The sequence below is a fragment of the Streptomyces sp. NBC_01433 genome (assembly GCF_026340105.1).
Classification (GTDB): domain Bacteria; phylum Actinomycetota; class Actinomycetes; order Streptomycetales; family Streptomycetaceae; genus Streptomyces.
The window spans coordinates 173,015-229,247 of the sequence record NZ_JAPEPM010000003.1 but is presented as its reverse complement, the minus strand read 5'-3'; the positions used below and the strand labels follow the sequence as shown (position 1 = coordinate 229,247).

Below are 56,233 nucleotides of genomic sequence, written 5' to 3'. Positions count from 1 at the left end.
GGGAAGTATGCGGCCATGGCAAACGTGAATGAGCCGCGCGCCCCTTGGAGTAAAGGGCCGAAGCGCGATCTTCCCTTCCCTTACGACCGGGACCTGTCCGGGGTGCTGCGCCATCTCAACCGACGCACCCGCACCTTCCGGTCCCGGCTGGCGAACGACCCGGTCACGGCCGCGTACCTGGCGGCCGGGATGCGGCTGCTCGGGCGGCACCTCGGCCCCGGCTCCCCTGGCCGCGCCCACGGCGAGCGGCCCTTCCTCAGCTTCCTCTCCCAGCGCGCGATCGCCGCCGAGGTCGCCAACAACCCCCGGCCGTTCCCCCGGCAGGGCACCGTCGCGATGCTGCGGGACCGCTGGAGCGCCCAGTCGGAGTTCGTCGCCGATCTGATCAGCTTCGCGGTGTGGCGGGAGAACTACCGGCCGGAATACCGGGAACAGCGCGCCGCGAACACCGAGAAGCTGGTGAGCGGGCCGGACTTCGTCCGCGCGGTGCACGAGACGGCGTACCAGCACACCGCCGAGGGCGCCGCCATGCCCTCCGTCCGCCTCGGGCTGGCCCTCATGACCGCCGCCGAGGGGGACGAGGAGATCATGCGGGCCGTCTCCGCCATGTACGAGGACTATCTCGGTTCCTGGAAGGAGCTGTACAGCGCGGTGATGCGGGAGCGCGGCCTGCGGCTGCGTCCGGGTCTCACACTCGACGACCTGGCCGACGCGCTGTCCGCGACCACCGACGGAATGACACTGCGTGCCATCGGTGACCCCGGCTCCGGGGTCGTCGACCACGAGAGGCGCCGCTCCCTCATGGGCACGGTCGCCCTCGCCGTGATCCACGGGTTCCTCGAACCGGACGAGGATGCGAGCGGTCTCACGCTGGAGCAGGCCGTCTCGGCGAGATTCGACACCTGACCGGCGCGTAGGGACGGGCCTTGGGCTGGGCCCATGTGCATCTCCGTGGACCAGGCCGAATTCTCCGGATCCACTCTGTACGCCGGGCGGCTGCGTCACCCTCTCCACGGGCTGGTCCATGTGCTCGGCTACCAGAACACCGCGGTGAATCTGGCCGACGGCCCCAACGCCATGCTCCTCCATCTCCCCGCGTACCGGATGGGCCGGGAAAACTTTCTCGCGGCGGGGCGCAGTTCGGACGTTCTCGGCCGGATGGTCGACGCCGTCCGGCCGGTCGCCGCGGGCATGGCGTCCGACATCGCGTGGATGAGCTGGGGCGCCGGTGATGGAGTCGAGGTCTTCGACCACGACATCTACACGGTGCTGCTGGCGTCCGACGCCACTGCGCTGCCCGCCGCACTCGCACGGGTCCCGTCCCACAAGCGCCCCGAACTGAACCCCCGTCTGCTGCGCTACGCGGACCGCTACCCGGGGCACGCCATCGTCGTGTGCTGCTTCGACATCGCCGGGGCGGCCCGGGCCAAGCCGCTGATCATGTGGTACTCACCGCACGACCCGGACCGGCTGACCCTTCCGGCGCTGGACTGCCATACGGGGGAGCCGCCCGAGTTCACCACCGAGGTCGCGGTGGACCACTGGGTGCTCTTCGGCACCGACGAAGCCCCCGAGGGGTGGGGCGAGTTCGTCGACCACGACCCCCGCATGCGCCACCGGCTGCGCCAGTTCCTGCCCGACTCGGTGATGGGGGCCCCTTCGACGGTTCGCTGCCCAACGGCGATTTCTCCCTCACCCACGGCGATCTGCTCGCCGGGAGACTGGACCGAATCCAGCGCCTTCAGCCGTCCTCGTGAGGGCGTTCCGCGCCCGCCGCTACCGCCCGTCGTCCTGCCAGTCGCTGGCCGGGTAGTCGACATAGCCGCCGGCCCCGCCGATGTAGTACGTGGCCGGGTCGCCGGTCGCCAGATCGCGGCCCAGGGCGAATCGGGCGACGAGGTCGGGGTTGGCGATGAAGTGGGCCGCGAAGGACACGGCGTCGGCGGTTCCCGCCTCGATGAGGGCGTTCCCGGAGTCGCGGTCGAAGCCGAGGTTCGCGATCAGCGGGCCGGCGAATCGTCGCCGGTAGCGCGCGAAGGCGTCGAAGTCGGGGGTGGCGCCCGGGGCGGCGAGTTCCCGCCCCCGGAGGTGCAGATACGCGACGGGACGGTCGTTCAGCTCCGTCACGAGTTCGTCGTAGTCGGCCAGCGTACGGTCATCGGCGGTGAACCGGCCGCCCGTCCAGTACGGCGAGAGCCGGACGCCGACGCACTCTCCGCGCCACGGTTCGGCGACGGCGTCGATGATGTCGAGCAGCAGCCGCCGTCGGCCGGCGCGCCCCGCGCCGTACGCGTCGGAGCGGCGGTTGAGGCGCGGGTTGAGGAACTGCGGGATGAGATGGGCGCCGAGGGCGTGGACCTCGACGCCGTCGAACCCGGCGCGCCGGGCGTTCCCGGCGGCGTCGCGGTAGTCCGCGATCGTGCTCCTGATGTCCGCGGCGGTCATCGCACGTGGGGTGACGGTGTCCTTGAACCCGTTCGGCGTGTACGACCTCTCGTGCGGATCGATTGCCGACGGACCGGCGGGCAGGGCTCCGCGCAGATGGTCGGGGTGCGAGGCGGCGCCGGTGTGCCACAGCTGCATCACGATGCGGCCTCCGAGGGCGTGGACGACGTCGGTGACCCGCCGCCACCCGGTGATCTGCTCCTGGCTGTAGATGCCGGGTACGCCCGGGAAGCCGATCGCCCGCTCGCCGACCCAGGCCCCCTCGGTGATGATCAGCCCCGCGGCTGCCCGCTGACCGTAGTAGGCGGCGTGCATCTCGGTGGGCACCAGTCCGTCGTTGGCCGCGCGAGCCCGCGTGGCCGGGGCCATCACCACCCGGTTGGGCAGCGACAGGCCTCCGAGATCCACCCGGCGCAGCAGCGGCTGTCCGAGCGCGGTGACAGGGGTTGTGCTCATGGTGCGGCTCTCCTCGTCATACGGTCGGCAGGTGCCAGATGCCCTGCCGCTTCGGCGCGATCGTGCGCCTCGTAGGGTCGACGGGGCGCGACGGCGAAAGGTGACCGATGGACGAGCAGGACCGGCTGGCAGAACGGTTCGAGGCGCATCGCGGGCGGCTGCGGGCGGTTTCCTACCGGCTGCTCGGGTCGCCGTCCGAGGCCGAGGACGCCGTCCAGGAAGCCTGGCTGCGGTTGAGCCGCGTCGACCCCGACAGCATCGGGAATCTGGCCGCGTGGCTGACGACCGTCGTGTCCCGTGTGTGCCTCGACATGCTGCGTTCCCGCACCTCACGTCGCGAGGAGCCGGCCGGGGAGCACCTTCCCGACCGGTTCGCCGACGGCGACGAGGGAGGTGACCCCGAGCAGGAGGCTCTGCTGGTGGATTCGGTCGGCCGCGCCCTGCTCGTGGTCCTGGACAGGCTGGGGCCCGCCGAGCGGATCGCCTTCGTGCTCCATGACACGTTCGCCGTACCGTTCGACGTGATCGCTCCCATCGTGGAACGCACACCGGTCGCCACGAAGAAGCTCGCCAGCCGCGCGCGTCACAAGGTCCATGGCACCCCTGCCGTCACCGGTGCCGAGCTGGCCGCGCACCGCGACGTGGTCGATGCCTTCCTCGCCGCCGCACGCGGCGGCGACCTGGGCGCCCTGCTCGCGGTACTGGCCCCCGACGTCGTACGCCGGGCCGATCCCGCCGCCCTGCCGCCGGGCGCGGCGGCCGTGGTGCGCGGCGCGCGGGCCGTGGCGGAGGAGACCGTGCTGCTCGCCCGGAACTCGCTGTTCGCGGCACCGGCACTGGTGAGCGGAGCGGTGGGGATCGTCGTGGCCCCGCGCGGGCGACTGCTTCTCGCTCTCACCCTCACGATCGAGGACGGCAGGATCGCGGCGTACGAGGTGATCGCCGATCCCGACCGCCTTCAGCGGCTCGAACTGGCCGTTCTCGACGCGCGCCCCTGACGGGCGGCACCCCTGGGGTGCGGGTCGGACCGTGGCGGCCGGCCCGCTGTCCCGCGCGCCCAGCCCGTCCAGGACCGGATCGGCCGACGACGTACGCGGCAGATCGTCGTCCAAGGGCTCGCGGGTCAGCGGCGCTCGGCTGTGCAGGGGGGCGAGCAGGGCTTCGAGGGCCGGGCGCGGGTTCGTCCCGGCCCGGAGTTCACCCCGGGCGACGCCACGCTCGATCATCACCCCGGCCGGCAGGATCCTCGGTCGCCACGTCCACTCGCGTACGCCAAGAGCTCCTCGACGCGGGGCTGTTCACCGGCCGCGGGACGACCGCCCGACCGTGTCCTGCGCGTCGACGGCCGCGAGCACCGTGTCGACCAGCGCCTCGACGGACCGGCCGCCTCCCGCGTCGATACGATCGAGTCCCAGCCGGTCGACGGCGTCCAGCATGAGCGTCTGATAACGCTCGGTGCGGGCCAGGAACTTGTCCATGAGGTGCCGTTCCTCCGCAGTCGCCGTCTCGTAACGGCCCGCATCACGCACCCGGGCGCGCACGATGCCCGCGTCCGACGTGAGCCATACGGCAGCGGTGTTCGATGCCGATGTCGTCGCGACCCGGGAGGGCCAGAGAGCCGACCCCTCCAGGACCAGGCCCGGCCTGTCACCGCTCCCTGCCGCATGGGCCGTGATCAGTTCCTCGACGCGGGGCCACAGCCGTTCGTAGTGGTCGAGAACGGACGTGAGCAGCTCATCGGCCGTCAACGACCGGTAATGCTCGGCCACATGTTCCGGTACGTCGTGATCCGGCGTCCGCCAGGGCCGCCCCGGGTGGCGTGCCAGCCCGTCCGTCGACAGGTACGCGAATCCGAGCCGCGCCGCCACCGCCCGGCCGACGGTCGACTTGCCGACATTCGAGGTTCCCCCGATCAACACCACACGCACGCCTCGCATGCCGACAACCCTAAAGGCTGTCCCGTAGCCCGGTGCCGCCGCACCGACGGCACCCCATCGGTCACACGCCCCGATCTCCTCCTGCGGCAGACCCCGGCCCGCCTCCAGGGACATACTCAGTACGCCCACTCGTCAGCTCACCAGCTTCGGAGGCATCGCCATGACCACGCCACCCAGGACGCCGCAGGACGCCGTCAAGGCAGCGGGCGCGAGCACGGAGGCGGCGACCCGGCTGCTGGAGCGGGTGGCCGCCCGCCTCGGCGGCAGGGCCGCTGTGTCGGCCGTCTTCGGAGAGCCGGTCGTCCGCGAGGACGTGACCGTCATCCCTGTGGCCTCGGCCAGATTCGGCTTCGGGGGCGGCGCCACGCAGGAGGACGGTGACGGGAAGTCGAACGAGGGCGGCGGCGGGGGCGGCGGCGCGACGGCCCGGCCCCTCGGGTTCATCGAGATCAGCAAGGGCACCGCGGTCTACCGCCCGATCCGTCCCCCCTGGGCCGACGCGGTCATCCCCGTGGCTCTGCTCCTGGCCGCGGTCGCCGCTCCCCGAGCCGCCCGTGCGTTCGCCGGGCCCGGGCGCCGGAAGATCTAGAGACAACACCGTCGGAACGTCCCCGGACCGGCCGGATGCGGTTCCGCTGCCCCGGCCGGGGCAGCGTCCGCGAGAAATCCTTTGCCGACGCATCCGTGGCATGGCAGCGTGCGTCGCATGTTGCCCCAGCGTCAGATACGCGCCCAGTACGACGCTCGTACGATCGTCGTCTATCAGGCGTACTCGCCCGCGGTCGCGACTCCCGCTGTGCGCGCCAACCGCTTCGTGCCACCGTTCTCGTTCACTCGCATGACGTGGATCAAACCGTCGTTCCTGTGGCTCATGCATCGCAGCAACTGGGCGCGGAAATCAGGGCAGGAACGCGTTCTCGCCGTACGGATCACCCGGGAGGGGTGGGAAGAAGCCCTGTCGCAGGCTGTCCTGACAACGGCCGATCCCGCGCGCGTCGCCCGAGCGCCGGTTCATGTCCAGTGGGATCCGGAGCGTTCACTGCGCGGAGCGGCACTCAACCACTACAGCATCCAGGTAGGGGTGGGCAGGGGGCTGATCCGGACGTTCGCCGACGAGTGGATCGTCGACCTCACCGACATCACCGCGCAGGCCCGCAAGGTCGCAGGGCTCGTACAGAGCGGGAACGCCTCGAAGGCGCAACGGCTGCTCCCTCCGGAGCGCATCTACCCGGCTCCCCCGGCCTGCGCCGAGCGCCTTCGCATCGACGCCTCGGCGTGAGGCCCCCGCACCCGTACGCGCGACCGTCCGCGCACCCGTGAATTCGGGGGCTTCGGCGGCCGTCCCCTGGCATGATGCCCCGATGCGTGATCATGAGCGGGCAACGCCTTCACGGACGGCCGACGAGCGCGACTCGTTGACCGGATTCCTTCAGTACCAGCGGGAGACGCTCACGATGAAGTGCGCGGGCCTGACTGCCGACCAGTTGCGGAAGAAGGCGGTCCCGTCGTCCGGACTGTCCCTGCTCGGGCTGGTGCGGCATGCGGCCGAGATCGAGCGGAGCTGGTTCCAGGTCGTCTGGAACACGGAGGACGTCCCCGCGTACTGGCCGAGGAAGCCCGACGGCACGTTCGCCGATTTCGATGTGGACACGGCCGATCCCGATGAGGCGTTCATGTTCTGGCGGACGGCCTGCGCGCGGTCCCGGGCGATCGCCGAATCCGTCAACTCCCTCGACACCAGCGTGCGGTGGCGCGACGAGGTGTTCAGCCTCCGCTACGTCCTCACCCACATGATCGAGGAGTACGCCCGCCACAACGGGCACGCCGATCTGCTGCGTGAAGCCATCGACGGAGTCACCGGAGAGTAGTCGCCGCCCCGCGAGGGGGCGTCCAGCGAGAGGCGGCGAGGCGGCGTCCGGCGCACCGGCTCGTTCCTGCACCCACCTGCTCATGCGGCGTCAGATCACGCCAATTCCTGACCGTTCAGGATTCATTGTCGGCCGTTTCTGACTGTTATCCGTCATGAACGTAGACCCTGGATTCAGCCGAGGCAGGATGGCCTGCGTGATGGGCAACCTTCCCGTCGTGAGGACCAGTTTCATCGGCCGCAGCGGCGAACTGGGCAGCATTGAACGGGCACTCGAAGAACACCGGCTGGTCACGCTCACGGGCAGTGGCGGGGTCGGAAAGAGCCGGCTGGCACTGCGCGCGGCCGACCGTGCGGAAGACCGCTTCCCCGACGGCGTTTGGTGGGCCGATCTGTCCCATCTCCACGACGACCAGCTGCTCACCACGACGGTCTGCGACGGCGTCGGGCTGCTGGACCACAGCTCGCGCCTCCCCGAGGACGCGCTGCGCGAGTGGCTGGCCGACCGGCGGCTGCTGCTCGTCCTCGACTGCTGCGAGCGGGTGCTCGCTTCCTGCGGCCACCTCGTGGACGAACTCCTCGCCGCCGCGCCGGGGCTGACCGTCCTCACCACCAGCCGCCAGCCGCTCGGCATCGCACGCGAGCACTGCCTCGACGTGCAGCCGCTGCCCGCGGGCGACGACGGGGACGAAGCGGTACGTCTGTTCCGCGACCGTGCCGCGACCGCGGCACCCCGTCTGGCGCTCGACGACCCGGGCACCGCCATGGCCATCGAGGAGATCTGCCGCCGCCTCGAAGGGGTCCCGCTGGCCATCGAGCTGGCCTGCGCGCGGCTCCGCGAGAGCAGCACGGAGGAGATCACCGGCCGGCTCGCCTCCCGGCTCGACGCCCTCACCGACGAGGCCCGGTGGCCCCGCCACCACCGGGCGCTGCGCACCGCGATCGGCTGGAGCCACGAACTGTGTGAGCCCCTCGAACGCCTCCTGTGGGCCAGGCTCTCCGTCTTCCGCGGCGTCATCGGGACGGCCGACGCCGCGGCCGTGTGCTCCGGCGGTCCGCTCACCGCCGACGCGATCGCTCCGGCGCTGGAGAGACTCGCCGCCCGGTCCGTGCTCCAGCGGGTCGGTGAGGGGTACCGGATGCTCGACACGCTGCGCGAGTACGGCGCCATGTGGCTCACGGAACTGGCGGAGGACGCGTCCCTCGCGGACCGGCACGCCCGGCATTTCGCGACCGTCGCGGCGCAGGCCCACGCGGGCTGGCTCGGCCCGTCCCAGGTCGCCTGGTACCGCAGGATCGCCGACACGCACGCGGATCTGTGCGCCGCCCTCGACCACCTGCTGGCCGAGGACCCCGCGAAGGCCGTCGAGATGGCCGGCTGCACGGGCCTGTTCTGGAGTTGCTGCGGCTACCTGCACCAGGCCCGCGTCTATATCGAGCGGGCCCTGGCCCTGCCGCTCTCCCCCGGCCCGCACCGCACCCGCGCGCTCTGGGCCCTCGGGATCACGCTCACCCTCCAGGGCGACCACAAGGCCGCCCGGCGGGTCGGTGAGGAGTGCAACCGCGCCGCGCGGCGCGACCAGGACGCCGAATCCATACTCTCCGCCGCCCACTCCATCAGCTTCACCTATCTGATGATGGGCCGTCCGCAGACCGCCCACTCGGTGAGCGACCACGCCCTGCGTCATCTGCCGGACAGTTCGCGCGACGCCCCCTCGCACATGCGCTGCAGGGTGATAAGGCTCTTCGCGCTCTCCGCGCTCGGCCGCCTGGACGAGGCGTACGAGGAAGCCACCCGGCTCCAGCAGATCAGCCTGAGCCACGGCGAACACTGGGCCCGTGCCTACGCCGACCACCAACTCGCCCTGATACACCTGCTGCAGGGCCGACCGCGCCATGCCGAGACTCACGCGCGTGCCATGCTCGCGAGCAAGCACACCCTGCACGACAGCCTCGGTATCGCCCTCGGTCTCGACCTGCTCGCCGGGGCCATCGCCGCCCAGGGTGACGGAGTCGAGGCGGCCCGTACGTCCGGCACGGGACACACGTACTGGCGGATGATCGGCCACCCCCATCGCGGCACCCCCGAACTCGGCGCGATCCGCGAGCGGTGGGAGCGCCAGGCGCGGGAAGCCGCGGGCGACACGGCCTACGAGCGGGCCTACCACCGCGCCTCGGCCGACGATGCCGAACGTGGCCTGGCCCATGCCCTGGAACGGCAGTCCCCTCCCTGAGGGCTGTCCCTTCCGCCACTCACCTCCGGCGCGCCGGACACTGTCGTCACCGCGTGATCGTCATGAGTCGGCTGCGCCTGGACCGTGCCCCGGCCCCGCTCGCCTTCGAGCGGGAGAACCGTGCTACTTCGCCGCTTCGGTCCCGGACCGGGGCGACGACTGCTTCGCCCGCTTCGATGTACGGCACCACGATCTGCTCGCCGAACAGAGCGCCGGGCCGCATCACTTCCACATCGCGGAGGACGGCATCGTGGACGACGGCGAGGGCACGGTACTGAGCCGGGTCAACCTGATCGGTGTCGCGGACGGCTCCGCTGAGCTCGGCCACCGGATCGCCGAGCGGGCGGCGGGTCGCGGGCTGGCGACATCGGCCGTCCGCCAGGTCCGTGCACCGGCCGCCGCCGACTACGGATCCACCACGCTGCGGGCCCCGCCACGACCGTGGACAACGCGGCCTCACACGCCGTACTGACGCGTCCCGTACGTCGGCGGTGTGCCCTCACGGCAGACCGCCGACATACGGTCACGTCACCGACGGGTCAGTTGTTGTCGGTCTTCTCGCGAATGATGGTGTCGGTCTTCGCGTCCACGTCGAAGGTGGTCTTCATCCAGTCGGCGTCGACCACGTCGACCGCCCACATGACGCCCTTGCCGTTGTTGTCGTCCAGGTTGACCGAGGTGACCGTTCCCTTCTTCTTGTCCGTGGCCACCTTGGCCGCCTGCTCGGGCGTCTGAGTGGCCTCGGTGATCCACTGGGCCATCTGCTTCTTCTCGGCGGCGTCCTGATCGGTGTCCGCCTTGGCCTCGATCACCTCTCCGGAGACCGCGTCGATGCGAACGGTGTGCGCGGTGCCGTCCTTCTCCACGACCTCCGCGACCCATTCCGGCTTCACGGCGCCGGTGCTCGGGCTGCCGCTGGACATGGAGCTGGAGCTCATGGCCCCACTGGGGCTGGCGCTCTTGCTTCCACTGGGGCGGGTGCTGCCGCTCGGGCTCTTGGTCCCGCTGGGGCTCGCGCTCGCGGCACTGTCCCCGTCGTCCAGGTCGAGTTCGGCCAGCTTGCTCCCGGCCACCTCGCCGACCGCTGTCTTGGCCGCCTTGTCGAAGGTCACCTTGGTGGCCTCGATCAGCCTCTTGCGCTCCTTCTGGTCCTTGGTCAGCTGTGCCGTGGCCGAAGGGCTGCCGGACGCGCTCTTCGACGCGGAGGTCGTCTGCTGCGGGACGACCTTCGCGGCCTCGGAAGTGGCCGTGGCCGTCGTCTCGTCTCCGCTCGCTCCGCAGCCGGTCACCAGCACGGCGGCGGCGACCACGCAGAGGGCGCCTGCGACACGGAGGTTTCGGGCACGGGGGGAAACACGGATCATTCGTCGGGGCTCAAGTCTCATACGCGCATGCCTAGCCCTCCCGGCGATCAGTCATGTTGCCCGACCGGCCGGAGTCACCCGATCGACCGGCCACTTCGCCCGTTGGCCACCGTCCCCGGCGCCCTCGGGCATCCCGAGCACGTGACACCCCGTGCCACGAGTCCGCTCCTTGAGCGGGTCTCGCGGAGGTGGGAAACAATGGACGCAACGCGGGCGCCGGTTCCTGTCGCCGCCCGGTCGGGAGGCCGTCATGGAATACCCGGAGAGCTACGAACTGATCTTCCAGGCGTTCGGCGCCGAGGACGATGTGGTCACCGTGCGGCTGACCGCCCGGTCCGGGGCCGGTGGGTACCCGGTCTACGAGGACGAGACGGGGATCGTCCGCGCGGAGATCAGTGACCGCGGCGAGGTACGCATGCTGGCGAGCGGTGGACACCAGGTGCTCGGAGTGCCGCTCCTGGCCCGGCCCCTGAGCCAGGAAAGCCCGCACGCGCACTGAGCACAGCCCGAAACCGACTGACGCCCGTGGAGAGCGGGCAGCGGCGGGGCGTCTCCGTGGCCGGGCCGGCCACGGAGACGCCCCGCCGCTGCCCGCTCTCCACGGCGCCGCCCGTACATGCCCACTCTTCGCCCGATTGTGTTTACATTCCGGCACCCCGGACGTAATCTGATCGCGAAACCACAGACTCGGGCATGAAACGGATACGAAACCACATGTACGCACCGGAGCGGCAGCAAGAGATCCTCCGTCTCGCCCAGGAGGGCGGCCGGGTCGATGTGCTGTCCCTCGCCGAGGAGTTCCAGGTGACCGCCGAGACCGTTCGGCGTGATCTGAAGGCCCTGGACCGCGCCGGACTGCTGCGCAGGGTGCACGGCGGCGCGATTCCCGTGGGACGGCTCGGATTCGAGCCCGACCTCGCCGAGCGCGACGCGGTGGCGGCCGACGAGAAGGACCGCATCGCGGAGGCCGCGCTCGGGGAGCTTCCCGCCGAGGGCAACGTGATCATCGACGCCGGGACCACGACAGCCCGGCTCGCCGCCGCCGTCCCGATCGACTCGGCCCTGACCGTGGTGACGCACGCGCTGCCGGTGGCCGCCCGTCTCGCCGACCACCCCGGCCTCGCCCTGCACCTCGTGGGCGGCCGGGTCCGGCACCGTACGCGAGCCGCCGTCGACGCCTGGGCCCTGAGCGCGTACGCCGAGATCAACGCCGATGTGGTCTTCCTGGCGACCAACGGGTTCTCGCCCGACGCCGGGCTCACCACCCCGGACCTCGCCGAGGCCGCGGTGAAACGGGCCGTGATCCGGGCCGCCCGACGCGTCGTCCTGCTCGCCGACTCGGGCAAATTCGGGCAGGAACACTTCGCCCGCTTCGGCGCTCTCGACGACGTCGACCTGCTCATCACCGACACGGGCCTCAGCCCCGAGGACGCCCGCTCCATCGAGAGCCGGGGCACGGAGGTAGTACGCGCATGATCCTCACCGTCACTCCCAATCCGAGCCTGGACCGCACGTACGAGCTCCCGGGCCTCGTCCGGGGCGCCGTCCTACGGGCCGCCGCGGACCGCGTCGACCCCGGCGGCAAGGGCGTCAACGTCTCCCGCGCGGTCGCGGCGGCCGGGCACCGCACGGTGGCCGTCGCCCCCCTCGGCGGACCGGAGGGCGCCCTGCTCGCCCGCCTGCTCGGCGAGCACGGGATCGAGGCCGCCGGGGTGGAGATCGCCGGGAGCACCCGGGTCAACATCACGCTCGTCGAGCCCGACGGCACCCTCACCAAGGTCAACGCGACCGGCCCCGACATCACGGCGGCCGAAGCGGAGGACCTGCTGGAGGCCGTACGGACGCGGTCGGCGGACGCGGACTGGATCGCGTGCTGCGGCAGCCTGCCGCGCGGGTTGCCGCCCGAGTGGTACGCCGAGCTGGTGGCGCGCAGCCATCGCGCCGGTGCGCGCATCGCGCTCGACACCTCCGGGGCGGCGCTGACCGCGGCCCTGCGGGAACGCCCCGATGTGATCAAGCCCAACGCCCAGGAGCTCGCCGAAGCGGTCGGCCGCCCCCTCGCGACCGTCGGGGACGCCGTCAAGGCCGCCGCGGAGCTGCGCGAGCTGGGCGCCGGGTCCGTACTGGCCAGCCTGGGGGCCGACGGACAGCTGCTGGTGGAGGCGTCGGGTACGTACTTCGGCAGCGCCCGCGTGGAATCGGTCCGCAGCAACGTGGGCGCGGGCGACGCGTCCCTCGCGGGCTTCCTGGCCGCGGGCGGGGCGGGACCGGCCGCGCTGGCGGCCGCCGTCGCGCACGGTGCGGCGGCGGTGCAGCTTCCCGGAAGCGTCATGCCCACCCCGGCCGACATCGACATGTCGGTGGTCGTCACGACCTCCGATGTTCCCCTGGACCGCGCGTTGACGGAGTCCGCCCCATGAGCGGCGCCACCCGCCATCACGCGCATGAGCCTGCCGCCCCACGTCCCCCGGCCGCCCGCAGGGCGGTCCACGAGCAAGGAGCACCGCGATGAGTGAACTGATCACCGCGGCACTGGTCGACCTCGATCTGTCCGCCGGAACGAAGGACGCCGCCGCGAGGTCGCTCGCCGAGCGAATGGTCGCCGAGCACCGCGTCACCGACCTCGAAGGCTTTCTCGCCGACGTGGCGGCCCGGGAGGCCCAGATGCCGACCGGTCTGGACGGCGGCATCGGCATCCCGCACTGCCGCAGCGAGCACGTGAGCGAGCCGACGCTGGCGTTCGGGCGGAGCGAACGGGGCATCGACTTCGGCGCGGCCGACGGACCGGCGGATCTGATCTTCCTGATCGCGGCACCGGCCGGAGCCGACGACGACCACCTCACCATCCTGTCGGGTCTGGCCCGCAGGCTGATGGATCCGGAGTTCACCGCCGCGCTCCGTGCCCAGGACGATCCCGGTGCGGTGGCGGGTCTGATCCGGGGCGAGGAGCCCGCGCCCCGGAAGACCGAGGCTGCCGGGGACGTAGCGGTGGCCGACTCCGCCGACCCGTCCGCCCCGGTTCCCGCCGCGGCCGTGCCCGGCACCCCGGCCGGTGATGCCGAGCGCGCACCGTTCCGGATCGTGGCCGTCACCTCCTGTCCCACCGGCATCGCGCACACGTACATGGCCGCCGAGGCACTGGCGGCGGCGGCCCGGACCGAGGGCGTCGAACTCACCGTCGAGACACAGGGCTCGGCCGGTTTCCAGAAGCTGGACCCCGCGGTCATCGCCGCGGCCGACGCGGTGATCTGGGCCCATGACGTGGAGGTGCGCGAGAAGGCCCGGTTCGGCGGCAAGCCGGTCGTCGACGTCGGGGTGAAGGCGGGCATCAACCGTCCCGTCGAGCTGATCGCCGAGGCCCGCCGCAAGGCGGAGCGCGGCGAGACCGGCGCCGCCTCGGACACCCCGGACGGCGTGGAGCCCGGTACGGACCGGCCGGACGCCGACCACGCCCACTTCGGGGTGCGGCTGCGGACGTACCTGATGTCGGGCGTCAGTTACATGGTTCCGTTCGTCGCGGCGGGCGGACTTCTCATCGCCCTCTCGTTCGCCATCGGCGGCTACGAGATAGCGAGCGCCAAGTCGGTCGCCGACCACTTCGTGTGGGGCGAGGCCGACAGCTGGGCGGCCCTGCTCAACCAGATCGGCAGCGCGGCCTTCGGCTTCCTGGTCCCGGTCCTCGCGGGGTACATCGCGTACGGCATGGCGGACCGCCCCGCGCTCGTGCCCGGCTTCGTCGGCGGAGCCATCGCGCTCACCGTCAACGCGGGGTTCCTGGGCGGTCTCGTCGCCGGGCTGCTGGCCGGTGCGGTGGTGATGGCGATCCAGCGGGTCAAGGTCCATCCGACCCTGCGCGGCATCATGCCGGTGCTGGTGATCCCGTTGATCGCCTCTGCGGTCGTGGGATTCCTGATGTTCATCGTGGTCGGCAAGCCGATCGCCTCGCTGCAGAAGGCCCTCACCGACTGGCTGAACGGCCTGTCCGGCTCCAACGCGATCATCCTCGGCATCGTCCTCGGCCTGATGATGTGCTTCGACATGGGCGGCCCGCTGAACAAGGTCGCGTACGCCTTCGCGGTCGGCGGCCTCGCCGACCCGACGCCGGGCAGCCTCAAGGTGATGGCCGCGGTCATGGCGGCCGGCATGGTGCCGCCGCTGGCGATGGCCCTCGCCACCACCGTACGGAGCAGGCTGTTCACCAAGACGGAACGGGAGAACGGCAGGGCGGCCTGGGTGCTGGGCGCCTCGTTCATCACCGAGGGCGCGATCCCGTTCGCCGCGGCGGACCCGCTGCGGGTGATCCCGTCGGTGATGGCGGGCGGCGCGGTGACCGGCGCCCTGTCGATGGCCTTCGACTGCACCCTGCGGGCTCCGCACGGCGGCATCTTCGTCGTACCGCTGATCGGCAACCCGTTCCCCTACCTGCTGGCCATCGCGGCCGGCACGGTCGTGGCGACCGCCCTGGTCGTGCTGCTCAAGGGCATGCGCCGGTCGACGACGGCCGACCCGTCGGCGGCCGACGGGTCCGAGGTCACCGTCACCGCCTGATCGCCCCGCCCCCTTTTCCCGGTCCACCTCACCTTTCCGGTGCACCTCAAACAGGAGTGAACCCATGCATCAGCGCACCGTGACCGTTGGTTCCCGCAGCGGTCTCCACGCCCGCCCGGCCTCGCTGTTCGTCCAGGCCGCCACCCGTCAGCCGGTCAAGGTGACCATCGCCCGGGACGGGCGCGATCCGGTCGATGCCCGCAGCATGCTCGCGGTACTCGCCCTGGCGGCGCAGCACGGTGACCCCGTCGTGCTGTCGGCCGAGGGCGACGGTGCCCGTGCGGCGGTCGAGGAGCTCGCCGGGCTTCTTGAGCGGGACCTCGACGCGCGGAACTGAACCGGCGGACCCCCGGAACGGGCGAAGCCCCCTGGAGACGGCACCGACTTCGGTCGGTGCCGTCTCCAGGCGTTCGACGAATGGGGGACGGCCAATGGGGACGGCCAATGGGGTACGCCGAATGAGGTACGACGATTGGGGTACGGGGCAGCCCGTCGCCTCGCTAGATTGGCCGCGTGACTGAGAGCTGGAACCCTGCGGACAAGGCCGTCGTGCGCCTCCCTTCCGGGCGGACGGTACGTGGCCGCGGCCTGCGCCGTCCCCTTCCCGACGGGCCGGTACCGGCCTTCGGGGTCTATCTGCTGGGCGAGCGGCCGCCACCTACGCCGTGGGAGTCCGACTGGCTGCGCTGGCCGGACTTCCGGCTCCCCGCGGACCGGCGGGCGGCGCGTGATCTCCTTGAGGAGGTGTGGCGCCGGGCCGGCCACGAACGGGTCGAGGTCGCGTGCGGAGGGGGCATCGGCCGGACGGGAACGGCCCTGGCGTGCCTGGCCGTTCTGGACGGTGTCCCGGCGGATCAGGCGGTCGCGTACATCCGCCGCCACTACCACCCGCGCGCGGTGGAGACGCCGTGGCAGCGTCGCTATGTGCGGCGCTTCGGACAGGGCGAGTAGCGCCCGCGGCCCTGTGGTTGGATCTTCCCCTGAGCCGGTGCCGTCGGGCGGGAGAAAGCACATGGGTTGTCGTGGGGTCCTCTTCGCACTGGAGGCCACGGACGCGGAACGGCTGCTGGCAGCGGGAAGCGAACCCGGGGCGAGCGATACCGGGGTGATGAGGATCGTCGAAACGATCGAGGAGGGCTGGGACGTGTCGTCGCTGATGGAGCTCGACAAGTCCTGGGACATCCTGCACCGCTGTCTGACCGATGGAAGCCTGTCCTATGACGGAGGTGAGTACCCGCTCTCCCATGCCGTCCTCGGGGGCAGGCTCCTCCACGAGGGCGACGACTACATCGTTTCGTACGTCGATACGGCGGAGGTCCGGGACATCGCCCGCGCCCTGGCGCCACTCGACGGGGAATGGCTCAGGGAGCGCTTCGCCGCCCTCACCTTCTCCGAGTACCGGGGGAGCGGCGGTGAGGACGACATCGGCTACGCGCTCGCCTATCTGCCCGACCTGCGGGACTTCTACGGTGAGGCCGCGCGGGCGGGCCGGGCGGCGATCTTCACGGTCGACCAGTAAGCCGGAGCGCGGTGGGGCCCGCTTCCGCTTTCGCGTTCGCTTCCGCTTTCGCGTTCGCTTCCGCTTTCGCCGGAGTCGGGACGCGACCGTGACGTCGCCCCCGCCCTGTCCCGTCCCTGCCGGGTCTGCCGGGTTGCCGGGTCAGCCGCGGCGTACGGCCCGGAGCACGGCGTCACGGATGACGACCTGACGGCCCTCGGGGTCCGACGCCATGCGTTCGGGGGCCGCCGTCACGATCGATGCCCACGCGTCGGGGTCGAGCACGGCGGCCATCTCCTCCCCCGTCACGAACGTGTCCACTCCCATCGGCCGGCCCATGGACGTGTCCAGGTCCGCCGGGTGGTGGCTCACGACGAGCAGGGTCCCGCCGGGGTTCACCGCGGCGGCCAGCCTGCGGTACAGGGCTTCGAGCGAGGGCCGCAGGAGGTGCATGAACTGCGCCGACACCAGGTCGAACCGCCGCGGGGCCGGGTCCCAGCTGAGGAAGTCGGCGTGTTGCCAGGTGATCCGGCCCGCGATGTCCTCGCCCTCGTCGGCCGCCTTCCGTGCCGCGTGCTCCAGCGCGACGGTGGACAGGTCGGCACCGGTGACCTGCCAGCCGCGCGATGCGAGCCAGATCGCGTCGGCGCCTTCGCCACTGCCCACGTCCAGCACCGTGCCGGGGGTGAGACCCGTGACGTACTCGACGAGGAGTGGGTTGGGGTTCCCGCTCCAGTTGGTGCGCGCGCGGTAGCGGGCGTCCCAGAACTCCTGGGTGAAGTGGTGATCCGTGTTCTCGGTGTGGTCGCCCGAGTGATGATGGCTCATGCCGTCACTCTGACCCCGGTCCGGCCGGTCGGCGAATTTACTTGCCGTAACGGCAAAATGCCCGGTGCCGCGCTCAGTTGCCCGCCCGCCGCCGACGCCGCATCAGAACGAGCGTCAGGGCGCCGGCGAGGGCCGGTGCACCCGGATTCGCGGCAGCCATCGCACCGGCCCGGTCCAGAGCGCCCGGCACCGGCAGGGTGCCCCAGCGGGTGACCGGCCAGGCGACCACCACGGCGCGGCCCACCACGTCGTCGACCGGGACCATTCCGCCGTGGGGGTCGTCCTGGTGGTAGCGGGAATCCGCCGATGCCTGCCGGTGGTCGCCCATGACCCAGATCCGGCCTGCGGGCACGGTCACCTTGAACCGGCCTTCGTCGTCGTCGCTGCACGCGGTGTTTCCGGGGAACACGTACGGCTCGTCCAGAGCGGTGCCATTGACCTTCAGAGGGCCGTCGCCCGCGCACTCCACCGTGTCCCCACCGACACCGATCACGCGCTTGATGAGGTCCTTCTCCTCGGACGACGGCATCACACCGACGAAACTCAGCACCTTCTGGACCGTGTTGGGCCTGTCCACGGGTACCCCGCTGAGCCAGTTGGCCGGGTCGTGGAAGACGACGACCTCGCCGCGCTCGGGTTCCGATCCGAACCATGGGGTGAGCTTGTCGACCAGGACCCGGTCGCCCTCCTGAAGGGTGTTCTGCATGGACTCCGACGGAATCGAGAACGCCTGGACGAGAAAGGTCTTGATGAGCAGGGCCAGCACCAGAGCCGTGCCGATGAGCAGCGGGAGCTCCACCCAGAACGGACGCTGTTTCTTCGACTTGTTCCGCCGTGCGCCCGCAAGCACCATCACGCCGCTCCTCGCCCCGTGTTCACCGCCCGCCCCGTACCCGGAGCGGCCCGGGGGCCACTCTATGGCGTGTTGCGGAAGGCTGTGGGGCGGGTATTTCTCCGCGGGAACTCCGGCTGTGGGCAACACCTCGGTAGAGGCTTCGCCCTGCGTGAGGACTCCTCCCAGAAACACCCGACCCAGGCAGGGGAATCGCATGACCGCAGAACAAACAGCGAAGATCGCACTCGTGACCGGGGCAGCCAGCGGCATCGGCAGGGCGGCGGCACTGCGGCTGGCCGGGACCGGCTGGCAGGTGGCGGCCCTCGATGTCGACGGCGAAGAACTCAAGGCCCTGTGCGGCCTCAACTCCGCTCTGCACCCCTACAGTTGCGATATCACCGACCATGTGGCCGTGGCCGGGACAGTCACCCGGGTACGCCACGACCTCGGTGTCCCGTTCCGCCTGGTGCACGCGGCCGGCATCGCCGCCGTCGGCCCACTGCTCAAGCACGGCATCGTCGGCCTCAAGCGGCTCATGGAAGTCAACTACGGCGGCACGCTCACCATGATCGAAGCGGTCGTGCCGGTCATGGCCGAGAACGGCGGAGGCCAGGTCGTCCTCTTCGGCTCCATCGGAGGATGGGTGCCCCTCCCTGGAGGGGGAGGCTACGGCGCGGCGAAGGCCGCTGTGCACTTCCTGGCGGAGAGCCTCTCCTCGGAGGGCCGCTCCCACAACATCCAGGTGGTCTGCGTCTGTCCGCCGCCCGTGGAAACCCCCATGCTGGACCGCATGCGCGCCGACAACCCCGACATCATGGGTCCACGCCCCGGCCTGTCGCCGGATGCCGTCCTGAACTCGATGGACAAGGCCCTCGCCCGGCGGAGGCTGTGGGCCTTTCCCGGACGAAGCACCAGGGTCATGTGGGTCGCGCGCCGCCTGGCGCCGCGCCTCCTGAGTGCCGCGATCGCCCGTACCGTTTGCCGGTGAGCAGCCCCGCCTCTGGTCATGATCCTGTACCGCCCCGCGCGGCAGTGCGGCGTACGGGAGAGAGCCATTCCGCAACGCTCGTCAAGTGCGTTCGGCGCGGGAACGGACGCTACGGGGCAGGTGCCGGGGGCGGCTCCGGCGGGCTCCCCGCGACCGGGACTGTGGCGCCGTCTCCGGCACGTACCGCTTCGACCACGCTCTGATGGAACGCGCGGCTCTCTTCTTCGGAGAGGCACGGCACGGGGCTGCCCGCCAGGGTGAACCAGTCCGATGAGCCGCTGTACTGCACGGCCACCGATGCCTGCCCGTCGGACCAGGTCGTGTGGACGGTCAGATCGCCGGCCAGGATGCCTACCTCTTCGGTGCGGACTCCCCCGGTGCCCGCGTAGACACCGCTGGTCGTCCAGGATGCCCAGTTCATGACGTGTCGCCTTTCGGCCAGGGACAGTCTGTCCAGCGGGACTGCTTCCGAGTATGCCACCGGAATTCCGGTGTCGCACGGGTGTGCGGTCCGGCATGCTTCCCAGGACTGTCACCGGCCTCGCTGTCGGGGGTCACACGCGCTGCAACGAGCCCCTGACGAACGCTGCCTGACCGGCGTGCTGAAGACCATCGGCGAGGACGCTGACCAGCCGGACACCCAGGGTCACCGGGGGTGACCAGCCTTCGTCCACGATCCGGTCCAGTGCGTGGCCGTTCAGCCCGGCGACGAATTCCAGCGTCCGCTCGTGCACGGCGTCGTAGTACCCGAGGAGCGGTTCCGCCGAGTCCACCCGCACGGCGGCGACCTCTTCGGCACTGTGACCGTATCCGGTCGCCCGCTCCTCGAACGGCAGGGCGAACCGGTCGGACCAGCCCTGGGCGAGCCAGACCTGCTCGGTTCCGGCGGCATCGGCGATGTGGTCGTCCTGGACCCGCGCGAGATGCCAGAGCAGCCACGCGATCGAGTTCGCGCCGTCGTCGAGCCGGGCGTTGAGATCGTCGGGCGGGAGCCCTTCGGCCGCCGAACGCACCGCTTCCCGAACCCGGCCGAAGGCGTCGGCCAGCAAACCTGCACTGTTCATACGGTCACCATGACCCGCCGGCCCGCCGGGCGCACCCTGACCCGGGCGGGGCGGGCCGGGTTGTCAGGGCGGGCCCGGGTACTCGGCCCGTCGTCACAGCGCGCCCAGCCAGTCGGTCAGCAGGCGGTTGACGTCGTCGGCCCGTTCCTGCTGGATCCAGTGGCCGCAGCCTTCGAGGATGTGTGCCGCGGTCAGGGCGGGCAGGGTGGTGGGGAACGCGCTGATGGCGTCGGCCATCCACGTGGTGGAGGCGTCGAGCGCGCCGCCGATGAAGAGTGCGGGCCGGGTCACGGGCGCGCCGTCCCAGGCGGCGAGGTCCGACCAGTCCCGGTCGACGTTGCGGTAGCGGTTGAGTGCGCCGGTGAGCCCGGTCCGTTCGAACTCGCCGCTGTAGACGTCGAGGTCGGACTCGGTGAGCCAGGCGGGCAGCGGTCCCTCGGCGAACCGGTCGGAGAGCTTCGCGCCCGGGGGGACGAAGTGGAGGCTCGGGTGACCCTGTGGTGCGTGGGTGTCGCCGGAGAGTCCCGTGTAGAAGCCGGCCAGCCAGCCGCGCACGTCCTCCTCGATCTCCGCCTCGGCCCGGCCGGGTGTCTGGAAGTAGCTGACGTAGAACTCTTCGTCGCCTCCGATCCGGGCGAAGCCGTCGGTGGGACGGTGTCCGTCGCGCGGTGCGTACGGAACGCTGAGCAGGCCCACGGCGGTGAAGATGTCGGGCCTGAGCAGGGCGCTGTTGGCCGCGATGGACGAGCCCCAGTCGTGGCCGATGACGGTGGCGGTCTCCTCGCCGAGGGCGCGTACGATCCCGGCGTTGTCGGCCACCAGGTCGAGCATGCGGTAGGCGTCCACGGCGGCGGGCTTGGACGAGCGGCCGTAGCCGCGTACGTCGATGGCGACGGCACGGAACCCCGCGGCGGCGATCGCCGGGAGCTGGTGGCGCCACGAGTACCAGGACTCGGGGAATCCGTGGACGAGGAGGACGAGGGGGCCGGTGCCCTGTTCGACCAGATGGATACGGCCGCCTGGGACGTCCACCAGGCGGTGGACCGCGCCGGGAACGGCGGTGGACGGCCATGTTCGGTCCGTCGTCGGCGGCTGGGGCGTCGGGGTGGTCTGCGGCATGTTTCCTCCTCGGGCGTCCCGGACCTCGGGGACGCCGACGACCGGCGAGGCGGCTGATTGTCCGTCCTCGCCGCCCTCCCCACGATCATTCGACCGGGCCGCGGCAGGCACAAGATATTTTGCCGGTACGGCAAACCCGATGAGCCGCCGACGGCGGCCGGGCCCGCCCGGCGCCAGGCAGTTCTCGGTCACGGACGGCGCGGCGCCCCGGGCGGGGATTCCCGGCCGGGGCGCGGCGTACGGAGCCTCTAGCTGACGTTCACGTCGATGCAGGCGTAGAAGGCGTTCGAGGTGTCCGCGATGTTCCAGACCGCGAGGACCTTCTGCTTTCCGGTGTGGCTGCCGAAGTTGACCTGGTGGGTGACGGTCGCTCCCGGCTGGGCACCGTTGTCGTTGAACTCGGCGATCTTCTGGCCGCCCGCGTAGTACTGCCAGGTGCTGGTGGAGTGCCGGGCGGTGAGGGTCCACTGGAAGGACTGGGAGCGGCTCACGGGGCTGACCCGCCAGCCCTTGGAGTCGTCGTCGAGATCGGCGAACCTGCTGTTGCCGCCGCTGCAACTGGTCAGCCCCTTGGGGCCTTCCACGCTCTGCGGCTCGTACTTGATCTCACCGCAGCTGATGGTTCCGGCGGCGCACTGCGCCTGCCTGCTGGGCGGCGAGGAGATATAGCCGTGGGCACCGGCGGAGCTCGCGGGGAGGCTCAGTGCGAGCACCGGTGCGAGTACGGCGCCGACGGCGACTGCGGTTTTCCTTTTGGCGTGCATGCTTCTCCTTCACAGGAGGCCGTGCCGCGCGGTCGCGGGCCGTGGGGTGACCCGGCTGGGGCGGCGAGACCTCGCGAGTGTGGGGCCAAGTGGCGCGAAGGGCACAGCAAGAACCACTGCCGGAGCCCGGTCTGCGGCTGTCCGGAAAGGCCTTGCACTTGGACTAGACCATACCGATCGGCGCGTACACGTCAAGGACATCGGAGGGGAAGGGAGGCGGAAACCGGCCACTCCGTCGCCTGGGTCACCGCCGGTTCCGGGGACACCACCACCTGTCATCCGGCGAGCATGCCTGTTGACGGCCGTCGGCGCGAACCTATCGGCCACTCATCCTCTGGTCACCGTTGTCGTCCGACCATGTGGTGGTCATGGACGAGCCGACGCCGCCCAGGAGACCCAGCACCAGGAAGAGCACCACCAGGGCCTTGCCCGCTCCGCTCATCACCAGTGGCCGGGTATCGGAACGCGTCCGGGCCCGCAGTACGGAGAGGTCGTCGTCCCCGAAGAGGCCCTTGGGATAGGCGGGGGTGAGCATCATGGCGTAGGCGTAGAACCGCGTCTGGTAGCGCAGGGTGGCCGCCGTCGCTTCGAACAGCGGCCTCGGCATCCGGCCCAGGATCAGGGTGATCAGCCACCAGAGGAACGCCAGGACGAACCATCCGGTCACCGCGAGACTCTGCACGATCGCCGCCGGAAGCATCAGGAACAGCCGGAACAGCACGGCGAGCCGGTTGAGATCGGTGGCCCGGACCTCGGTCCGCACCGGGTAGTCCGGCGGCGGCGTCAGCGCGAACGGCGGGTAGCGGTCGACCAGCAGCATCTCGCTCGCGGAGACCCGCACGTGGTAGCCGAGATATCCGGAGAGGAAGCGGAAGACCGGCTGGGGCAGCCGCCCGAGCACCAGTGCCGCGAACCAGCCCACGATCACGGTGACCACGGCGGCGATGTAGAGGAAGAACAGCACGATGAAGTGCGGGATGAGCAGGAGCAGGCGCAGCAGCACCGTGAGGCGGCGTTGCCGGGACGGTTCGACGATGTCCACGACGGGCTGGAATTCGTCCGCGTCCCCCGCGACACGGCCCGGGGCCCACTGGCCGTCGGCCATCGCGCTCCTCCTCGGCAGGTGATCCGTACGGCAGCGGCGCGTACGACGTGACCCCACGCTGGGTCCGCACGGACCGTCCCGCAATCGCCCGCGGGCCGAACGGGTGCCCGCCGGGCGGCTCATGAGGACCGCACCGACCGGGCGTCCATGGTCTTCGTGCGCTTCCCGATGGCATACGCGGGTTCCTCCTCGCGGCTCGGCGACATGGGGGGCGTGCGGGGTCGAGCACAAGCCTTGAACCAGTGGGAGCGCTCCCAGCATGGAGACGGAGAAATTGGGAGTCAAGAGAGTTGAAGGGTCGAATAAATTCGATAGCGACAGATCAGAACGTGTGTGTTGACCGACACCTCATGACGCTCTAACGTCATGCCCCACCAGTGGGAGCGGTTCCATCAGTCGATGTGTCGTAGGGGACACGTCCGAACTGTAAGGAGTCGCTCATGCGACATCCCCCGCACTTACCGCACGTACGGCACCTGTTCCGGCTGCTCCTCGGAGCAGTGCTCACCACGGCCGGCATCGTCGTCGGACCCGTGGCCCCCGCCGCCGGATCCGCCCCTGTCTGCACGGTGGAGTACAGCGCCGTCAGCCAGTGGGACGGCGGCTTCCAGGGGGCGGTGACACTCACCAACCTGGGTCCCTCCATGGGCAGTTGGGATCTGAAGTTCGCTCCGCCCGGCTACGGGACGGTGACCCGGGGCTGGAATGCCCGGTGGTCGCAGTCGGGCAGAGCGGTCACCGCGGCGAACGAGACCTGGAACGCCACGCTCGCCACCGGGGCGAGTGTCACCGCGGGATTCCTGGTCTCGGGGTCCGGCGCCGCAGCCGGCTCCCCTCCCGCCACGTTCACGCTCAACGGCACCTCCTGCGACACGGATCCCGGCCCGGACCCGACCGATCCCCCCGACCCCACCGCCGGGCCGCCCGTGCTGAAGGTGACCGGCAACAAGCTCGTCGACGAGTCCGGTGCCACCCGGCGCATGCTCGGCGTCAACCGCTCCGGCGGAGAGTTCATGTGCGTGCAGGGCCATGGCATCTTCGACGGCCCGGTCGACGACGCCTCGGTGCGGGCGATCGCCGACTGGAAGGCCAACACCGTCCGTATCCCCCTGAACGAGGAGTGCTGGCTGGGCCTGGACAACATCGACCCGCGGTACGCGGGCACCCACTACGTCAACGCCGTGAAGGACCTGGTCCAACGGGTCCGGGACCACGGCATGACCCCCATGGTCGAACTGCGCTGGTCCTGGGGCCAGTACACGGGCGACTCGGCGGGCTGCTCCGATGTGCACGCGAGCTGCCAGAAGCCGATGCCGGACGCGCGGTACACCCCGGACTTCTGGTCCTCGGTCGCCTCGACGTTCAAGGACGACGCGACCGTGGTGTTCGACCTGTTCAACGAGCCGTATCCGGACCGCGCCACCCCCACCCCCGACCAGGCCTGGACCTGCTGGCGGGACGGTGGCACCTGCCCGGGTATCGGGTACGAGGTCGCGGGCATGCAGGATCTGGTCGACGCGGTACGGGCGACCGGCGCCGGGAACCTGATCCTGGCCGGCGGACTCGCGTACTCCAACGACCTCGGCCAGTGGCTCCGGCACCGGCCCCTGGACCCGGCGGGCAATCTCGCCGCCGCCTGGCACGTCTACAACTTCAATGTCTGCGCGAACGAGGACTGCTGGAACTCCACGCTCGCGCCGGTCGCCGCCGAAGTCCCCCTCGTCGCGGGCGAGATCGGCGAGAACACCTGCTCCCACAACTTCACCGACCGGGTCATGCGGTGGTCCGACGACCGCGGACTCTCCTATCTCGGATGGACCTGGAACACCTGGGACTGCTCCTCGGGCCCGTCCTTGATCAGCGACTACGAAGGAACCCCCACCCCGTACGGAATCGGGCTGCGTGATCATCTGCGCGCCCTCGACAGCTGAGGAAACGGAATTCGTATGAGCCGCACGAGCCGCACCACCTTGCGCCGATCACGTACGTCAATCCTCGCCGCGGCGGCACTCGTCGCCGCGGCAGCGGGCACCGCCGCCGCCTCCGATCCCCACGGGGCCTCCGCCGCAGCGGCCGGGTGCACCGTCGACTACACGATCCAGAACCAGTGGAACGGCGGGTTCACCAGCGCCGTCAACGTCACCAACAACGGCGCGGCGCTCTCCGGCTGGCAGTTGGAGTGGACGTTCGCCGGTGGCGAGCAGGTCACCCAGGGCTGGAACGCCACCGTCTCGCAGAGCGGCACGGCCGTCACCGCGAAGAACGTCTCGTACAACGCCGCCCTCGCCTCCGGCGCCTCGGCCTCCTTCGGCTTCAACGCGACGGCCGGCGGAAACAGCACCGTCCCCGCGACGTTCAAGCTGAACGGCGTGACGTGCAACGCCGACCCCACGGGCCCGGTCGATCCCACCGACCCCACCGGGCCCGGCGACCGCGTCGACAACCCGTACGCCGGCGCCCAGGTCTATGTGAACCCGGAATGGGCGGCGAAGGCGTCCGCCGAGCCCGGCGGCTCCCGGATCGCCGACGAGCCCACGGGGGTCTGGCTCGACCGCATCGCCGCGATCGAGGGCGTCAACGGCGGAATGGGGCTGCGCGACCACCTGGACGAGGCGCTGGCCCAGAAGGGCAGCGGCGAACTCGTCGTCCAGCTCGTCATCTACAACCTGCCCGGCCGGGACTGCGCGGCGCTCGCCTCCAACGGCGAGCTCGGGCCGAACGACCTGGGCCGGTACAAGGCGGAGTACATCGACCCGATGGCGGCGATCCTGGGCGACGCGAAGTACGCGGGGCTGCGCATCGTCACCACGGTCGAGATCGACTCGCTGCCGAACCTGGTCACCAACACCGGCAGCCGCCCGACCGCCACCCCGGCCTGCGACACGATGAAGGCCAACGGGAACTACGTGAAGGGCGTCGGCTACGCCCTGAACAAGCTCGGTGACGTATCCAACGTCTACAACTACATCGACGCCGGACACCACGGCTGGATCGGCTGGGACGACAACTTCGCCGCGTCCGCCGACACCTTCGAGCAGGCGGCCACCGCCGAGGGCGCCACGGTCGGCGACGTGCACGGCTTCATCACCAACACAGCCAACTACAGCGCGCTCAAGGAGGAGCACTTCGCCATCGGCGACTCCGTCAACGGAACGTCCGTACGCCAGTCGAAGTGGGTCGACTGGAACCGCTATACCGACGAACTGTCCTTCGCCCAGGCATTCCGCACCCAACTCGTCTCCATCGGCTTCGACACGAACATCGGCATGCTGATCGACACCTCCCGCAACGGCTGGGGCGGCACGGCCCGGCCGACCGGCCCCGGCGCGACCACCAGCGTGGACACCTACGTCAACGGCGGCCGCTACGACCGGCGCATCCATCTCGGCAACTGGTGCAACCAGTCCGGAGCCGGCCTCGGTGAGCGGCCGCAGGCGGCGCCCGCGGCAGGGGTCGACGCATACGTCTGGATGAAGCCGCCGGGTGAGTCCGACGGCTCCAGCAAGGAGATCCCGAACGGGGAGGGCAAGGGATTCGACCGGATGTGTGACCCGACGTACCCGGGCAACGTCCGCAACGGCAACAACATGTCGGGCGCGCTGCCGGACGCCCCGCTCTCCGGACAGTGGTTCTCCGCCCAGTTCCAGGAGCTCATGAGGAACGCCCACCCCGCGCTCTAGTACGACGGCCGGGTCCCGGCGCTCCCCCGCCCGGACCCGGTCGGCGCCCGCAGATCCGGGCGATCAGCTCACGCCCGCGCCGGGCCCGCGCCGCCACACCGGCGCGGGCCTTCGCGGCCCTGGCCCCCGCCCCGACCGGCCCCCTCGCGCCCGCCTTCCCCTTGGCCTGGGTCCGCGCCTTCCCGTCCGCCCGCGTCCGCTTCCCCTTGGCCTGCGTCCCCGCCTTCCCCTTGGCCTGGATCCGCCTCTTCCGTCCCCCGCTGTCCGTCCGCCCCGCCTCCGCCTCTCCCCCGCCCGCCGCGAACACGTGGTAGCGGTGGCTGAGCCGGCGCCCGAGCAGGAGGTAGCCCAGCAGCGCACCCGCCGTATTGAGGATCACGTCGTCGATGTCGAAGGCCCGTCCGGCGACCAGCGCACCCTGGACCAGTTCGACGGCGATCACGACCAGGATGGTCAGGAAGGTCATGCGGATCATCCGGAGCCGGCGGGGCACGACGATCGGCAGCAGCACACCGAAGGGCACACCCAGCAGCAGGTTTCCGCCCGCCTGCTTGCAGGCGGCGAGGAAGGTGTAGTCCTCGGCGTACTGCCGCAGCGACCTCCCGGGCCGCAGATTCGAGGTGACGAGATCCTCGGACGCGGGCGACGGCGTCAGCGTCACCTTCGCCAGGAGGACGGAGAAGGCCACGAGTCCCAGGAAGGCGGCCACCAGCACGGCCGCACGCAGCAGGACGCGCCACCGTCCCGCTGGGCGTGCACCACAATTCGTCTCTGGAGTCATGGCGGACGGGTGCCCCCGGCGTCCGGGGACACACCTGGGGCCGTCCGGGGACACACCCGGGCCGTCGGGGGACACACCTGGGGCAAAGTGGCGGGATTCCGCCTGCGACGATGACCCCATGAGCTCACGTGACAGGGACGCCCTGCTGGCCGAGGCCGTACGACTGCGCGCCGACGGCCGCCCCGAGGAGGCCAGGGAACGCCTCCTCGCTCTCACGGCCGAATTCCCGGACGACGCCGAGGTCGCGTACCAGACCGCCTGGGTCCACGATGTGCTGGGCCTGGAGGCCGAGGCGGTGCCGTACTACGAGCGGTGCCTGCGGGACACTGCGCTTGCCGCCGAGGACCGCCGCGGCGCGCTCCTCGGCCTCGGCAGCACCTACCGCGTCCTGGGCAGATACGGCCGGGCGGTCGAGACGCTCCGGCGGGGCGTGGCGGAGTTCCCCGACGACGGTGCGCTGAGGACCTTCCTCTCGATGGCCCTGTTCAACACCGATGAGCATCACGAGGCGATGCGCATTCTGCTGGAACTGCTCGCCTCGACCAGCGACGACCGCTCCGTGCAGAGCTACCGGCGCGCCATCGAGCACTACGCGAAGGATCTCCACGAGACCATGTGACCGCATGGAGAAGCCCCGGCCGGATCGGGGGAATCCGGCCGGGGCGGCCTGTGCGCGGGAGTGAAGGGCGGTCGCCTCTCGGCGGAGGGCTCCATGGGGCTTCAGCCGAACGATCTTCCCCATGGGCTACAGGTGAGGCCCGGGGACACTGTCCCCCTCACACCCACTTATAGATGAACGATAAACCATCCGGGCGTGTTCCCGGGCATCCACACCCTGCGTGTGATCCAGGGCACGGAACTCCCGGATCGCGTCAGTTTCCGGCCTTCGCGGCGCTGCCGTAGCGGCGCCGGAACTGCTCGACGCGGCCCGCCGTGTCCAGCACCTGGCGCGCGCCGGTGTAGAACGGGTGGCTCGCGGACGAGGTCTCCACGTCGATGACGGGATAGGTGTTGCCGTCCTCCCACTCCACCCGCTGCTCGGCGTCAGCGGTCGAACGGGTCAGGAAGGCCACTCCGGCGGCGCGGTCACGGAAGACCACGGGGCGGGAGACGGGGTGGATACGGGACTTCATGGATGCGTTCCTTCCTCACCGCGGGAGCGGTGGCGTACGTACGGACATGCGTTGCCCGGACGGTCAGCGGACCTCGCGGAAGAGGACGTGCTGCCTCGCGACCGGGTCGAACTTGCGCAGCTCCAGCCGGTCCGGGTTGTTGCGGCGGTTCTTGCGCGTCACATAGCTCAGGCCGGTTCCGGCCGTCGAACGGAGTGTGACGACGGGCCTGACCTCACTGCGTGCCATGGGCGCCTCCCGACGTGTGCGTGGACCCCGTTCCCGTAGCGGGAATGGGTGTCGTTTTCGTTCTGGTGTCACAACGCGGGAGGGTCCGCCCGCATTCCCCTGCACCGCTCCCACGCCCCAGGCTTCTCGTCGGCCTCATGCGTCCCGCCGACCGCATATGCCCCGACCTCCCTCGCGCACACCGCGCGGGGACCTCGTGCGCGGGCGCGCACGGTGGTCGCGCACGCCGGGCGACTTGCGTCAACATCCCTGCAAAGGCAAGGGTGTTCGGCGAGCCATCGCCCCACACAGCCCATGGCATATGCCGGACGCAACAACGTATCGAGTGTTGCCAAATCCCTTACGGGCTGCCGCAGCCTGTGCAACAGTCGTCTTCGGTCCACCCCTCAGAACTGGCCGCGCCGCGCCTGTATCGGAGTACGAGATGCCGTCCCATCTGTTCGCGGAGCGCCCCGCACCACAGCCGCCCGAGCACGATGCCGTCGACGCGTTGATCCATCGGACCCGTCGGCTGCGCGGAGATGTGGACGCCGTGCGGCGGGACGCCGTGATCGTCGACGAGGACGACCCGCAGCTGCGCTGGCGGCGCGCCCTGTGCGAACTGGCGGTCCAACACCTCGACGATCTCGACGCGCACCTGGGACAGCTGAGGGCGGGGGTGCCCGCGCAGAGCACCGGGGAGGCCGCGCCGGCCACCGGTTCCGCCGCCGCGTCCGGCCGGGATGCCTTACCCGAATCGCGGCCCGGTTCGCTGCTGAGCAGGGTCGGCAGCGCCGAATGGAACCTGCTGACCGACGAGGTCAGCTGGTCCGACGAGCTGTACCGCATCTTCGGCAGGCCGCCCGGGGCGGGACCCCTTTCGCTGGACGAACTGCCCTCCGTGCTTCTTCCCGAGGACCAGCCGTCGCTGACCTCGATGGTGACGGACTGCCTCGTCGACGGACGGCCGATAGACGGGGAATTCCGTATTCTGCGGCCGGACGGCAGGATGCGGACCCTGCACATGATGGGTGAGCCCGTCCTCGACGCGGACGGCTGCACCGCCTCCATGTGGGCGGTCCTGCGTGATGTCAGCGAGCTGCGCCGCAGTGAGCGGACGGTCGGCCGGACCCGTGATTCGGTGCGCCGCCAGGACCACATCGTCCGGACCGAGCACCGGATGGCCGTCGAACTGCGGGAGGCGGTTCTGCCGCCGTGGCGCGGATCGTTACGCCTCCCCCGGCAGGGCCCCGGCGCGATGGACATCGCGGCCCACTACCTGCCGTCGGAGTCGAGCGGTCTCATCGGCGGCGACTGGTACGACGCCATGGAGCTGCCGGACGGCAGGACCATGCTCACCGTCGGCGATCTGACCGGCCACGGCATCCCGGCCACCTCGGCCATGGCGATGATGCTCGGCGCCCTGCGCGGCATGGCGGTGGCCGGCATCGGACCCGGACCCCTGATGGGCCATCTCAACCAGCTGCTCGAATCATCATCGGTGCAGCCCGCACTGGGCAGTGCGCTGTGCTGTCGTTTCGACCCCGCGACCGGCGTTCTCTCCTGGGCGCAGGCAGGACACCCCGCCCCGCTGCTCTTCCGCGACGGAACGGGGCGCCCCCTGCCCCCGCCGGACGGGGTACTCCTCGGTGCGGCGTCCGGAGTCGCCTACGAACAGGAGGACGTGCCGCTGCTGCCCGGCGACGTGCTGGTCCTGCACACCGACGGGCTGACCCGTCGCGGCGACCGGGGTGCGGGCCCGGAAGCGCTGCTCGATCTCGCACCGCGGTTCGCCCACGCCCGCACGGCACAGGACTGCGTACGGACCGTCGTCGAGGGGTTCGGCGGGACCGAGCGCCCGGACGACGCGTGTGTGCTGATCGCCCGCATCGGGGCATGACGGAGCGCACGACGATGTGACGCCCGCCGGTGCGGGGAACCGGTGAGTGGACATGGGACAGGTGGACGCTGGACAAGTGGACACGGGCAGTTGTACGGGGACGGGGGCGCCGCTGCCCGGCAGCGCCTCGGATCAGATCTGCGTACCCCCGGCCTTCTTCGCCGCCCGCTGCGGCAGCACGAGCTCGATCTCCTCGCGCAGGTCCTGAATCCTGGCGGAACCCGCGAACCGGCCGGTGAGCCGGTACATCTCGCGGAGCCTGTCCCAGGTGCGGTGCGAGGAGGTCTCCCCCATCGACACGAGCGCGAGCCGTGCGTACCGGTCGGCCTGCTCCGGGTCATCGGCGATGAAGCAGGCCGAGGCGAGCGAGATGTAGTCGAAGAGCTTGGACCGCTGGCGTCCGTCGCCCCGCAGTTCCAGGGCCTCCTTCGCATGGCGCTGGGCCGTGGTCGCGGCCGACGGGTCGTGCTCGGCCAGCGTGCGGAACGCGAGCGCCTGCATGCCGTGCATGTCCGCCTCGTCGAACATCTGCATCCAGCTCGGGGGCGGCACATCGCCCTTGTCCGAGACGAAGAGCTCCTCGGCCTCGCCCAGGGTGCGCCGCATGGCCTGTCCGCGCCCCAGGGCCGCGTGCGCCCATGCCTCGATGGTGTGCAACATCGCCTGGGTGCGGGGCAGTGTCTCGTCGCCGGAGCCCGACTTGGCGAGCTTCATCAGGTCCAGCGCCTCGTCGGGCCGGCCCAGATGCACCATCTGGCGGGCCGCCCGGGAGAGTGCTTCACCGGCGCGTGGCCGGTCGCCGCCCTCGCGGGCCGCGTGTGCGGCGATGACGAAGTACTTCTGGGCCGTGGGTTCGAGACCGACGTCGTGGGACATCCAGCCCGCGAGGACGGCGAGGTTGGCGGCGACGCCCCACAGCCGCCGCTGCAGATGGTCGGGATGGCGGTAGGCGAGCATCCCGCCCACCTCGTTGAGTTGGCCCACGACCGCCTTGCGCTGGAGTCCGCCGCCCCTGGCGGCGTCCCAAGCGCGGAACACCTCGACCGAGTGCTCCAGTGCCTCGATCTCCTCGGATCCGACCGGTGCGGCCTCGTACCGGTCGAAACCGGCGGGGTCGGCGTGCAGGGGATCGTCGGAACGTGGAGCGTCGCCCGCCAGAGCGGGATCGCTGTGCAGCCAGTCGTGCATGGCGCCGGTGATGGCTGATCCGGCGGCGAGCGCGGCGCCCGCCCCCACCAAGCCGCGTCGGTTGAGCATGAGGTCCATTCCCGTGAATTCGGTGAGGACCGCTGCCGTCCGTTCGGGCGCCCACGGCAATCCGTCGGGATTCTGTTCCGTCCCGGAGTCACGCCGTTTCCCCACACGCCCGCGTCGGCCGAACCCGAGGTCCTCGATGGTCACGACACGGCCGAGCCGCTCGGTGAACAGGGCTGCCAGCACTTCGGGCACGGGATCACGGGGGGATTCCCCCATGTCGATCCAGCGCCTGACCCGCGAGGTATCGGTCGCCAGCTGCGGGTGGCCCATGGCCGCCGCCTGCCGGTTCACCATTCTCGCGAGTTCGCCCTTGGACCAGCCGGCCAGGCCGAACAGGTCAGAAAGGCGGGTGTTGGGTTCTCCGGTCACGTCAAGCCCCCAGGTTCTCGGCTGACTTGACACTAACCCCCTGTCAGATGCCGGTCGACTATTCGCCAGGGTTCGCCAGGGCACGCCAGATGGTCTGCCACCCGTGGCGCGGTGTCAGGTAGGAAAGCGCCACCCCGCCCGGCAGCCCTAGGTACTCCCCAGGGTGCCGATCGGCCGCCGGCCGGGGCGGCGCACGCAATCTGTCGGCGCGCGAAGGGATCTGTCCCGCCCATGTACACAGCATCGTCCTCCGTGTCCGCCCCGCCCCGGCCGCTCCGTCCCATGGGACCGGGCAGCGGCCCGTATCTCGCCCCGCACTCCGGCGCACCGGTGCCGGTGCTGGGCCGGCCGCGGCGGGCGGGGGGGCCGGTCGCCGGTCCGCTCAGCGGGAGGATCGACCTGTCCGGGCCACAGGGCGCGCAGGTAAGGATGGCCATCGTCTCGGTGCAGCGCATCTGCCCGGAGTTCAACCCGGTCCAGGTGCTGCGCCGCAGCGGCCGGTCCGTACTGATCGTCGGCGCCACCGGCCGCGCGACCGCCGTGGCCAAGTGCTTACTGGACCACTCCCCGGCATGGACGGAACGGTTCCGGCACGAAATAGCGGCGTACCGCGCGTTCGTCCGGCACCGCCCACCGGTTCGGGTGCCCCGGCTGATCGCGGCGGACCCGGAGAACTGCACGCTGGTCATCGAGCGGATGCCGGGACGGGTCGCGGCTCTGACGCGGCATCCGTCCGAGGCTCCGCCCCGGGCCGATGTGCGGGCCGCGCTCGGTGCGATCAGCCGGGTCAATGCCTGGCGGCCGCCCGCCGGGCTGTTCGACGCGCCGCTGGACTACGCCTCGCGGATCGCCCGCTATCACGAGCTGGGTCTGTTCACCGACCGCGATCTGGGCGATCTGCAGAAGCTGCTGCACGGTCTGGCGGTCGCGGGCGGGCGGCAGGGCATGGGGCAGTTCTGCCACGGCGACGCGCTGCTCTCCAACATCCTCCTGTCGCCCACCGGGCCGGTGCTGGTCGACTGGGAGCACGCGGGCTGGTATCTGCCGGGCTACGACCTGGCGACGCTGTGGGCCGTGCTCGGTGACGCGCCGGTGGCACGGCGGCAGATCAGCCAGCTGGCGCAGGCCGCGGGCCCCGCGGCACGCGACGCGTTCCTGGTGAATCTGATGCTCGTACTGACGCGGGAGATCCGTCAGTACGAGACGGCGGTGCAGCGCACCATGCGTGATATGACACCGGCGGGCACCGCCCAGGACCGACCGGGTCCGCACTTCTCGGGCGAGGAGCAGCGGCTGCTGCTGCGCAGGCTGCACGACGACTGCGCCATGGCGCGGCGGGCTGTGCGGGCCGCGGTCGGCACGCGGTGAACAGGACGAGGTAGGCAAGCGGGCCGTGGCACGGTGGCCCGTGTCAGGAGACCGTGGCGACGGGGAAGCGCGCTGTGGGACCGGTGCCGACACACCGGTCCCACAGCGCGCTGTTCGTTGCCCGGACGGTCCGGGGCCGGTCCGCGCCGGGCGACGGCCGGCCGGGGGCAGTGGTCAGCCGGTCGCGAAGTCCACCGCGTCCACGTCGAAGGCGTTGTTCTGCGGTGAGGTGAAGACCAGATAGAGCTTGTGGGTTCCGGTCAGTGCCTGGACGGGAACGGGTGGCGTTGCCCGGTAGGTGTCCCAGCCGCCGGTGTTGGGAACAGGGGTGGTGGCCAGCAGGGTCCCGTCGGGAGCGTCCGCCCGCAGTTCGATGGCGCCGACGCCGTTGGGTGAGGAGAGGGTGTAGCTGACGGTGGCGATGCCTTCGACGCTCATCGGGTCGAAGGCGACCCAGTCGCCGTCGGAGACGTCGCCGATCCGTTTGCCGTTCTCGGCGCCTTCCTGGGCGACGATCCGGGTGCCGGACTGGGCATCGTAGTACTCGGCCTGCTTGTGCTTGGGCTGGAGCACGGTGCGCCCGTATCCGGTGAGACGGGAGACGCCGTCACCGCCCTTGTCGGTGTACTTGGCGTTGAGTACGTAGGTGAGATCGGCGCCCTCGGGGTGGCCGCCCAGGTCGCCGGTGTCCACGGTGCCCTCGCAGCCGGGGATGTCGGTGGTGGGGTGCTCGTGGTCGTCGTGGCCGAGCGCCGGGTTGACGGTGACCGCGGCGCAGTCGACCGGGCCGTCCTCCGGGTCGGTGACGGTGACCTTGTACGGGATCTTGTCCCCGAACTCGATGAGTTTGCCGCTGACGGGGAAGTCGATGGTGACCTCGGGTGCGGTGTTGCCCGCCGTGATGGGGATGTTGGCGTAGCCGGACTTGCCACTGGAGTCGGTGACCTTCAGCTGGGTGGCGAAGTCCCCCTTGGCGGCGTAGGTGTGGCTGGGGGCGGCTTCGGTGGAGTCGTAGGTGCCGTCACCGTCGAAGTCCCAGGCGTAGCTGAGCGGGTCGCCGTCGGGGTCGGCGCTGCCCGTGCTGGAGAAGTCGACCTTCAGCGGCACGGGGCCGTCGGTGGCGGAGGCGGTGGCCTTGGCGACCGGGATGCGCTGCCCCTGTGCGTAGTCGACGCGGTAGAGGCCGGAGTCGTTGTTGCCGCCGCCGAAGGAGGAGCCCCATTCGAGGACGTACAGCGATCCGTCGGGGCCGAACGTCATGTCCATCGGCTTGTTGAACTTCTGCGAGGACAGGAAGTCGTTGATCTTCAGGACCTTGTTGTCCTTGTCGAAGCGGACTTCCTTGACGTAGTTGCGCGCCCACTCGTAGAAGAAGCTCGCACCCTCGAAGTAGGCGGGGAACTTGGTGGTGGAGGGGTTCTTGCTGTCGTAGTGGTAGACCGGTCCGCTCATCGGGGCGGAGCCGCCGCTGCCGACCTCGGGGAATTCCTCGGAGGCGCCGTATCCGTACCAGATCTCCGGCTGCTGGATCGGCGGGAGTTGGCTCAGGCCGGTGTTGTTGGGTGAGGCGTTGACCGGCTTGGCGCAGTCGAATTTGGGGCCGACTTCCTTGGTGTCGGGGTTGTAGGGGGCGTACGCCTGGTTGTTGCCGTGGCAGAACGGCCAGCCGAAGTTCCCGGCCTTCTTGATGACGTTGTACTCGACGAGGCCCTCGGGTCCGCGGTCGGTGGTGGGCAGGCCGCGGTCGGGTCCGTAGTCGGAGGCGTGGACGTAGCCGGTCTTCGGGTCGACGGTGAAGCGGAACGGGTTGCGGAAGCCCATGGCGTAGATCTCGGGGCGGGTGTTCGCGGTGCCCTTGGCGAAGAGGTTGCCCTTGGGGATGGTGTAGCCGCCCGCGGCGGTGGGCTTGATGCGCAGGATCTTGCCGCGCAGGTCGTTGGTGTTGCCCGCGGTCCGGGCGGCGTCGAGCATCTCCTTGCCCTCGCGCCAGTCGAGCGGGGCGTAGCCCTGCCAGTTCGGGTCGAGGTTGGGCGGGGTGTCGTCGCCGACGCCCAGGTAGAGGGTGCGGTTGGGGCCGAACTCGACGGCGCCTCCGGTGTGTCCGGGTTCGGGGAAGGTGCGGTCGCGGTAGGCGGGGACGTCGATGAGCTTCTTCTCGCTGGTGAGGTCGAGGGTCTTGTCCTTGATCGTGAAGCGGGAGAGCCGGTTGACGTCGTTCGTGGCGCCCGCGGGGGCGTAGTAGAGGTAGATCCAGTGGTTCTTCGTGAAGTCCGGGTCGAGTTCCATGCCGACCAGGCCGTCCTCGCCGCCGCCGTAGACGTCGAGCTTTCCGGCGGTGGTGGTGGCGTGGGTGGCGGGGTCGAAGATGTTCACCTCGCCGCTGCGCTGGATGTAGAAGACCCGGCCGTCCTTGGCGACGTCCAGTTCCATCGGGTCGGCGGTGTTGTCGTCGAGGGTGACCTTCTCGTAGCCGTTCCACACGGTGCCGCCGCAGTCGCCGGGCTTGTTGTCCGCTGCCCACCGCAGACCGCCGATGACGTGGTCGCGGAAGGCCGCTTCGGTGTACGCGGGGATGTCGTGGCCCATGGCGGTGGCCCACACCTTGCCGCCCTCGGTGGTGCGGCACCAGGAGATGGGGTGGTCGGCGCCCATGGCGGAGCCGCCCGGGTCGTAGGTCTTCTCGTCGGCCGTGACCAGGACATGGACGTCACCGCGGGGGTTGGCGTCGAAGTTGTACCACTCCTCGGAGCGCTCCCAGCGTTCGGGGAGACCCGCGGTGGAGGGGTGGACGCGGTCGGCGACCTTGGCGGTGCCCTTCAGGACGCCGGGCGAGTGGGCGGGCATGTGGGCGCCGCCGTTGATGGCCTCGTCCCACCAGGGGAACTGCTCCTCGACTCCCATGTCGAGGGTGTTGTGGAGGGCGACGATGCCGCCTCCGCCGCGTACATAGGTCTGCATCGCTTTCCGCTGGGCGTCGGTGTCCCAGACCATGCCGGAGTTCTGCAGCATGACGATGGCGTCGAAGTCCTTCAGCTTCGCGTCGTCGAAGATGGCGGGGTCGGCTGTCTCGACGAGGGAGAAGTTGTTCTCGGCGGCCTCCTCCTTGAACATCTGGATGCCTGCCGGTATGGAGGCGTGGACGTAGCCGGCGGCTCGGGTGAAGAGCAGGACGTTGAAGGCGGGTGCCTTGCCGGTGGTCGCGGCGGCGGCGGGCAGCGCGGTCAGGGTGAGGAGCAGTGCGCTCACTGACGCGACCAACAGTCGTCGTATGTCACGAACATGACATGTCCATCGATGGCGGCTCACGTGGGGGTCCTCTCTCGGCGGGTGGACGAGCGGGGGGCGCGGTGCGGCTGGGCAGCGGAGGGCGGGTGGGTCGAGGTACGGCGGAGGGTGGACCGGTCAGGGGGCGGCCGGGGGCCGGTCCAGGGCATCGAGGGCGTCGCGCAGAAAGGCCAGGCCCTCGGTCGCGATGGCGTCCTGAGTGGCGGCGAGCGGCCGCCAGACGGAGGCGGCGACCGCGATGGCGTCGTTGTGCGCGGTGAACGACTCGATGCACAGCGGCCCCCGGTACCCGCCGGTGACCAGCGCGGCGAGGAAGCCCGGCCAGTCGAGGGAGTCGGCGCCGGGGGTGCCCCGGTCGTTGGCGCACACCTGGACATGGACGATGCGGCCCGCGGCGCGCCGCACGGCGGCGGGCAGGGAGCGCTCCTCGATGTTCTGGTGGTAGGTGTCCAGCGCCAGGCCGATGGTGTCCTCGGGGAGCCCGGTCAGGGCGTCGAGGGTCTGCTCGACGGTGTTGAGCAGACTCGTCTCGTACCGGTTGAGGGGTTCCACCGCGATCCGTACCCCGGCCGCTCGGGCGTGGTCGACGACCGGGGCGAGGTTCTCGCGCAACTCCTCGTAGGCCGCACCGCGTTCGTGGCGGTCCAGACGCCAGGTGCGGCCGACCGCCGTATACACGGGTCCGGCGACGGTGGGGGCGCGCAGCGCGTGGGCGGCGTCGATACAGCGGCGCAGATAGTCCTGGGTGACCTGGACGGTCCGCGGGGCGGTGTGGACGAGATCGCGGTCGGGCGGCATGACCGCGATCACCGCGGCGGGCGCGAGCCCGGAGGCGTCGAGGAGCTTGCCGACCGACGCGGGTGACCAGTCCCGCTCGTTCTCCAGCGGGATCTCGACGCAGTCGAAGCCCCAGGCGGACAGGCGCGGCAGGACATCGCCGAGTGCTCCGTACGTCACCGGGGAGTGCCAGATCCACGGGTTGGCGCCGAGCGGCAGGGAAGCCGCGCTCACTTCTTGCCACCCCACTTCTCCGGGAAGCCGGGCATGTTCTCGCAGCCGCACATCGCGTAGTGCAGCGGGGGCATACCGGGTTTGAGGTACTGGTCGAGGGTGTCCTGGGTGACGGTGGGCTGCGGCAGCTTCCACTCCCGGGGAACCCGCTCGCCCTTGAGGATCTTCAGCGCGGCGATCACGGGCGTACGCCACTGGAAGGTCGGGTACGAGGGGGCGACGGCGGTGAGCCTCTTGTCCTTCCACACCTGGAGGAAGTCCTGCTGGTCCTCGCCGGTGATCGGCGGCACGTCCTTGCCCGCGTCCTCGAACGCCTCCACGGCGGCGACCGCGGTCGCGCCGGAGTCCATCCAGACGCCGTCGATGCCGCCGTGCCGGGTGAGGGCGTCGGTGACGATCGACTTGGTCCTGGCGGGGTCGCCGTCGGTGAACTTCACGTCCACGACGTCGAGTCCGCTCTTGTCGAAGGCGAGCTTCGCCGCCGACCAGCGGGTCTCCAGCACGTCGACGCCCGGCGAGATCCGCAGGGCCAGAATCCTGCCCTTGGGCTTGACCTTCTCCACCAGGAAGTCGGCGGCGGCCGCCCCGTATCCGTAGCCGCCGATGGGGTTGATGAAGGTGACCGCGCAGTCGGTCTCCACCCCGCGGTCGAAGACGATGACGGGCAGCTTCGCGCAGGCCTGCTTCACGGCGGGGGTGAGGGTGGCGGTGGTGTTCGGGGAGACGATGAGGGCGTCGCAGCCCCGGCCGGTGAGTTCCTGGATGTCGGAGATCTGTTTGTCGTCCTTGCCCTGGGCGTCCAGGACGGTGAAGTCGGTGATCTCCTTGTGAAGTGCGACCTCGGCCCGCATGTTCTTCAGCCCGACCTGCCGCCAGGGGTTGAACACCCCGGCGTTGGAGAAGCACAGGTGCAGGCCGCCGGAGCCCTTCTGCCGGTACCGCGCGGTGTCGACGAGCTCCGGGCGGAGCATCTGCTCCCAGGGCTTGTCCGCCGGGCCCTCGGCCGTCTCCTTGCCGAGAGCGATCTGCCGGTCGTACTCGGCCCGGTCGAAGAACGCCGACTGCTCGCCGGTGCCGGAGCCCTCGGTGGGGCTGCTCGACCCGGCGGCCGGGGCGTCGGGGGGCACATCGCTCGTACAGCCGGCGAGGAGGGCGGCACCGAGCGCGGCGGTGACGCAGAGGCGGGCGTGCCGGGTCGGTCGCGTACTCATGTGGATGTCCCTTCCGGGGATGGGGTACGGCGGCGGCGCGGCCGGGACCAGTCGGCCGCGCCGAGTCCGACGGCGGCGATGACGATGACGCCTTGCACGGTCGATTCCAGGGCGCCGGAGACGCCCTGGAGGTTGAGCAGGGTGAACAGGGCCTGGAGGGAGAACGCCCCGGCCATCGCGCCGACGACGGAGCCCCGGCCGCCGCCGAGCACGACCCCGCCGAGGACGACGGCGGTGATCGCCTCGAACTCGTAGCCGCGGCCCGCCTGCGCGGAGACTCCGGAGAACCCGCCGACGAGTACGGCGGCGAGGGCTGCCGCGACGCCGGACAGGACGAAGGCGATGGTACGGACGCGGGCGACCCGTACGCCGGATAGCGCGGCGGTCCGTTCGCTGTCCCCGGTGGCGAGCAGGGTGCGGCCGAAGTCGGAGCGCATCAGGGCCACGGCGAGCGCTCCGGCCACGAGGCAGGCGAGCACGGCCCAGGGCAGCCATCCGAACGCGGTTCCCCGGCCGAGCTGCCGGAAGGCGGTGGGCAGAACGCCCTGCGGGGAGCCGCCCGTCCAGAAGAAGACGGCCCCTTCGAGTATCAGCATCATGCCGAGCGTGGTGATGAAGGAGGGCACCCTGAGCAGGGTGGTGATCAGTCCGCTGACGAGTCCGGCCAGCCCCCCGGCGAGCAGCAGGACGGCCGTGACCAGGAGCCAGGGCGCGGCGGGGAAGGCGGCGTACAGTTCGGCGGCGACGACCACCCCGGCGGTGACGACCGCTCCGACGGACAGGTCGAACTCACCGCAGACGATGACCAGATACTGGCCTGCGGCGAGGATGACGAGAGGGGCCGCGCGCTTGACGAAGGCGAGGAAGCGGTCCGGTTCGTAGAACCCGGGGTCGGTGAGGGCGAGGGCCACCAGGAGTACGGCGAGCAGCAGGTAGACGGGGGTGCCGGTGCCGAGGGCGCGCAGGACGCGGCGGCCCACGGGCGGAGCCTTGACTGCGGTGGTCATGCGGTCCTCCCCTGCGGGGTACGGCGGTTCCCGGCGTACAGGGCGACGGCCGCGATGATGACGACGCCGCGGACGACGTTCTTGAAGAACGGGTCGACGGCGAGCTGGTTGAAGACGCTGTCGAGCACGGCGAGGACGAGGACACCGCCGAGGGTGCCCGCCACTCCCCCGCGGCCACCGGCGAGTGCGGTGCCGCCGAGGACGACGGCGGCGATGGACTCCAGGTCGTAGCGGGCCTCGGTACCGGCCCAGGGGGCTCCGGCGCCGAGCCGGGCGGCGAGGAAGAGCGCGGCGGCGCCGACACAGAGCGAACAGAGGATGTGGGCGGCGACGACGGTGCGGCGGGTGCGGACTCCGGAGAGCCGGGCGGCGTGCTCGTCACCGCCGGTGGCGTACATGTGGTGGCCCAGGCGGGTGCGGCGGGTGACGAGCCAGATGGCGACGGCGACGGCCAGGAGCAGGAAGAGCGAGACCGGGACGGGTCCGACGCGGTCGTAGCCGAGACGCTGGAAGGAGTCGGGGACCTCGCCCGCGGGTCCGGTGTAGTTGTCCTCGATCCAGCCGCGCAGGATGAAGGCGGTGCCGAGGGTGGCGATGAAGGCGTTGACCTTGAGTCCGGTGACGATCAGGCCGTTGGCGAGCCCGACGGCGGCGGACAGGGCGAGCACCGCCAGGATCGCGATGAGCACGCCGCCGCTGCGCATGGTCTCGGCGGCGACGAGTGTGCCGAGACTGATGAGGTAGGCGACCGAGAGGTCGAGCGAGCCGGTGAGGATGACGACGGACTGGCCGACGGCGACGAGACCGAGGGCCACGCAGTTCTGCAGGATCGCCACGGTGTTGGTGACGGTGAGGAAGTCCCCGCCGCGGGCGGCGACGACGATCCAGCCCAGTACGGTGACGCCGAGCGCGGCGAGCCAGACCCCGGTGACGGGGCCGGTGAGGCGCGGCCCGGCGGGCGGCTTCGGCCCCGCGCGGTGCGCCGGTGGCCGGGGCCAGGTCCGGAGCGCGGTCACGCGGCGTCCTCCCGCGGCCGGTCGCCGCCGGTGGCGACGCGCATGATGGCCTCCTCCGACGACCCGGCGGGCAGTTCACCGGCGAGGCGGCCCTCGGACATCACGAGGACGCGGTCGCTCATGCCGATCAGCTCCGGCAGTTCGGAGGAGATGATCAGCACGGCGAGGCCCTCGCGCGCCAATTCCCTTACGAGGGTGTGGATGGCGGCCTTGGCGCCGACGTCGACCCCTCGTGTCGGTTCGTCGAAGAGCAGCACCCGCGGGCGTGCGGCGAGCCATTTGGCGATGACGACCTTCTGCTGGTTGCCGCCGGAGAGGTACTGGACCTGCTGGTCCTCGCCGCGGGCGTGCAGGCGTACGCGTTCCAGCAGGGCGGTGACCTCGCGGCCCGCGGGCGGTCCGCCGCGGGTGCGTACGGCACGGGTGACGAGCAGGGCGTTGTCCCGGACGGACTGGCGCAGGGCGAGCCCCTCTTCCTTGCGGTCCTCGGTGACCAGGGCGATCCCGGCCCTGATGGCCCCGCGCGGGCGGGCCGGGCGCAGGGGCTTCCCGGCCACGGTCATGGTGCCGGTGGTGAAGGGGGCGGCGCCGAACAGTGCGCGGGCCAGGGAGGTGCGGCCGGAGCCCTGAAGCCCGGCGATGCCGACGACCTCGCCGGAGCGGAGGGTCAGGTCGATGCCGGAGATACGGGAGTTGGCGCCGCCGCTGACGGTGAGGGCGGTCGTCCCCAGCTCCTCGGGGCGGGCCCGGGGCGGGTAGTAGGCGCCGAGTTCACGGCCGACCATGGCCCGTACGACGGTGTCGGCGTCGGTGTCGCGGGTGGTGAGGGTGGTGACCCGGCGGCCGTCCTTGAGGACGGTGACGCGATGGGAGAGGTCGAAGACTTCGGGTAATCGGTGGGAGATGTAGAGGATGCCGAGCCCGCTCGCGGCCAGCCGCCGCACCAGGGCGGAGAGTTGTCCGACCTCGTGGTCGGCGAGCGGGGCGGTGGGCTCGTCCATGACCAGGACCCGGACGTCGGAGGCGAGGGCCTTGACGATCTCGACGGTCTGGCGGCGGGCCACCGACAGTTCGTGGACGGGGGTGCGCGGGGTGATGCCGGTTTCGTCGATACGGGCCAGGAGTTCGGCCGTGCGCCGCTCCATGGCCCGGCGGTCGACGAGGCCGCGGCGGGTGGGTTCGCGGCCGAGGAAGACGTTCTCGGCGACGGTGCGGTGGGCGAGCAGCGCGAACTCCTGGTGGATGATGCCGATCCCGGCGGCCTGCGCCTGCGCGGGGTGGCTGAAGGAGTGCGGGGTGCCGTCGATGGTGATGGTGCCGGTGTCGGGTCTGTGCTCGCCCGTGAGGATCTTCATCAGGGTGGACTTGCCCGCACCGTTCTCGCCCACGAGGGCATGCACTTCTCCGGCTTCGAGGTCGAGCCCCACGTCGTGGAGCACACGGACCCCGAGAAAGCTCTTGGACACGCCCTGCATCGTCAGCATCGACTGGCTCCTCGGTAAGCGGTCTGCAGAGCAGAGTCGTGATGCGGCTTTGACCTGTCAAGGCTCCAAACAGCTTTATTCAAAGGTGAGTTGGACTGGACTTAAGACGATGACCGAACATCTGACGCCTTGTGAGCAGCAGAAGTCGTCCCTAAGGTGACTGCTATGCCTTCGTCGTCGGACCGCCCCTCATCGACCGCCTCGAACTCGCCCGGCGAGGTGCTCGCCCTGATCAGTTCGGGTGCGGCGGCGACCCGCGCGGACATCGCGCGGATCACCGGTCTGGCCCGCTCGACGGTCTCCCAGCGGGTGGACGCGCTGATCGGGCACGGCTTCGTGGACGAGGACGCGGACGGTGGTTCGACGGGCGGCCGGCCACCGCGCAGGCTGGCGCTCAGGACGGCCGGGCACGCGGTGGCGGGGGTGGACCTGGGTGCCTCGCACTGCCGGGTGGCGCTGATGGACGTCGGCGGCACGATGCTCGCGGCCCAGGAGGATCCCCTGTCGATCGGGGACGGGCCCGACTCCGTACTGCGTCATGTGGAGCGGACGCTGCACACGCTGCTGGAGGAGGCGGGACGCGAGCCCGGAACCCTGCGGTCGATCGGGGTCGGGGTGCCGGGACCGGTGGAATTCTCCACGGGGCGTCCGGTCGATCCGCCGATCATGCCGGGGTGGCACCAGTATCCGATCCCGGAGTTCTTCGCCGCCCGGTTCGGGGTGCGGGCGCTCGTCGACAACGACGTGAACGTGATGGCGCTGGCAGAGCAGCGGCGGGCGTTCCCCGACTGCCGCTATCTGCTGTACATCAAGGTCGGTACGGGTATCGGCTGCGGGATCGTCTCCGCCGGCCTGCTGCACCGGGGGGCGCAGGGCTGCGCGGGCGACATCGGCCATATCCGGGTCGCGGAGCTGGACGCCCCGTGCCGGTGCGGCAACTCGGGCTGCCTGGAAGCCGTCGCGGGCGGTGCGTCACTGGCGGCGAAGCTGGCCGGTCTCGGGCTGGAGGCCGCTTCGGGCAGCGATGTGGTGCGGCTGGTGAAGTCCGGCAACCGGGACGCGGTACGGATGGTGCGCGAGGCGGGCCGGGCGGTGGGCGAGGTGCTGGCCGGTCTGGTGAACTTCTTCAACCCGGACACGGTGGTGCTGGGCGGCGCGCTGGCCGCCGTGCACGACCAGCTGCTCGCGGGGGTGCGCGAGGCGGTGTACCGGCGCTCGCACCCGCTGGCCACGCATGTCCTGCGGATCGAGCCGAGCCGGACGGGCGAGAACGCGGCGGCGGTCGGGGCGGGGATCCTGGCGATCGAGCACGCGTTGTCGGTGGAGCAGGTGGACCGGGAGGTCGCGGGGCGCTGACGGGCCTCGGCCTCCGAGCCCGGCGGGCACCTTCGCGGATCTGACCCGAGCGGGCTCCTACAGCCCTTTCGCGGCCCCTTCCCTGCCCTTCCCTGCCGTTACGGCGGCCCGCGCGCAGCCCTTCCGCGGCGCATCCGAAGCCCGCCCGTCAGCCCTTCCACGCTCGGTGAACGCGCGATGACCGAGCGGCACGCCGGCGTGCCCTTCCGAGCCCCGCCAGGTGAAGCCCGCCACAGGACCTTGGTCACATACGACGGCCGATAGTAGGCGCCCCCTCTCTTTCTCCCGCTCAATAGGCCGCTAAATGGGCTATTCCACGTCATCTCACGATCAAGGTTAGTAAAGGGGTTCATTGCCTCCCGCTGCTCAGCCCGTTAACCATGGATCCCGGCAAGCACCGAGAACGAGCCTGCGACCCACGCCATCCGGCGAACGAGGTCGGGCCATCGGTTCCTGCTCCGCGCGCCGCCGAAGGCCGCCACCTCCGTCCCCCACCGGAAGAGCTCCCGTATGCCTCGCCTCAGCACCCTCCGCAACACCATCCGCATCAACCGTTCGCAGAAGCTCACCGCCGCCGTGCTCGTCGCGGCCGGTTCCGTCACCGCGCTCGCCGCCACCGGTGAGTCGAGCAACGCGCAGCCCGCGGCAGCGCACGCACCCATAGCCGTCAAGCCGGCCGGGGCTACCGGAATCCCCGCGGCCGACACCCCACTGAGCAAGGACGCGATGCTCAAGGACGCGGTGGCCAAGGACGCGGCCGCGAAGAAGGCCGCGGCCGCGAGGTCGGAGGCCGCGAAGGCCGCCGTCCTGAAGGCGCACGCCTCCGAGCAGGCCGCCAACCGCTCCGCCGACCGCAAGGCCGCCCCCGCGCCCAAGCAGTACAAGAACAACCTGGACGGCTGGATTCGCGAGTCGCTCGACATCATGAAGTCGAAGGGCATCCCCGGCAGCTACGAGGGACTGCACCGCAACATCATGCGCGAGTCCAGCGGCAACCCGCACGCGGTCAACGACTGGGACATCAACGCCCGCAACGGCGTGCCCTCCAAGGGGCTCCTCCAGGTGATCCAGCCCACCTTCGACACCTACCACGTCAGTGGTACGCCGAAGAAGCTCACCGACCCCGTCGCCAACATCACCGCCGCGGCCAACTACGCCGCGGACCGCTACGGCTCGATCGACAACGTCGACTCCGCCTACTGAGCACCCTCCGGCGCGCGGCGGGCGGGGCCCGCTCAGCCCCGCCGCGCCACAGAGCTCCCCGTCACGGACCACCGTGCCAAAGACCTCCCCGCCAAAGACCTCCCCGTCGCGCACCGAAATCGCCGCCGCCGCGGACTTCCCGCCGCGCGCCGAACTCCCTGTCGCCTCCGTGCGTCACCGCACGCGGACCACATCCACGTCCGAGGCCCGCACGAAGCCGATCCGGTGCCCGATCTGGACCGTCACATACTTCTGACCGCCCGCGAAGTACCTGTGGTCGTAGGGCTTCGAGGAGTCGATCGTCGGCGCGTAGAAGTACCCGGTGGGCGCCTCGCCGCCGCCCGGGACCGCCTGGCCCTTCTTGATCGTGTAGACCAGCGGACTGCCGACGACCGGCGACGTGTGGTCGGCCGGATATTCGGACTTCTCCGGGTACGCCACCCCGTACACCGCCACCTCCGCCCTGCCGTCCTTCGGCCTCACCACATGCCCGGCCGTCGGTGTGGTGACCCGCGCGCGGTCCGGGGTCCGCAGCCATGCCTTCTTGCCGTACCACCAGATCGCGGTCCAGCCCGGGGCCCGGTCCGCGACGACCGCCTGCTGGGTGGCGCTGATCTTGCTGCCCCAGTCGGCGGCGCAGTTGGTGCCCGGCGAGCCGTCGGGGTGCAGGCCCGGATCGGCGAAGAGCGCGGAGCCGGTGGAGGGTTCGGTGTACAGGGGGACGGCGCTGCTCCCCTGGCGCGGCAGGTCGACGCCCTTCTCGCAGTCGCGGAACGCCTGCTTGTTCCTCTTGAAGTCCGCGCTGACCGTGACGAGTTCGGCGCTCTTGGGGGCGGTCGGCACGGTGGGCCTGCCGAGCAGCGCCATGAAGCGGTTCCAGTCCCAGTACGGGCCCGGGTCCCAGTGCATGTTCTTGGTCCCGGAGGCGCTGGTGGGCGGGACGCCGTCGTGGCCGATGATGTGCTGCCGGTCCAGCGGGATGTCGTACCGGGCGGCGAGGTGGCGGACGAGTTTCGCCGTCGAGCGGTACATCTCGGGTGTGTACCACTTGGCACCCTCGACGGCGACACCCTCCTGCTCGATGCCGATGGAGTGGGTGTTGAGGTACCAGTTGCCGGCCTGCCAGGCAACATCCTTGTTCTTGACCATCTGCGTGACATGGCCGTCGGACGAGCGCACCACATAGTGGGCGGAGGTCTTGTTCAGCGGGTTCTGGAAGATCTTCAGAGTGGTGTCGAAGTCCACTTCGGTGTCATGGAGGACGATGAACTTGATCTTGTTGCTGTGCGGCCGGTCGGCGGTGTCGTAATTGCCGTACGTCTCCTTGTCGGCCGGGTCCCCGGTCTGCCGGTAGGCCGCCGGGACCCAGTCGCAGGCGAGAGCGCGCGGACACTCGGGCCGCACCCCGTCCGCCCCGGCCTGCGCCGCGGGGGCGAGCAGGGCGGCGCTCAGCGCACCGGCCGCGGTCAGGGCGAGTGCGAGTCTGGTCCTCCGCTTGGACGTCATGACAACCCTTCCTGAAGCTGGTCGTACAGGAGCCGGTCCTTGGGGGATCTCCGCGTTCCCCGTTATGGGCGCACACTCTGTGACGTGAGGTGATAGCACGTCAAGAGTGCCGGGGAGACGGCTCGATGAGCCACTGGACCAGACCACTGACGGATGCTCTGACCTGCGATTTCCCGCAGTCGCCACCCACCCGCGTTTGTCTGACTAATTGCCGCTGTGCGTGCCCCGGACGGCCGAGGGGTAGTGCTGGCGCGGACACCACCGGTCCGCGCGGGCGCCGCGCGGAAATCTCGGAAAGGCCGGACGCACCATGGCACAGCCCTTCTCACTGCCGGACTTCTACGTTCCGTACCCGGCACGGCTCAACCCTCATCTGGAGGAGGCGCGACGTCACACCCGTGAGTGGGCGCGCGGGATGCGGATGCTGGAGGGTTCCGGCATCTGGGAGGAGAAGGACCTGGAGGCGCACGACTACGCGCTGCTGTGCGCGTACACCCACCCCGACTGCTCCGCCGAGGTGTTGTCGCTGGTGACCGACTGGTACGTGTGGGTGTTCTTCTTCGACGACCATTTTCTGGAAACCTACAAACGGACGCTGGACCGGGAGGGCGGGAAACGGTATCTGGACCGGCTGCCCGCCTTCATGCCCATGGACCTCGCCGACGGTATGCCGGAGCCGGAGAATCCTGTCGAGGCGGGGCTCGCCGATCTGTGGGCGCGTACCGTGCCGTCCATGTCGGACGCCTGGCGGGCCCGGTTCGCCGAGAACACCGAGCATCTGCTGAACGAGTCCCTGTGGGAGCTCTCCAACATGGACGAGGGGCGGATCGCCAACCCCGTCGAGTACATCGAGATGCGCCGGAAGGTCGGCGGGGCGCCCTGGTCGGCGGGTCTGGTGGAGTTCGCGGCGGATGCGGAGGTCCCGGCGTCGGTGGCCGGATCACGGCCGCTCGGGGTGTTGCGGGACGCCTTCTCGGACGCGGTGCATCTGCGCAACGACCTCTTCTCGTACCAGCGCGAGGTCGAGGACGAGAAGGAGAACAGCAATGGTGTGCTGGTCCTTGAGAACTTCCTCGGGTGCACCACGCAGGAGGCGGCCGAGGCCGTGAACGACCTGCTGACCTCACGGCTCCAGCAGTTCGAGAACACGGCACTCACCGAAGTCGGCCCGCTCTGCGCCGAGAAGGGGCTCACGCCCACCGAGGCCGCCGCCGTGTTCGCGTACACCAAGGGACTTCAGGACTGGCAGTCCGGCGGGCACGAGTGGCACATGCGCTCCAGCCGCTACATGAACGGCGGCGGGGTTCCGGCCGGGCCCGCCGAATCCGGCTGGGGCATGGCCGCCGCGTCCATCCGCCTCACTCCCCGGGCGGAGGACGCGCGTCGGCGCAGCCATACCCATGTGCCGTTCCAGCATGTCGGCCCCTCCCTGCTCCCCGACTTCGATCTCCCCTACCCCCTCACGCTGAGTCCGCATCTGGGGGGCGCCCGGGACCGGAACATCGAGTGGGCCCGGCGGATGGGCATGCTCGGCCCCCTGCCCGGCCGGCCCGGATCGCATGTCTGGGACGAGCGCCGGGCCCGCAACATCGACCTGCCGCTCTGCTCGGCCGGCATCGATCCGGACGCGACACCGGAGGAGCTGGACCTGTCGTCGAACTGGCTGACGTGGGGAACGTACGGCGACGACCTCTATCCGGTGATCTACGGGCGGGCCCGCGACCTGGCCGGGGCGTGGGCGGCCAACGAGCGGCTGCGGCTGTTCATGCCGCTGGACGGGAAGGCCGTTCCCGAGCCCTCCGACGCCATGGAGCGCGGGCTCGCCGATCTGTGGGCGCGCACGGCGGGGCCGATGGACGAGGCTTCGCGGCGTACGTTCCGCAAGTCCGTGGACGACATGCTGGACAGCTGGCTCTGGGAGCTGACCAACCAGGCACAGAACCGCATTCCGGACCCCGTCGACTACATCGAGATGCGGCGGTTCACGTTCGGCGCGGACATGACGATGCGGCTGAGCCGGCTGTCCCACGGTGACCGGGTACCCGCCGATGTCTACCGCAGCGGACCGATCCGCTCACTGGAGAACGCCGCGGTCGATTACGCGACGCTGCTGAACGACCTCTTCTCCTACCAGAAGGAGATCGAGTACGAGGGCGAGGTGCACAACTGCGTCCTGGTCGTGCAGAACTTCTTCGGGGTGGACTATCCGACAGCCGTGTCCATGGTGCACGAGTTGATGCGGGGCCGTCTGCGGCAGTTCGAGCATGTCATCGAGCACGAACTGCCCCTCCTCTATGACGACTTCGCGCTCGATGCGCCTGCCCGCGAGATCCTGGACACCTATGTGCTCGATCTGCAGAACTGGTTGGCCGGGATTCTGAACTGGCACCGCGACTGCGTCCGCTACTACGAGGCGGACCTGCGGTCGGGTACGGGCGGAGCCCCGTGGCACCTCAACGGTCCCACGGGGATCGGCACTTCGGCCGCCAGGGTGATCTCCGTGCTGATGCCTCAGCCCGTGAACACGTAACGTCCGCCCGCGCGGGCCTTCATTTTCTTCTCACCACCGGTGAACAGGCCGCTTCGCAGGGTCAGTTCACCGGTGCGGCTCGCGGCGACGACGATCCGGGTGGGCTTTCCGCCCACCCAGGTGATGTCGACGGTGACGCCGCCGCGCGCCCGTAGGCCCCGGACCGAACCGTCCGGCCAGGCCGCGGGCAGGGCGGGCAGGATCTCCACCGCTCCGTACTGGCTCTGGACCAGCATTTCGGCGATACCGGACGTGGCGCCGAAGTTGCCGTCGATCTGGAACGGCGGGTGGGTGTCCCAGAGGTTGGGCAGGGTGGAGCTCTTCAGCTGTTCGGCGAGCATCCGGTGCGCGTGGTCGCCGTCCCGCAGCCGCGACCAGAAGTTGATCTTCCACGCCTTGGACCAGCCGGTGCCGCCGTCGCCACGCGCGCCCAGGGAGACCTTGGCCGCCTCGGCCCACTCGGTGCCGGGTTCGATCTGCCGCCCCGGGTGCAGGGCGAAGAGGTGGGAGACATGACGGTGGTCGTCCGTTCTGCTGTCGAGGTCCTCCTTCCACTCCTGGAGCTGCCCCCAGGAGCCGATCCGCAGTCCGGGGTCGAGCCGGTCGAGCGTGCTCTCCAGCCTGCCGCGGAAGGCCCGTGCGTCGCCGAGGGTCCTGGCCGCCTCCAGGGTGCTGGTGAGGAGGTCATGGACGATCTGCTGGGACATCGCGGCCCCGGCGGTGAAGTCTCCGTGCTCGGGCGAGTAGCTGGGGGTGACGACGAGCTGTCCGTCGCGCGGGTCGGTGCGCAGGTTGGCCAGCCAGAATTCGGCGGCCTCCTTCATCACCGGGTAGGCGGTGGAGCGCAGGTAGTCGGTGGAGCCGCTGAACCGGTAGTGCTCGTACATCTGCTGGGTGAGCCAGGCGGCCGCCTCGGGGAACCAGAAGGCGGTGGACCAGTCGTGCACTCCGGTGAAGCCGTACGGGTTGGTCTCGTTGTGCACCACCCAGCCGGCCGTGCCGAACATCTCCTTGGCGGTCCTGCGGCCGGGCGCCCGCATCGCCTCGATGTAGCGGTCGTACGGCGCCGTGGTCTCGGCGAGGTTGGTGACCTCCGCGAGCCAGTAGTTCATCTGGAGATTGATGTTGGTGTGGTAGTCGGCGGACCACGGCGGGGTGGTGGAGTTGTTCCAGACGCCCTGGAGGTTGGCGGGCAGTGATCCGGCGCGCGAGGAGGCGATCAGCAGATAGCGGCCGTACTGGAAGAAGAGCGCTTCCAGGGCCCGGTCAGCCGGGCTCGCCCCGCCGGTGTACTGGGTGAGCAGCCGGTCGGTGGGGACGTCGGGCAGCCGCTGGCCGATGTCGAGGGCGACCCGGTCGAAGAGGGTCCGGTGGTCACGGATGTGGTCCTCGCGCAGCTTCTCGTACGGGGTCCCGGCCGCGGCGTCGACCGCCTGGGTGACGGCCCGGTGCGGGTCCTCGCCCCGGTAGACGGGATAGCGGTCCGTGTAGTCGGTCCCGGCGGCGAGGACGAACCAGGCGCTGTCGGCACCGGTCACGGTGAGGGTCCCGTCCGCCCCGGCGGTGACGCTCCCGCCGCTGGTACGGACCCGGATCTGGGCCTCGAAGCGCAGCCCGTTGTCCTTGAGGGCGCCCCGTACCGTGAGCCGGTCCCCGGCGGCGGTGGCGGTGAAGTCGCTGCGCGGCGAGGTGTAGCGCAGGGTGAAGGCGACCTGGCCGGGCCGGTCGGCCGCGAGCTTCCCGGCAAGGACCCGGCCGGGGTGGGAAGCGAAGAACTCCCGTGTGTGGTTGGCCTCTTGGTGCGTGTACGTGACGGTGGCGAGGGCGGTGGAGAGGTCGAGCGCGCGCCGGTAGGAGGCGTCAGGCGCGGCCGGGGCGTCCCGCAGGTCGAGCAGCAGATCACCGAAGACCTGATAAGCGCCGTAGCCGCGGCGCGCCTGGCCCAGCTCGGCGGCGACGTCGTCCGGGCCGAGCGAGCCGTCCCGGTCGAGGCGCTCCTGGACGCCGGTGAGGGCATCGGGCCTGGCGGCGGTCCAGTTGCCGAAGTCGTACCCCTGCGTCGATCCGGGGCCGCCGGTCCACAGGGTCTTCTCGTTGAAGGTGAGGCGTTCGGTGGCGAGGGTCCCGAAGACGCTCGCGCCGAGCGCGCCACCGCCGATGGGAAGCGACTCGCGCTCCCAGCCCTCGGCGGGGGTGCTGTACCAGAGGGTCGGTGCGGGCAGTTCCGCCGATGCGTCACGGTGGACCGCATCCGCTGATTCATCGGAGGTAACGGCCGCTGCCGCCGTTCCGGAAAGGGCCGGAACTCCTAGGGCCAGGGCGCTTGTTACGCCGACCGCTGTCTTCACTGTGGTGCGTCGCGTCATCCCGGATGTCATGCCACCGCACCGTAAAGGTCCGACGACTGCCCGGCAAGACACAGGACGAAATGATCCCTTGGACGAAGGTCACGGGCGCGTGGACGGAAGTGGCCGGGGAGAGACACGGGGCCGGGGAGAGAGATGCGGGGCCGGGAAACGGGAAACCCGGGAGAACCGACGGGCCCGGGAAAGCGGAAGGCCGCCCGACGCGGTGCGGGCGGCCTTCGCAGTGACGTTTCAGCCCTGCTGGAACAGCTCCGCGGGCAGCGGCTTCAGCAGGGTGTACAGGTCGTCGGTGATCGGCCGGTCCCAGCTGGCGATGGTGACGAGCACACCGTCACTGCGGTCGAACTGAACGCACGCGATACGGCTCTCCGAGAGCTTGACCCGTCGGACGATCAGCAGATTGTCCCCCTGCATGACCGGGACGTCCTCGGTGCTCGTCACCTCGATCGGCTCGTCGTTCTCCAGGGCGAGCAGCAGCTGTGCCACCTCGAAGGGAACCTGGCCCTCCTCGGTCTCGCGGGCGGGAGAGCCCGTCGGGAGGTTTCCGATGATCATGGCCGGGCCTCGTCCGCCGTACAGGTCGTAGCGGAGGAAGACGCCCTGGCAGCTCCCGTCGGGTGCGGGGAGCAGACCGGCGCCGAGGTTTCCGGGCCAGTCCCCCGGGTCCATGGCCAGGACATCGAAGTCCGGGCCCGCAGGTGTGGCGGCGCTACGGCGACGGAGGAAGGACATGCGGACATGTTACGTGTCCCGGCTCACGTCGCGGAGCCGGGCCCGTGCGGACGGAGGCCCGCGGAGGGCGGCACTCCCGCCCGGCCGACGACGGGCGACGGCCGGGGCCGGTCCCGGCCGCGGGGGCACACGGCGGGGCCTGACGGCCGGGCTCGCCGCCGTGCGCGCGACGCTACGAGGGGGGCGTGCGGTGCCGCTCATGGTGGCGGGCCACCCGTGCCCGGTTGCCGCAGGAGGGCCCGCACCATTCCTGGCGGGGGTGCTCCTTGACGAAGTAGCGCGCACATCTAGGCGCATGGCAGGCGCGCAGGGCGGCCCGGCCGGGACCCGCGAGAAAGCGGATGGCGGCACGGGCGAGAGCGGCGGCCGGAAGGTCCGCACCTGCGCCGCCGCCGGTGGCCGGACGGTCGTCGGCGACGGGTTCACCGGCGTCCGGCCACTCCAGCACGGGCACGGTGGGGACGGCCGCGGCCGCGGCGTTGAGCCGTGCGAGGGCCCCGGCGACGGGAAGGAGCCGCCCGGCGTCGGCGGGACCGGGGGCGCCTGGGCGCACGGCGTGCGCGAAGAGTGCCCGGACCGCGGCGCGCAGCGACCGTACGGCGGCCAGCGCCCGATCGTCGGCCTCCCATGCCGCGTCGAGGAGACCGGGATGGCGGTGCACCCACCGGGTGAGGTCCGCGGCGGTACGGAGATCGTCGGCGACGCCGCCCCGCCCCTCGTGGCGGACGGTGAGGGCGAGATCGAGGACGAGCCGGGCGTCGGACATGGGCTAATGGTAACTTCGCGTTCAACCATTAGTTCGGGGGGATTTCGTTCGGGGGGTCCCCGTTCGGGATTCCCTCGTTCGTGGCTTCATCCGTTCGTGGATTCATTCGTTCGTGGCTTCATCCGTTCGGGAGTGAGCGCCGTACGGGCGAGCCGCGTCGGCTGTCGCGGGACATCGAGGTCTTCGAGGGCGGGGCGGTAGCAGCGGGGCGGGAGAGCGCGGCGGTGGCCGTTCCGCCCGCCCCGGCGCGCGCCCGGTCTCACCCGGCGGGCGGCTGTGCTCCGACGAGCCACATCGAGAAGAACTGCGCCCCGCCGCCGTAGGCGTGGCCCAGCGCCCTGGTGGCCCCCGGCACCTGGTGTTCGCCCGCCCGACCGCGTACCTGCAGGGCCGCCTCGGCGAAGCGGATCATGCCGGACGCCCCGATGGGGTTGGTGGACAGGACTCCGCCCGACGGGTTCACGGGAAGGTCGCCGTCGAGTTCGGTGGCGCCGGACTCGGTGAGTTTCCAGCCCTCCCCCTCGTCGGCGAACCCGAGGTTCTCCAGCCACATCGGCTCGTACCAGGAGAACGGCACGTAGATCTCCGCGGCGTCGATCTCCCGGCGCGGGTCGGTGATCCCGGCCTGCCGGTACACATCGGCGGCACAGTCCTTCCCCGCCTGCGGCGAGACGAAGTCCTTGCCCGCGAAGAGCGTCGGTTCGCTGCGCATGGCGCCGCCGTGCACCCATGCGGGCGGGTGCGGCGAACGGGCCGCGCCGCCGCGGTCGGTGAGGATCATGGCGCAGGCTCCGTCGGAGGACGGGCAGGTCTCGGAGTAGCGGATGGGGTCCCAGAGCATCGGTGCGGCCTGGACCTTCTCCAGGGTGATGCCGGGGTCGTGGATGTGCGCGTACGGGTTCTTGAGCGCGTTGCGCCGGTCCTTGTACGCGACCAGGGAGCCGACCGTGTCGGGGGCGCCGCTGCGGCGCATGTAGGCGCGCACGTGCGGGGCGAAGAAGCCGCCCGCGCCGGCCAGTAACGGCTGCTGGAAGGGGATGGGCAGGGAGAGGCCCCACATGGCGTTGGACTCGGACTGCTTCTCGAAAGCGAGGGTCAGTACGGTCCGGTGGACACGGGCGGCCACCAGGTTGGCGGCGACGAGGGCGGTCGATCCGCCGACGGATCCGGCGGTGTGGACGCGGAGCATCGGTTTGCCCACGGCGCCGAGGGCGTCGGCGAGATAGAGCTCCGGCATCATCACCCCCTCGAAGAAGTCGGGGGCCTTGCCGATGACGACGGCGTCGATGTCCGCCCAGGTCAGACCGGCGTCGGCGAGGGCTGCGACAGCGGCCTCGCGGACGAGTCCGGCGATGGAGACGTCGTGCCGGGCGGAGACGTGCTTGGTCTGGCCGATGCCGACGACGGCGACGGGCTCCTTAGGCATGAGTGCTCTCCCCTTCCAGGACGGCGACCAGGTTCTGTTGCAGGCAGGGTCCGGAGGTGGCGTGGGCGAGGGCCCGGTCGGACTCGCCGCGGTGAATGCGGGCGGCGGCCTCACCGAGCCGGACGAGACCGGCGGCCATCACGGGGTTGGCGGCGAGCGCACCGCCGGAGGGGTTCACGCTGACCTCGTCCCCCAGCCCCAGGGCCGTACGGAGCACGACTTCCTGGGAGGTGAACGGGGCGTGCAACTCGGCGGTGTCGACAGGGCGTTCGAAGGCGCCCGCTCGTTCGGCGGCGAGCCGGGTGGAGGGTGAGTCGGTCAGGTCCCGGACGCCGAGGCCGTGGGCCTCGATGCGGTGGTCGATGCCCCGGATCCAGGCGGGGCGGGCGCACAGGGCGCGGGCGGTGTCCCCGACGGCGAGGACCACGGCCGCGGCTCCGTCGCCGACGGGCGGGCAGTCGCCCGTCCGCAGGGGCCGCACGAGATAGTCGCCCGCCGGGACGTCGCCGGTGAGCTGGGCGTACGGGTTGGCCGCCGCGTCGGTGCGGCTGCGGACGGCGACCGCGGCGAGGGCCGCCTCGTCGGTGGCGCCCGCGTCGATGAGCGCCTGGGCCTGGAGGGCGGCCAGGGCCACGGAGTCCGGCCAGAGGGGTGCGGCGTAGTACGGGTCGAGCTGCCGGGTCAGGACGTCGCGGACCTCGCCGGGCGAGGACTTGCCGTACGCGTAGACCAGGGCCGTGTCGGCCTCGCCGGTCTGCAGTTTCACCCAGGCTTCGTACAGGGCCCAGGCGCCGTCCATCTCCACATGGGACTCGGAGATCGGCGGGTGGGCGCCGACGCCGTCCAGCGCCATGGTGAAGGAGAAGGCCCGGCCCGCGAGGTAGTCGCTGGAGCCCGAGCAGGTGAAGCCGATGTCGCGCGCCTTCAGGCCGGTCTCGCCGAGCACCTGGTGAAGGACGGGCATCAGCATGTCGACTTCGGAGAGTTCGTCGGTGCGCCGCCGGTGGCCGGTCTGCGCGAAGGCGACGATCGCCACGTCTCGCATCTACAGCAGCTCCTTGTACGTGTCGTAGTCGGCGTCGGGCTCTCCGGTGGGCCGGTAGTGGTCGGGGTAGCGGCCGCCCTCGGTCCAGACGGGCTCGACGCGCAGGCCCATCCGCACCTGGTCGTACGGGATGCCGCCGATCCGCCCGTGCAGGGCGAGGTCGGCGCCGTCGAGCGCGATGTGGGCGTAGACGTAGGGGACTTCGATGCCGAGGTTCGCGGTGTGCGCGGCCTTGATGTTGACGACGCAGTACGTGGTGACGGTGCCGCGCGGGCCGACCTCGACCGGCTCCGCGGTGGCCACGCCGCAGGTGGGGCAGGCCCCGCGGGGCGGGACGTACACCTTGCGGCAGGAGGGGCAGCGCTCCCCGACGGTGCGCCGTTCGGCGAGGGCGTTGATGTAGGCGGTCTGGGCCCGGCCGGGGGTGTAGGTGTAGTCGAGACGGGCCGGAGTGACGATCGTGGTGACCGGGTCGGTGAACTCGCCGCTGTGCGGGGCCGGCCGGCTGCCGTCCGCGTCGCCTTCGTACGGTTCGAAACAGG

General features: G+C 70.8%; 49 protein-coding genes and 2 pseudogenes (1 of these 51 only partly in view). 23 read left to right on the top strand and 28 right to left on the bottom strand.

Going from position 1 to position 56,233, the window contains the following annotated elements; all coding sequences use genetic code 11:
• The first annotated feature begins 15 nt into the window (after window positions 1–15).
• Window positions 16–906 (top strand): hypothetical protein, encoded by an 891-nt coding sequence (locus OG413_RS37820; protein ID WP_266813647.1) that lies wholly within the window; start codon window positions 16–18, stop codon window positions 904–906.
• An 870-nt stretch (window positions 907–1,776) separates the two neighbouring features.
• Here OG413_RS37820 and OG413_RS37815 read toward each other — a convergent pair.
• Window positions 1,777–2,901, bottom strand: a complete 1,125-nt coding sequence (locus tag OG413_RS37815; RefSeq protein WP_266813645.1) for an alkene reductase — start codon at window positions 2,899–2,901, stop codon at window positions 1,777–1,779.
• A gap of 107 nt (window positions 2,902–3,008) precedes the next feature.
• Here OG413_RS37815 and OG413_RS37810 point away from each other — a divergent pair, with 107 nt between their 5' ends.
• Window positions 3,009–3,899, top strand: coding sequence for a sigma-70 family RNA polymerase sigma factor (locus OG413_RS37810; protein WP_266813643.1), 891 nt, complete (start codon window positions 3,009–3,011; stop codon window positions 3,897–3,899).
• A 105-nt stretch (window positions 3,900–4,004) separates the two neighbouring features.
• Here OG413_RS37810 and OG413_RS47010 read toward each other — a convergent pair.
• Both OG413_RS47010 and OG413_RS37805 read right to left on the bottom strand, forming a co-directional pair.
• Window positions 4,005–4,160, bottom strand: a pseudogene (locus tag OG413_RS47010) (TetR-like C-terminal domain-containing protein); the annotation flags it as partial.
• 39 nt (window positions 4,161–4,199) lie between these two features.
• Window positions 4,200–4,838 (bottom strand): hypothetical protein, encoded by a 639-nt coding sequence (locus OG413_RS37805; protein ID WP_266813641.1) that lies wholly within the window; start codon window positions 4,836–4,838, stop codon window positions 4,200–4,202.
• A 160-nt stretch (window positions 4,839–4,998) separates the two neighbouring features.
• Between OG413_RS37805 and OG413_RS37800 the strand changes: the two genes are divergently transcribed.
• From OG413_RS37800 to OG413_RS37780, 5 genes and pseudogenes are all read left to right on the top strand, one after another.
• The gene (locus tag OG413_RS37800) at window positions 4,999–5,427 is read left to right on the top strand and encodes a GerW family sporulation protein (protein WP_266813639.1); all 429 of its coding nucleotides are present in this window, start codon (window positions 4,999–5,001) and stop codon (window positions 5,425–5,427) included.
• A 117-nt stretch (window positions 5,428–5,544) separates the two neighbouring features.
• The gene (locus tag OG413_RS37795; protein WP_266813637.1) at window positions 5,545–6,117 is read left to right on the top strand and encodes a DUF4291 domain-containing protein; all 573 of its coding nucleotides are present in this window, start codon (window positions 5,545–5,547) and stop codon (window positions 6,115–6,117) included.
• Between the two features lie 82 nt (window positions 6,118–6,199).
• Window positions 6,200–6,706, top strand: coding sequence for a DinB family protein (locus tag OG413_RS37790; RefSeq protein ID WP_266813635.1), 507 nt, complete (start codon window positions 6,200–6,202; stop codon window positions 6,704–6,706).
• Between the two features lie 199 nt (window positions 6,707–6,905).
• A complete protein-coding gene (locus OG413_RS37785) occupies window positions 6,906–8,939 on the top strand; it encodes an NB-ARC domain-containing protein (RefSeq protein WP_266814271.1) in 2,034 nt (677 codons plus the stop codon).
• 53 nt (window positions 8,940–8,992) lie between these two features.
• Window positions 8,993–9,416 (top strand): annotated as a pseudogene (locus tag OG413_RS37780) (GNAT family N-acetyltransferase); the annotation flags it as partial.
• Between the two features lie 62 nt (window positions 9,417–9,478).
• Here the strand turns inward: OG413_RS37780 and OG413_RS37775 are convergent.
• Window positions 9,479–10,303, bottom strand: coding sequence for a PepSY domain-containing protein (locus OG413_RS37775; protein WP_266813633.1), 825 nt, complete (start codon window positions 10,301–10,303; stop codon window positions 9,479–9,481).
• 250 nt (window positions 10,304–10,553) lie between these two features.
• Here OG413_RS37775 and OG413_RS37770 point away from each other — a divergent pair, with 250 nt between their 5' ends.
• The 7 genes from OG413_RS37770 (at window position 10,554) to OG413_RS37740 (ending at window position 16,370) form a co-directional block, all read left to right on the top strand.
• Window positions 10,554–10,802 carry a DUF6296 family protein gene (locus OG413_RS37770; protein ID WP_266813632.1) on the top strand — a complete coding sequence of 83 codons (249 nt, stop codon included), beginning with the start codon at window positions 10,554–10,556 and terminating at the stop codon, window positions 10,800–10,802.
• 215 nt (window positions 10,803–11,017) lie between these two features.
• On the top strand, window positions 11,018–11,779 hold the full coding sequence (locus tag OG413_RS37765; protein WP_266814269.1) for a DeoR/GlpR family DNA-binding transcription regulator: 762 nt from the start codon (window positions 11,018–11,020) through the stop codon (window positions 11,777–11,779).
• Complete coding sequence (pfkB, locus tag OG413_RS37760) at window positions 11,776–12,723, top strand: 1-phosphofructokinase (protein WP_266813630.1); 948 nt, start codon at window positions 11,776–11,778, stop codon at window positions 12,721–12,723. The genes OG413_RS37765 and pfkB overlap by 4 nt, the downstream gene beginning before the upstream one ends.
• Window positions 12,724–12,811: 88 nt before the next feature.
• Entirely contained in the window at window positions 12,812–14,851 is a 2,040-nt protein-coding gene (locus tag OG413_RS37755; protein ID WP_266813628.1) for a fructose-specific PTS transporter subunit EIIC, read from the top strand.
• Between the two features lie 64 nt (window positions 14,852–14,915).
• Entirely contained in the window at window positions 14,916–15,188 is a 273-nt protein-coding gene (locus tag OG413_RS37750) for an HPr family phosphocarrier protein (RefSeq protein ID WP_266813626.1), read from the top strand.
• Window positions 15,189–15,364: 176 nt separating this feature from the next.
• Window positions 15,365–15,802 carry a protein-tyrosine phosphatase family protein gene (locus tag OG413_RS37745; protein ID WP_266813624.1) on the top strand — a complete coding sequence of 146 codons (438 nt, stop codon included), beginning with the start codon at window positions 15,365–15,367 and terminating at the stop codon, window positions 15,800–15,802.
• A gap of 61 nt (window positions 15,803–15,863) precedes the next feature.
• The gene (locus tag OG413_RS37740) at window positions 15,864–16,370 is read left to right on the top strand and encodes a DUF1877 family protein (protein WP_266813622.1); all 507 of its coding nucleotides are present in this window, start codon (window positions 15,864–15,866) and stop codon (window positions 16,368–16,370) included.
• Between the two features lie 141 nt (window positions 16,371–16,511).
• On the opposite strand, the gene OG413_RS37735 is transcribed toward OG413_RS37740, so the two are convergent.
• Both OG413_RS37735 and lepB read right to left on the bottom strand, forming a co-directional pair.
• Window positions 16,512–17,177 carry a bifunctional 2-polyprenyl-6-hydroxyphenol methylase/3-demethylubiquinol 3-O-methyltransferase UbiG gene (locus tag OG413_RS37735; protein WP_266813620.1) on the bottom strand — a complete coding sequence of 222 codons (666 nt, stop codon included), beginning with the start codon at window positions 17,175–17,177 and terminating at the stop codon, window positions 16,512–16,514.
• Between the two features lie 73 nt (window positions 17,178–17,250).
• Complete coding sequence (lepB, locus tag OG413_RS37730) at window positions 17,251–18,030, bottom strand: signal peptidase I (RefSeq protein ID WP_266813618.1); 780 nt, start codon at window positions 18,028–18,030, stop codon at window positions 17,251–17,253.
• Between the two features lie 196 nt (window positions 18,031–18,226).
• On the opposite strand from lepB, the gene OG413_RS37725 reads away from it, so the two are divergent.
• Window positions 18,227–19,000 carry an SDR family oxidoreductase gene (locus OG413_RS37725; RefSeq protein ID WP_266813617.1) on the top strand — a complete coding sequence of 258 codons (774 nt, stop codon included), beginning with the start codon at window positions 18,227–18,229 and terminating at the stop codon, window positions 18,998–19,000.
• A 109-nt stretch (window positions 19,001–19,109) separates the two neighbouring features.
• Here OG413_RS37725 and OG413_RS37720 read toward each other — a convergent pair whose 3' ends face one another.
• From OG413_RS37720 to OG413_RS37700, 5 genes are all read right to left on the bottom strand, one after another.
• Window positions 19,110–19,421, bottom strand: coding sequence for a hypothetical protein (locus OG413_RS37720; RefSeq protein ID WP_266813615.1), 312 nt, complete (start codon window positions 19,419–19,421; stop codon window positions 19,110–19,112).
• A gap of 133 nt (window positions 19,422–19,554) precedes the next feature.
• Entirely contained in the window at window positions 19,555–20,064 is a 510-nt protein-coding gene (locus tag OG413_RS37715) for a DinB family protein (RefSeq protein WP_266813614.1), read from the bottom strand.
• Between the two features lie 93 nt (window positions 20,065–20,157).
• Window positions 20,158–21,183: an alpha/beta fold hydrolase gene (locus OG413_RS37710; protein ID WP_266813612.1), complete on the bottom strand. Its 1,026-nt coding sequence runs from the start codon at window positions 21,181–21,183 to the stop codon at window positions 20,158–20,160.
• A gap of 248 nt (window positions 21,184–21,431) precedes the next feature.
• On the bottom strand, window positions 21,432–21,947 hold the full coding sequence (locus tag OG413_RS37705; RefSeq protein ID WP_266813610.1) for a lytic polysaccharide monooxygenase auxiliary activity family 9 protein: 516 nt from the start codon (window positions 21,945–21,947) through the stop codon (window positions 21,432–21,434).
• Between the two features lie 316 nt (window positions 21,948–22,263).
• A complete protein-coding gene (locus tag OG413_RS37700; protein ID WP_266813608.1) occupies window positions 22,264–23,052 on the bottom strand; it encodes a DUF4389 domain-containing protein in 789 nt (262 codons plus the stop codon).
• Window positions 23,053–23,492: 440 nt separating this feature from the next.
• On the opposite strand from OG413_RS37700, the gene OG413_RS37695 reads away from it, so the two are divergent.
• Together OG413_RS37695 and OG413_RS37690 are read left to right on the top strand one after the other, a co-directional pair.
• Complete coding sequence (locus OG413_RS37695; RefSeq protein WP_266813606.1) at window positions 23,493–24,983, top strand: cellulase family glycosylhydrolase; 1,491 nt, start codon at window positions 23,493–23,495, stop codon at window positions 24,981–24,983.
• Window positions 24,984–24,998: 15 nt separating this feature from the next.
• Complete coding sequence (locus tag OG413_RS37690; protein WP_323137996.1) at window positions 24,999–26,732, top strand: glycoside hydrolase family 6 protein; 1,734 nt, start codon at window positions 24,999–25,001, stop codon at window positions 26,730–26,732.
• On the opposite strand, the gene OG413_RS37685 is transcribed toward OG413_RS37690, so the two are convergent.
• Complete coding sequence (locus OG413_RS37685) at window positions 26,704–27,513, bottom strand: VanZ family protein (protein ID WP_266813604.1); 810 nt, start codon at window positions 27,511–27,513, stop codon at window positions 26,704–26,706. The two genes, OG413_RS37690 and OG413_RS37685, sit on opposite strands and share 29 nt — an antisense overlap.
• A gap of 118 nt (window positions 27,514–27,631) precedes the next feature.
• On the opposite strand from OG413_RS37685, the gene OG413_RS37680 reads away from it, so the two are divergent.
• The gene (locus tag OG413_RS37680; RefSeq protein WP_266813602.1) at window positions 27,632–28,132 is read left to right on the top strand and encodes a tetratricopeptide repeat protein; all 501 of its coding nucleotides are present in this window, start codon (window positions 27,632–27,634) and stop codon (window positions 28,130–28,132) included.
• A gap of 253 nt (window positions 28,133–28,385) precedes the next feature.
• Here OG413_RS37680 and OG413_RS37675 read toward each other — a convergent pair whose 3' ends face one another.
• Together OG413_RS37675 and rpmG are read right to left on the bottom strand one after the other, a co-directional pair.
• A complete protein-coding gene (locus tag OG413_RS37675) occupies window positions 28,386–28,646 on the bottom strand; it encodes a type B 50S ribosomal protein L31 (protein ID WP_266813600.1) in 261 nt (86 codons plus the stop codon).
• Window positions 28,647–28,709: 63 nt separating this feature from the next.
• Window positions 28,710–28,874: a 50S ribosomal protein L33 gene (gene rpmG, locus OG413_RS37670; protein WP_266813598.1), complete on the bottom strand. Its 165-nt coding sequence runs from the start codon at window positions 28,872–28,874 to the stop codon at window positions 28,710–28,712.
• A gap of 424 nt (window positions 28,875–29,298) precedes the next feature.
• Here rpmG and OG413_RS37665 point away from each other — a divergent pair, with 424 nt between their 5' ends.
• On the top strand, window positions 29,299–30,753 hold the full coding sequence (locus OG413_RS37665; protein WP_266813597.1) for a PP2C family protein-serine/threonine phosphatase: 1,455 nt from the start codon (window positions 29,299–29,301) through the stop codon (window positions 30,751–30,753).
• A 132-nt stretch (window positions 30,754–30,885) separates the two neighbouring features.
• On the opposite strand, the gene OG413_RS37660 is transcribed toward OG413_RS37665, so the two are convergent.
• Entirely contained in the window at window positions 30,886–32,379 is a 1,494-nt protein-coding gene (locus OG413_RS37660) for a hypothetical protein (protein WP_266813595.1), read from the bottom strand.
• A 231-nt stretch (window positions 32,380–32,610) separates the two neighbouring features.
• Between OG413_RS37660 and OG413_RS37655 the strand changes: the two genes are divergently transcribed.
• On the top strand, window positions 32,611–33,747 hold the full coding sequence (locus OG413_RS37655) for an aminoglycoside phosphotransferase family protein (RefSeq protein WP_266813594.1): 1,137 nt from the start codon (window positions 32,611–32,613) through the stop codon (window positions 33,745–33,747).
• A 174-nt stretch (window positions 33,748–33,921) separates the two neighbouring features.
• On the opposite strand, the gene OG413_RS37650 is transcribed toward OG413_RS37655, so the two are convergent.
• The 6 genes from OG413_RS37650 to OG413_RS37625 form a co-directional block, all read right to left on the bottom strand.
• Window positions 33,922–37,005, bottom strand: coding sequence for a ThuA domain-containing protein (locus OG413_RS37650; protein ID WP_266813592.1), 3,084 nt, complete (start codon window positions 37,003–37,005; stop codon window positions 33,922–33,924).
• Between the two features lie 144 nt (window positions 37,006–37,149).
• Window positions 37,150–38,043 (bottom strand): sugar phosphate isomerase/epimerase, encoded by an 894-nt coding sequence (locus OG413_RS37645; RefSeq protein ID WP_266813590.1) that lies wholly within the window; start codon window positions 38,041–38,043, stop codon window positions 37,150–37,152.
• Window positions 38,040–39,254, bottom strand: coding sequence for a substrate-binding domain-containing protein (locus OG413_RS37640; RefSeq protein WP_266813588.1), 1,215 nt, complete (start codon window positions 39,252–39,254; stop codon window positions 38,040–38,042). The genes OG413_RS37645 and OG413_RS37640 overlap by 4 nt, the downstream gene beginning before the upstream one ends.
• Complete coding sequence (locus OG413_RS37635) at window positions 39,251–40,261, bottom strand: ABC transporter permease (protein ID WP_266813586.1); 1,011 nt, start codon at window positions 40,259–40,261, stop codon at window positions 39,251–39,253. Before OG413_RS37635 ends, OG413_RS37640 begins: the two co-directional genes overlap by 4 nt.
• Window positions 40,258–41,277 carry an ABC transporter permease gene (locus OG413_RS37630; protein ID WP_266813584.1) on the bottom strand — a complete coding sequence of 340 codons (1,020 nt, stop codon included), beginning with the start codon at window positions 41,275–41,277 and terminating at the stop codon, window positions 40,258–40,260. Before OG413_RS37630 ends, OG413_RS37635 begins: the two co-directional genes overlap by 4 nt.
• On the bottom strand, window positions 41,274–42,761 hold the full coding sequence (locus OG413_RS37625; RefSeq protein WP_266813583.1) for a sugar ABC transporter ATP-binding protein: 1,488 nt from the start codon (window positions 42,759–42,761) through the stop codon (window positions 41,274–41,276). Before OG413_RS37625 ends, OG413_RS37630 begins: the two co-directional genes overlap by 4 nt.
• Before the next feature lie 165 nt (window positions 42,762–42,926).
• Between OG413_RS37625 and OG413_RS37620 the strand changes: the two genes are divergently transcribed.
• Window positions 42,927–44,117 (top strand): ROK family transcriptional regulator, encoded by a 1,191-nt coding sequence (locus OG413_RS37620; RefSeq protein WP_266813581.1) that lies wholly within the window; start codon window positions 42,927–42,929, stop codon window positions 44,115–44,117.
• Window positions 44,118–44,627: 510 nt separating this feature from the next.
• Entirely contained in the window at window positions 44,628–45,320 is a 693-nt protein-coding gene (locus tag OG413_RS37615) for a transglycosylase SLT domain-containing protein (RefSeq protein ID WP_266813579.1), read from the top strand.
• A 174-nt stretch (window positions 45,321–45,494) separates the two neighbouring features.
• Here OG413_RS37615 and OG413_RS37610 read toward each other — a convergent pair whose 3' ends face one another.
• A complete protein-coding gene (locus OG413_RS37610; protein ID WP_266813577.1) occupies window positions 45,495–46,826 on the bottom strand; it encodes an N-acetylmuramoyl-L-alanine amidase in 1,332 nt (443 codons plus the stop codon).
• A 310-nt stretch (window positions 46,827–47,136) separates the two neighbouring features.
• Between OG413_RS37610 and OG413_RS37605 the strand changes: the two genes are divergently transcribed.
• Window positions 47,137–49,356: a germacradienol/geosmin synthase gene (locus OG413_RS37605; protein WP_266813575.1), complete on the top strand. Its 2,220-nt coding sequence runs from the start codon at window positions 47,137–47,139 to the stop codon at window positions 49,354–49,356.
• On the opposite strand, the gene OG413_RS37600 is transcribed toward OG413_RS37605, so the two are convergent.
• From OG413_RS37600 to OG413_RS37575, 6 genes are all read right to left on the bottom strand, one after another.
• On the bottom strand, window positions 49,338–51,734 hold the full coding sequence (locus OG413_RS37600) for a glycoside hydrolase family 95 protein (protein ID WP_266813573.1): 2,397 nt from the start codon (window positions 51,732–51,734) through the stop codon (window positions 49,338–49,340). The genes OG413_RS37605 and OG413_RS37600 overlap by 19 nt on opposite strands.
• A gap of 219 nt (window positions 51,735–51,953) precedes the next feature.
• On the bottom strand, window positions 51,954–52,454 hold the full coding sequence (locus OG413_RS37595; RefSeq protein WP_266813571.1) for a hypothetical protein: 501 nt from the start codon (window positions 52,452–52,454) through the stop codon (window positions 51,954–51,956).
• Window positions 52,455–52,626: 172 nt separating this feature from the next.
• Window positions 52,627–53,220: a CGNR zinc finger domain-containing protein gene (locus OG413_RS37590; protein ID WP_266813569.1), complete on the bottom strand. Its 594-nt coding sequence runs from the start codon at window positions 53,218–53,220 to the stop codon at window positions 52,627–52,629.
• A gap of 259 nt (window positions 53,221–53,479) precedes the next feature.
• The gene (locus OG413_RS37585; RefSeq protein ID WP_266813567.1) at window positions 53,480–54,646 is read right to left on the bottom strand and encodes a thiolase domain-containing protein; all 1,167 of its coding nucleotides are present in this window, start codon (window positions 54,644–54,646) and stop codon (window positions 53,480–53,482) included.
• A complete protein-coding gene (locus tag OG413_RS37580) occupies window positions 54,639–55,691 on the bottom strand; it encodes a thiolase domain-containing protein (RefSeq protein ID WP_266813565.1) in 1,053 nt (350 codons plus the stop codon). Before OG413_RS37580 ends, OG413_RS37585 begins: the two co-directional genes overlap by 8 nt.
• Window positions 55,692–56,233: the 3' portion of a Zn-ribbon domain-containing OB-fold protein gene (locus tag OG413_RS37575; RefSeq protein ID WP_266813564.1), read on the bottom strand. The gene runs 415 nt beyond the window's last position; 542 of the gene's 957 nt are visible here — the last part of the coding sequence; its start codon lies off the right edge, out of view; its stop codon occupies window positions 55,692–55,694.

Excerpts from the sequence above, each read along its gene's own strand:
- OG413_RS37820 (WP_266813647.1), top strand. The coding sequence starts at position 16 with ATGGCAAACGTGAATGAGCCGCGCGCCCCTTGGAGTAAAGGGCCGAAG.
- OG413_RS37815 (WP_266813645.1), bottom strand. The coding sequence starts at position 2,901 with ATGAGCACAACCCCTGTCACCGCGCTCGGACAGCCGCTGCTGCGCCGG.
- OG413_RS37810 (WP_266813643.1), top strand. The coding sequence starts at position 3,009 with ATGGACGAGCAGGACCGGCTGGCAGAACGGTTCGAGGCGCATCGCGGG.
- OG413_RS37805 (WP_266813641.1), bottom strand. The coding sequence starts at position 4,838 with ATGCGAGGCGTGCGTGTGGTGTTGATCGGGGGAACCTCGAATGTCGGC.
- OG413_RS37800 (WP_266813639.1), top strand. The coding sequence starts at position 4,999 with ATGACCACGCCACCCAGGACGCCGCAGGACGCCGTCAAGGCAGCGGGC.
- OG413_RS37795 (WP_266813637.1), top strand. The coding sequence starts at position 5,545 with ATGTTGCCCCAGCGTCAGATACGCGCCCAGTACGACGCTCGTACGATC.
- OG413_RS37790 (WP_266813635.1), top strand. The coding sequence starts at position 6,200 with ATGCGTGATCATGAGCGGGCAACGCCTTCACGGACGGCCGACGAGCGC.
- OG413_RS37785 (WP_266814271.1), top strand. The coding sequence starts at position 6,906 with ATGGGCAACCTTCCCGTCGTGAGGACCAGTTTCATCGGCCGCAGCGGC.
- OG413_RS37775 (WP_266813633.1), bottom strand. The coding sequence starts at position 10,303 with ATGATCCGTGTTTCCCCCCGTGCCCGAAACCTCCGTGTCGCAGGCGCC.
- OG413_RS37770 (WP_266813632.1), top strand. The coding sequence starts at position 10,554 with ATGGAATACCCGGAGAGCTACGAACTGATCTTCCAGGCGTTCGGCGCC.
- OG413_RS37765 (WP_266814269.1), top strand. The coding sequence starts at position 11,018 with ATGTACGCACCGGAGCGGCAGCAAGAGATCCTCCGTCTCGCCCAGGAG.
- pfkB (WP_266813630.1), top strand. The coding sequence starts at position 11,776 with ATGATCCTCACCGTCACTCCCAATCCGAGCCTGGACCGCACGTACGAG.
- OG413_RS37755 (WP_266813628.1), top strand. The coding sequence starts at position 12,812 with ATGAGTGAACTGATCACCGCGGCACTGGTCGACCTCGATCTGTCCGCC.
- OG413_RS37750 (WP_266813626.1), top strand. The coding sequence starts at position 14,916 with ATGCATCAGCGCACCGTGACCGTTGGTTCCCGCAGCGGTCTCCACGCC.
- OG413_RS37740 (WP_266813622.1), top strand. The coding sequence starts at position 15,864 with ATGGGTTGTCGTGGGGTCCTCTTCGCACTGGAGGCCACGGACGCGGAA.
- OG413_RS37735 (WP_266813620.1), bottom strand. The coding sequence starts at position 17,177 with ATGAGCCATCATCACTCGGGCGACCACACCGAGAACACGGATCACCAC.
- lepB (WP_266813618.1), bottom strand. The coding sequence starts at position 18,030 with ATGGTGCTTGCGGGCGCACGGCGGAACAAGTCGAAGAAACAGCGTCCG.
- OG413_RS37725 (WP_266813617.1), top strand. The coding sequence starts at position 18,227 with ATGACCGCAGAACAAACAGCGAAGATCGCACTCGTGACCGGGGCAGCC.
- OG413_RS37720 (WP_266813615.1), bottom strand. The coding sequence starts at position 19,421 with ATGAACTGGGCATCCTGGACGACCAGCGGTGTCTACGCGGGCACCGGG.
- OG413_RS37715 (WP_266813614.1), bottom strand. The coding sequence starts at position 20,064 with ATGAACAGTGCAGGTTTGCTGGCCGACGCCTTCGGCCGGGTTCGGGAA.
- OG413_RS37710 (WP_266813612.1), bottom strand. The coding sequence starts at position 21,183 with ATGCCGCAGACCACCCCGACGCCCCAGCCGCCGACGACGGACCGAACA.
- OG413_RS37705 (WP_266813610.1), bottom strand. The coding sequence starts at position 21,947 with ATGCACGCCAAAAGGAAAACCGCAGTCGCCGTCGGCGCCGTACTCGCA.
- OG413_RS37700 (WP_266813608.1), bottom strand. The coding sequence starts at position 23,052 with ATGGCCGACGGCCAGTGGGCCCCGGGCCGTGTCGCGGGGGACGCGGAC.
- OG413_RS37695 (WP_266813606.1), top strand. The coding sequence starts at position 23,493 with ATGCGACATCCCCCGCACTTACCGCACGTACGGCACCTGTTCCGGCTG.
- OG413_RS37690 (WP_323137996.1), top strand. The coding sequence starts at position 24,999 with ATGAGCCGCACGAGCCGCACCACCTTGCGCCGATCACGTACGTCAATC.
- OG413_RS37685 (WP_266813604.1), bottom strand. The coding sequence starts at position 27,513 with ATGACTCCAGAGACGAATTGTGGTGCACGCCCAGCGGGACGGTGGCGC.
- OG413_RS37680 (WP_266813602.1), top strand. The coding sequence starts at position 27,632 with ATGAGCTCACGTGACAGGGACGCCCTGCTGGCCGAGGCCGTACGACTG.
- OG413_RS37675 (WP_266813600.1), bottom strand. The coding sequence starts at position 28,646 with ATGAAGTCCCGTATCCACCCCGTCTCCCGCCCCGTGGTCTTCCGTGAC.
- rpmG (WP_266813598.1), bottom strand. The coding sequence starts at position 28,874 with ATGGCACGCAGTGAGGTCAGGCCCGTCGTCACACTCCGTTCGACGGCC.
- OG413_RS37665 (WP_266813597.1), top strand. The coding sequence starts at position 29,299 with ATGCCGTCCCATCTGTTCGCGGAGCGCCCCGCACCACAGCCGCCCGAG.
- OG413_RS37655 (WP_266813594.1), top strand. The coding sequence starts at position 32,611 with ATGTACACAGCATCGTCCTCCGTGTCCGCCCCGCCCCGGCCGCTCCGT.
- OG413_RS37640 (WP_266813588.1), bottom strand. The coding sequence starts at position 39,254 with ATGAGTACGCGACCGACCCGGCACGCCCGCCTCTGCGTCACCGCCGCG.
- OG413_RS37635 (WP_266813586.1), bottom strand. The coding sequence starts at position 40,261 with ATGACCACCGCAGTCAAGGCTCCGCCCGTGGGCCGCCGCGTCCTGCGC.
- OG413_RS37625 (WP_266813583.1), bottom strand. The coding sequence starts at position 42,761 with ATGCTGACGATGCAGGGCGTGTCCAAGAGCTTTCTCGGGGTCCGTGTG.
- OG413_RS37620 (WP_266813581.1), top strand. The coding sequence starts at position 42,927 with ATGCCTTCGTCGTCGGACCGCCCCTCATCGACCGCCTCGAACTCGCCC.
- OG413_RS37615 (WP_266813579.1), top strand. The coding sequence starts at position 44,628 with ATGCCTCGCCTCAGCACCCTCCGCAACACCATCCGCATCAACCGTTCG.
- OG413_RS37610 (WP_266813577.1), bottom strand. The coding sequence starts at position 46,826 with ATGACGTCCAAGCGGAGGACCAGACTCGCACTCGCCCTGACCGCGGCC.
- OG413_RS37605 (WP_266813575.1), top strand. The coding sequence starts at position 47,137 with ATGGCACAGCCCTTCTCACTGCCGGACTTCTACGTTCCGTACCCGGCA.
- OG413_RS37600 (WP_266813573.1), bottom strand. The coding sequence starts at position 51,734 with ATGACATCCGGGATGACGCGACGCACCACAGTGAAGACAGCGGTCGGC.
- OG413_RS37595 (WP_266813571.1), bottom strand. The coding sequence starts at position 52,454 with ATGTCCTTCCTCCGTCGCCGTAGCGCCGCCACACCTGCGGGCCCGGAC.
- OG413_RS37590 (WP_266813569.1), bottom strand. The coding sequence starts at position 53,220 with ATGTCCGACGCCCGGCTCGTCCTCGATCTCGCCCTCACCGTCCGCCAC.
- OG413_RS37585 (WP_266813567.1), bottom strand. The coding sequence starts at position 54,646 with ATGCCTAAGGAGCCCGTCGCCGTCGTCGGCATCGGCCAGACCAAGCAC.
- OG413_RS37580 (WP_266813565.1), bottom strand. The coding sequence starts at position 55,691 with ATGCGAGACGTGGCGATCGTCGCCTTCGCGCAGACCGGCCACCGGCGG.